We start from the raw sequence: 57,671 nt of genomic DNA, 5'->3' as shown, positions 1-57,671 counted from the left end.
GATCTGTTCGACAACAGGTTTAGTGCTGGCCTGGGACTGTTCAAGCGAAGTGGCGATACGTTGGATAAGTTGTGCTTTGTTCATTGAAACCTCTGAATTCAGCGAAAGAGCAGGAAAGGGGAGTTTATAACAAGCTCGGGATCAGATTGAAAGCCTAGGTTTGCCAAAGCGGCTTAACTGCTGCTTTATTGGTTAGCGATGACAACTCACCTTTTCTTTTGAAACGGAAATACTCCTTATATAAGCAGCGTTAGGGGCTAAGTTGGCCTAGTGGATGGCGTTTAGCGCTAAGGTGGAAGTTAAAGGATAAAGCGTTTTAACATTGATATTTACGACTATTCCACCTTTGATAGGGGGCAAGAAATGATATTGGTTTCGCTGTGTATAAACAACAAAGTGTCTACTGAGCGCCCTTGCGGGCGCTGTTTGAGTTGGTTTAAGCGGTGGAATTATGGCTGGACTTATCGCGCGGACTTAAGAAAATAACGTTTCTTCTAATGTACGTCCTTTAAGTAGCATCTTATATTGCCAATGCTGCTGCTTAAATAGGGCGAGTAAGGCGGTTTCAAACTCATAATGACGATTTGCCGTGTCATCCACTTGGATCACAAATACATGGGCTTGTTTTGAGGTGATATTCACTACACCGGCTATTTGACCTACGGCTTGGATCAGCGCTTCACTGTCGCAGCTTTCCATGGTGAGGGTGAGATAATCACTGCCGCTATTGGATGAGCGCATCGAAATCGATTGTCCCAGCTCACCTTTATCTAAATACAGCACTTGGTCACAGAGCTTCTCGAGTTCGTCCAAGTTGTGTGAGCTGATCACAAAAGTGGTTGTGGGCGACAGCGTTCTGACAAGTTCACGGATTTTTTTCGCATTAGCCGGATCGAGCCCTGCGGTTGGCTCGTCGAGTAATACCAACTTGGGAGCACCGATTAAGGCTTGGGCAATCGCCACACGTTTACTCATTCCATGGCTTAGGCTTGGTGGCTTTTGCTGCGCCACCTCGGCTAAGTCCACTAAATTCAGCACTCGCTGTGCTTCTTGATGTGCCTGCTTGCTATCCATTCCTTGAAGACGCGCAAAGAAGCTTAACTGGCTGATAATAGTTAAATTGGGATCGAGCGTCGCATCCTGTGGCAGGGCGGCAATTTGCCCTAATAATGCTGGACTATTGGGCGCTTCTCCCAGAATACGAACCGAGCCTGCGCTTGGGGTGAGGTAACCACAGAGCAGGCTAAACAGTGTAGTTTTACCTGCACCGTTAGGGCCAACTAAGGCGATGGGCGCTCCCGATTCGAGGGTTAAGTTAACGTTATTGAGCGCTTTTTTACTGCCATAGTGTTTGGACAGTCCTTGGCATTGAACGAGGATCATAGTTGACTCCTTTGGATATAAACGCGGCCAAGGAAAAGGGCGATTGCGGTTTGTAATAGGGGAATTGGTGCGTAGGCAAAGCTATTGAGTCCATTGGTGTTGACCATGTTCGACAGTTGAGCGCCCGGCAGTAGCCATTGTAAGCCCTCAAATAAGCTGGATTGATTACCCAAAATCAGCAGTGCAATCGAGACGACCGTCCACAAGATGGTGGCGAGCACCATGGCTTGCCTTGCCGTGTTGGCATAGAGGGACAATAAAGTCATGACTGCGGTAAAGGGTAAAATCACGATAACCAAGTTGACGCCGACCAAGGCACCCGACGTTAACGCGGGTAATAACAAGCCGATATCGCGAGTAAGTGCCAGCGCTATGGTGGCAAGGATGGTCAATAAGATCAGTAGACCTTGGATCAAGATTTGCCCCAAAAAGCGGCCGAAGAGTAGGCTGTCTTTGCTGGTTCTTAGGGTATAGAAGCGCAATGTGCCGCGGGTTTTGTCTGAGGAGAACTGATCGGCGGCAATCAAAATACTGAACATGGGAAACAGATACAGCGCAAAGCACCAGAAGATAGCCATTTCCGCCACGGGCCAGTCAAACAGCATGTTGAGAGCTTGGCTGCCTAAGAGACCGTCGATCAGATCTTTAATATTGGGCTGCATTAATAGGGTCGAAGCGCCTTGGATGGGGTAGAGCAATAGCATGCCCCACACTAATGCAAAGGCGAACAGGGCGATAATCCCGCGAAGGTTAAATAGAAATTTGCGACATTCAAAGCCAGCGATCAAAAGCATGTTATTGAATGTACTGGGAGCATTTGGTGTCATTCGCTGTCTCGTCAGTGAGTGAGCGGACAAACTCTCACCTTAGTCATCATTAAGAGTGACTACTTGCGAAAGTCGTCCGCGGCGCGGTTAGGATAAAGAAGCGATAAGCGATTCTAACTTATCTTTAAGTTCTGCCACTTGCTCTTCAAGCTGTGTGACTCTCGCTTCCAGTTGTTGTCTATCCTGCTCGTTTAGCGGGTGGGCATCTGCATTTGTGGCATTGGTGAATGACGCTGCGCTAATTTGCTCAGCACCTTGGGAGAACAGCTCAGTATAACGGCATTCACGTTTACCAGGCTCCCGCGGCAGCTGTGCTAGCACGGGTTTATCCCGCTCCATCAGTTGCTTAATGCAGGCTTCCACTTCGAGCACGTCTTTAAAATCATGCAGTCTGTTGCTACGGGTGCGTAACTCTCCGGGCGTTTGTGGGCCGCGAAGCAGCAGTAAACAAACAATGGCTACCGCCGCGCTGGAAAGTTGTAACTCGCTAAATTCAGTGTTGCAGAATCTGTGCTTATATTTGACGACTCGGCTACCAAAGCCGGATTGCTCGCTGATTAAGCGCTTTTTGTTCAATGAATCAAGGGCGGCTTGTACTTGCGCTTCAGTGAGTTCTAATACAGGTTCGCGGCTGGTTTTTTGATTACAGGCGAGGGTCAGGGTATTGAGTGAAAGAGGGTATTGCTCTGGGGTGGTGACTTCTTTTTCAAGTAGACAACCGATAACTCTGGCTTCGTGTAACGTGAGTTCCATATAAGCTCCAAAGAAAAAAGCATGACTTTGTTATAACAGAGCCATGCTTAAGATCCTAGCGCTTGTCGGTAAACTGAGTGTTTAGGCAGACTATTTGGACAAATAAACCACGAACCTTACTACAAGAGAGTGTTCAGTCCCGTGTGAGGTTGACTATTCAGCCCAATCAGTCAGCTTCAGTTAGGCGTAAACCATCATCGTCGATGCTTAACTTACTGGCTTTAAACAGGCCACCGATACTCTTTTTAAAGGCTTTTTTACTCATACCGAGTTGTTCGTAAATCACTTCGGCATCGGTTTTATCCGTTAGGGGTAAGAATCCGCCCGCTTGCTTGAGTTTTACTAAGATAATGTGCGCATTTTTATCAAGCTCTTGCTTACTGCCTTGCTGCAATACCAAATCAATTTTGCCATCACGGCGCACTTGTTTGATAAAGCCTTTTAGCCTTTGACCAAAACGCAGTTTTTGGAACACTTCGTTTTGATAAATCACGCCCCAATGGGCATGGTTAATAATGGCTTTGTAGCCTAAATCTGTGGTGCCACCGATAAATAAGTCAACTTGTTGACCTACTTCGTACTGGGCGGGAGTTTTATCGAGGAATTTATCGATTTTTGATGACGCAACAATACGCTCATCAGCTCGGTTAACGTGCACATAAACAAGGTACGAGCGACCTTCTTCAATCGGCTTGTGTTGTTCGCCAAAGGGCAGCAATAGATCTTTATCCAATCCCCAATCTAAAAATGCGCCAAAAGGCCCAGTGGCCACGGCTTTTAAGTAGGCAAATTCTCCTACTTGCGCTAAAGGCTTGCGGGTAGTGGCAATAACGATATCTTCGGAGTCCAGATATAAAAATACCTCTAGCCAGTCGCCTACTTGGCAGTCTTTTGGGGTGGCTTTGTTGGGCAGTAACACTTGGCCAAATTCGTGGGCATTTAAATACACACCAAAACTGACTTGTTTTACTACCTCAAGTTTGCAGGTTTTTCCTATCTGTACCATGGAGCTCTCTATCTAAGGATGTCATTCGGCGGTGATTATAACCGCTTTATCCGTAAACAGCAGCTTCCAGATCGGCTTTTGCGTCGATAGTCGAAAATGAACAGTCGCGCAGAGATAAAACAATATTGCTGATGTGAGCAAATGTTATCAATTTATCTTGATTGGCTATTAAAAAATATTGAACGCACTTAGAGTAAGGTTGATGATTAACCTATTAATTTAAAATAGATAAATCTACTTGTTACTAACCATTCTGTTAATGTGGTGTTTATTATATTTTAATGAAAAATATTAAATGAGATTCTTGCTTGCATTCTGTGACATTGCGCGGTTTAATTGCGCCGTTTAACGACTTCGCTCGTTACAGACATGACAAATATTACGTGAGTTGTAATGATTTTATGGTTCACAGGTCATTCACCGTGTAACGTACAATTTATAATGGTTACATGGGGTTAAGAGGAATTGTTTAGCTAATGCACAAGCATCCATTTTTTGCTCTTTGCCTAAAAGCATCTCAATGCCAGCGCTCAATCGTTGTTCCCTATGACGATACTAGCCTTAAACATCTCACGTTAATCCGTATCAACTCTGGCCGCGAAGAAGCCAACAGTCCCCTGTTACAATAATCTCACCTAGTGTTAGGTGTGCTTGGTGATGCCTTGCCGCTTAATACCTAATGTTTATCCTTAGTGTTACCTATTGTTTATCCACTTAATCGGCACCTCGTTTTTAGAGAGAGTCATATTGAGCGGAGACGCAACGCTTTAGCTTAAGGTTTTGAGTGTTTTTTAACCTCAAAGCGCGTTATGGTTAATGCCATTGGGTGAAAGACCTATGGCGATAAAGGGGGATATAAACACCATCTTGTTATCGCCAAGGTAAAAGAGTATCGGGTTAATCCCGGTTGCGTTAAGGGAAATCGCATCAATGTCGCCTAAGCTGGGTTGATTTTGCTGCACAAATTAGGGTGAATTCATCCTAACTGTATGTCAGGTAACTATATGGTTTACCTGGGTTTGTCGAACGGGCGGTCTTGCAATGTTGCACTGACCGTTTAACCCATTTTTTTATAGACGGGCTAAATAAAAATGAATGATTGGTCTATTGATGCTGCTCGTGCTGGGTACAACGTTACCCACTGGAGCCAAGGGTTTTATGGGATCAGCGACCAAGGTGAGGTGACAGTGTCGCCGGATCCTAAGAATCCTGATCACAAGATTGGCTTAAATGAGCTAGCAAAAGACATGGTTAAAGCAGGGGTCGCTTTACCTGTATTAGTTCGTTTCCCGCAAATTCTGCACCACAGAGTGAACAGTTTGTGCCAAGCATTCGACCAAGCGATACAAAAATATGAGTATCAGGCGGACTATTTGCTGGTTTACCCCATTAAAGTAAACCAACAAAAAACTGTGGTAGAAGAGATCCTTGCGAGCCAAGCATCAAAAGAAGTTCCACAATTAGGCCTAGAAGCCGGCAGTAAGCCTGAATTAATGGCCGTACTTGCCATGGCGCAAAAAGCCAGTTCAGTGATCGTATGTAACGGTTACAAAGATAACGAATACATTCGTTTAGCCTTAATTGGTGAAAAGTTAGGCCATAAGGTCTATATCGTTTTAGAAAAACTGTCTGAGCTTAAGATGGTACTAGCCGAGTCTGAGCGTTTAGGGGTGAAACCTCGCTTAGGGTTACGTGCTCGCCTTGCATTCCAAGGAAAAGGCAAGTGGCAAGCCAGCGGTGGCGAAAAGTCTAAGTTTGGTTTATCTGCGGCGCAGATTTTGACTGTAGTTGACCAGTTAAAACAAAGCGATATGTTGGATTCGCTGCAATTATTGCACTTTCACTTAGGTTCGCAAATCGCCAATATCCGCGATATTCGTCAAGGTGTGAGCGAAGCGGCGCGTTTCTACTGTGAATTACGTGAGTTAGGTGCCAGCATCAACTGCTTCGACGTCGGCGGTGGTTTAGCGGTGGATTACGACGGCACTCGTAGCCAAAGTAATAACTCAATGAACTATGGTTTAAGCGAATACGCGAACAACATCGTCAATGTGCTTACCGATATCTGTAATGAGTACGAGCAACCAATGCCACGTATTATTTCAGAATCTGGCCGTCACTTAACGGCGCACCATGCGGTACTGATCACCGATGTGATTGGCACAGAAGCTTATCAGGTTGAAGATATCCAGCCGCCAGCGGAAGAATCGCCGCAGCTGCTGCACAACATGTGGCAATCTTGGACTGAGCTGAGTGGTCGTGCCGATCAACGTGCCTTGATTGAGATTTATCATGATAGCCAAAGTGACCTGCAAGAAGCGCAATCATTGTTTGCCTTAGGCCAATTAAGCTTGGCAGAACGTGCGTGGGCTGAGCAGGCTAACCTACGTGTATGTCACGAAGTTCAAGGTTTGTTAAGCACCAAAAACCGTTACCACAGACCGATTATTGATGAGTTAAATGAAAAGTTAGCCGATAAGTTCTTCGTTAACTTCTCATTATTCCAATCCTTACCGGATGCTTGGGGTATCGATCAGGTTTTCCCTGTGCTGCCATTGTCTGGTTTAGACAAAGCGCCGGAGCGCCGCGCTGTGATGCTGGACATCACCTGTGACTCCGACGGTATTGTGGATCAATATGTAGATGGCCAAGGGATTGAAACTACGCTACCAGTACCAGCGTGGAGTGCTGAAAGCCCGTATTTGATCGGCTTCTTTATGGTGGGGGCATATCAAGAGATTTTAGGGGATATGCACAACTTGTTTGGCGACACTAACTCGGCCGTTGTCAGCATTGAAGAAAACGGTATGACCAATATTGAATCGGTACTTGCCGGTGACACAGTCGCTGACGTATTACGCTATGTTAACTTAGATGCCGTTGACTTTATGCGGACATACGAAGAGTTAGTCAACCAGCATATTGTTGAGGATGAACGCGCACAAATTTTAGAAGAATTACAAGTGGGCCTAAAAGGTTACACTTATTTAGAAGATTTTTCTTAATATTGAGTGTGTTAAAAAAGTCAGCCTAGGGACACTTAGGCTGACTTTTGTTTTTTATAGCCTATTATTTTTGCTAGTGCGTTGCCAAGGTGAGTGTGTTGCAAGGCTGTCACCTTGTAAAAGCAAGCGCGGTGGTTTTATTGCGGTGCTAGTCGTGTAAAAATAGCCGCGCAAAATTGATGGGTTATCAGTCTTAAAATGCGTGCATACATTTAAGTCAACGTTGCCAGCGAGCCATGAATGACTGATATACCAATAGATTAGATGCCCAAACACAGGGATAAGATGAGGCGAACGGCTTGATGTTTTTTGAAGGCGCGGAAAAAAAGCTTGAGATCAGACTCACTTCCAATATGGCATCACTGCGCCAACGAGAGTACGGCTTTTGGTCAACCTTGGTCGCCTGTGCCAATGCGGAAATCCTGTCAACAATCCGTAATCCTGCCTGCGATGCCTATCTACTGAGTGAATCCAGTCTGTTCGTCTGGGATGATAAAATTCTGCTTCTTACCTGCGGTAATAGCACCCTGATTGAGGCGGCCTGCTACTTTATTAACGCCTTAGGGGTTGAGCACATTGCCGCGCTCTGTTATCAGCGTAAGAATGAATACCAAGCCCAGCTACAAAGCACACACTTTGCTGACGATATTGCGAAATTGCGGACCTTGATCCCCGGAAAAGCCTTTCGAGTTGGTCACTTAGATTCACATCATCACTATTTGTTTTGTAGTGACAATCAGTTTTGCACTGACGGCCAACCTATGTCGTCAACGTATGATACCTGCCTTGAACTGATGATGTACCACATCCGTGGCGAGTTGGCTGATTACCTCAAGTTGCCCACACAAACCGAGCAGGGGATTTATCAACGCTTAGGATTGCAGCGACTTTTCCCTGATTTTCAATTTGATATGCACTGTTTTCAGCCCGCGGGATTTTCGTTAAATGGGATACGTGGGGCTGACTATGTTACCTTGCATATCACGCCATCGATAGGGCCGGGAGATAACTCCTACGTCAGCTTTGAGACTAATCTGGATTTAGCTGTTTATCCCTATCCCCTTGTTGCACAAATGATTAAGCTATTTATGCCTTCAAGTTGGGATCTCATCCGTTTTAACCAGCCGCTTATAACTGCTGGATTTCCTGAGCATGTATGTTTAGCGCATGGTTCAATCGTAATTGAGCAAGGCTGTCAGATTGATTTTAATCACTATCAACAGCTTCAAACTGAAGAGTTACTGCCTGTATTCCTATAATCGTTTCCCAGAATTGAGTTGGTGATTTAATGGAATAAGCACTACTAAAGTTGCGGTGTGATTAGAGGATTTATTCGCCACAAGCTGAAAATTTTTCATCAAAAATGGCCCGAAATTAGGGCCATTTTATGTTTGCTTGCGGTTTTTTTGGGCAATTCAAACTGAAATTTCTAAACTGAGCCGTTGGCAATTAGTCAGAAAATCCCTTGCTATACCATTTCGCGGCTATTGCTGCGCTGCAATCTCTGCCAGCACCACTTGATGATGGTCGCTGGTTTTAAACTTATCGAACACATGGGCAACAGTGCCATCGGTGTTGATGAGGAAACTTAACCTATGGATTCCATCATAGACTTTACCCATAAATTTCTTTTCGCCCCATACGCCAAAGGCATCAGCAACGCTGTGGTCTTCATCGCTGAGTAGGGTAAAGTTAAGTGATTGTTTTTCAGCAAACTTGGCTAACTTAGCCACAGGATCTGGGCTAATGCCGAGGACGGTTACTTTGTGGCTGTCGAGTTCAGCTTTGCTATCACGTAAACCGCAGGCTTGTACTGTGCAGCCAGGGGTTGATGCTTTAGGGTAAAAATAGACTAAAACGGGACCACGTGTTAAGCATTCTTGTAGTGAAACAGCGTTACCCTGTTGATCTTGTAAGGTAAAAAGTGGCGCTTTAGCGCCAGCGGTTAAAGTATTCATCTATTATCCTCTGTCGTTTCTTGAGGTCGTGCCTTCCATGCGTCTAATGGTGCAATCCAGTGCCATCTCCTCTGAGAGTTGATAGATACTCTTTTCGAGCTTTTCTAGTTCAACTTTTTCAGGAATATTGATGGTTAATGAAATAGTTTGCGTTTGCTCGCCATTTTCAAGCTCTTCAGAGAAGGAGCGGACTGCCGCCAAGTCTAAGGAGCGATCGGCAAGAAACTGGGTGATGGATTTCATCGTGCCGCGCTGATCTTTACCAGTAAAGCGCACTTCAAGGCGCGAAAGATAATTTTGCGGCGTGTGCTTAGAGGTACGCTTCATCACCGTCATCAGTTCTAATTCAACACTGAGACTCGGGAGCAAGCTTTCAATTTTCGTTATGGATGCCCACGAACCTGACAACATCATGATTAAGGTAAATTCGTTACCAAATAATGCCATACGGCTGTCGACGATATCGCAGTCACAGTCACTGGCAAGCCGAGCTAGTTTACTTACGAGTCCAGGACGGTCTACGCCCATTGCAGTTACGACCAGGAAATTGGTCATGAATTGTCCTCACTTTTTCGATATCATAGAGCGAAAACTCGAGACCGAGCGCCGAGTTTTTGTGCGGGATGTAATGCTACCATAACTAAATCAATTTGAGACCCCCGTTAGTGCTTGTCATTAATGGTTGGCATCAGTACCATAGCGAATCCTGAAATTTTGGGGAAGTCAGATGATAAACGGAAGCATCGTAGCCTTAATCACGCCAATGAACAGTGATGGCTCAGTAGATTTTGCAAGTCTTGAAAGGTTAGTCGAATTCCATATTGACCAAGGCACAGACGCCATCGTTGCCGTGGGTACCACCGGTGAGTCAGCGACTCTGCCAATGAATGAGCACGTTGCCGTGGTCGCTCAAACCGTTAAGTTTGTCGCAGGTCGTATCCCTGTTATTGGTGGCAATGGTGCGAATGCGACAGCAGAAGCTATCGAACTCACCAAGTCCTTATCTAAAGTCGGGGTTGACGCCATGTTAGGCGTAACACCTTACTACAATAAACCGACGCCAAAGGGCTTAGTGGCCCACTATAAAGCCGTGGCGGCCAGCACAGATATTCCCCAAATTCTCTATAACGTTCCTGGGCGCACCGCGGTTGATATGAAGCCTGAAACCGTGGCCGAGTTAGTGAGCGTGAGCAATATTATTGGTGTAAAAGAAGCCACGGGTGATGTATCACGGGTTAAACGACTACGTGAACTTTGCGGCAATGACTTTATGCTTTACAGCGGTGATGATGCGACAGCGAGAGAGTTTTTGCTCCTTGGGGGTAACGGGGTGATTTCGGTTGCCAACAACATAGTGCCAAAAGCCTTTAAAGCTATGTGCGACGCCGCATTGGCGGGCAACGCCGAATTAGCCGCAAGTATCGACGAGCCACTACGTGGTTTATATAGCACACTGTTTTGCGAAGCAAATCCTATCCCAGTGAAATGGGCAGCCCATCGTATGGGGTTGATTCAGTGTGGCCATATTCGTTTACCTTTGACTGAACTTTCTGAGCAATGTCATGGTCTGTTGTTAGATGCAATGACTCGTGCCCAGATAGAGGTTAAATAATTAATGTTAAAGAAAGTCACTCCACTGTTCTTAGTTGCTGCTGTTGCAGCTTGTAGTTCGCCATTAGAGCGTCGCCAAGCCAACGGTGCTGAAGACTATGTTCAGGCTGAGCAAGCGCCAATGCTAAAGATCCCTGAGGGATTGAAAACGCCGCCTTACAACAAAGAATACGAGGTTCCGGCAATCGGCGCTAAAGCAAATCCTGCGCTTGTTGGTAAAAACCTTGATATCCGCCCACCACTGCAAGTTTTGCCAATGGCAGAAGGTACGCATGTGGAAGAGGGCAGCGATAACATTAAGATTGTGGTTGAATCGATTGATAACAGTGTCGATCTTAAGCAAGAGATTTTCGCTAACTTAGATGGATTCTTAGCGAAGCAAGCGATCCCTGTTCGTAGTCGCGACTATGATAAAGGCAACATTGAAACCGATTGGATTGAAAGCCGAGAGGTGTTGGAGTCAAGTTTATGGGGCTCAGATAAAGAATATCTGCTGCGTCAGCGTTATCGCTTCGATATCGAAACCCGTCCGCACGGCCGTACCGCTAATATCGTTATTCACTTAGTAGAACACGAAGAGTTTTACGATGGTAAAGAGCAGGATGTAATGCTCAGTGGTGAGGATAAGCAGCGTTACACCATCGATATGCTTAACAGTGCCATTGCTTATATGAGCGTTAAGCGTGAGCAAACCATTCAAGCAAACCGCTTAAAGCAGACCTTAGGGATCAATGTTGATTTGGTCACGCCAGAAGAGGGTGCTGCATATTGGTCTGCTAAGGCTTCCTATAAGCAAGTGTGGGATCGTCTGCGTATAGTATTGCCAGAAATGGGCTTTGAAATTTCAGATATGGACAGTGCTAAAGGCCTGTACTTTATCAAGTTTACCGATAACTCAGGTTTCTGGAGTTCATTGTGGAACGACAATCAATTGTCCTTAAAAGAAGGTAGCTACCGTTTACTCTTACAAGACGGTGATACCCCTGATGAGACTAAGATTTTGCTTCGTGACGCTGAAGATCAGCCGTTATCGAATGACGTTGTCGCCAAGGTGTATGAATCATTGTCGAATCTGATGAAAGAAGAGCGCAAACTGCGTTAATTCCACCTCAGTCAAAAAGGGCGATTTATCGCCCTTTTTTGTGTCTGCAATTCAGCCTATTGCTCTAGGACGATACAGCATGATGTATCAGAATATTTCTAGGTAATATCAATAGTTATATTATGGTTTTAGATTAAACCGCTTAATTTGTAAGTTATTTTGAAACAATCCGCTTAAATTGCCATTTATCGTATTGCATTCTTCACCTCTGTGGTGTTTTTCGACTTGTCCGCAGCGTTATTACAAATTTTGCGCGCTCAGCGTAATTTGTAAGAAAAAGTAAAACGTATTGATGCAATGATGCGAGTGGGTAAACTAGCCGTCACTAATGCGAGTCATCATTTGGAAGCCAGATGAAAAAAATCATAATTATCATCGCTATTTTGGCAGCGGCATGGTTTGGATATCAAGCTATGCAACCTCAAGAGCAGCAGCAAGCAAAAGTTAAGCTCACCCCTAATGTGGTTATCGCCACCGCTTCTATGGCACAAGTTCGAGACGAAGTGGAAGCTATTGGCACAAATAAGGCATTTGAGTCCGTCACCATTACGCCCAAAGTCACTGATGTGGTGACCTCATTAAAGTTTGATGATGGCGATATTGTCAAAAAGGGCGATTTATTGGTGCAACTGCAAAATGCCGAGCAGATAGCCAAAGTGAAAGTGGCGCAGGTGAAAGTGAGTGACAATCAGCGTGAATTGGCGCGGATTAGTTCGCTTGTCACCAGTCGAACAGTGGCAGAATTAGAGCGTGACCGCCTGCAAACCTTAATCGATACGGCCCGCGCCGAGTTAGAGCAGGCACAATCTTCCCTCAATGATCGCAGTATTATCGCCCCCTTTAATGGCCGTTTAGGCCTGCGCCAAGTGAGCGTGGGTAGTTTAGTGACACCGGGTACTGAGATCACCACGCTCGATGATATCTCTAAGATTAAATTAGATTTCTCAGTGCCAGAGCGTTTTATTCAAGACTTGCAGCCCGGCAAGCTTGTTGAAGCAAAAGCCGTGGCTTTCCCTGATGAAATCTTTAAAGGCAAAGTGATTTCCATCGATAGCCGTGTTAACCCAACCACCCGTGCCGTGATTGTACGCGCCGAAATCCCAAATCCAGATTTACGCTTACTGCCTGGGATGCTGATGAAGGTCAAACTCATCAAACGCAGCCGCGAGGCGCTAATGTTGCCTGAGTCGGCGATTATCCCAATTCAGAAAGAACACTTTGTTTACAGTGTGAATAAAGACAATGTCATCGAGCGTAGGCAAGTCACTATTGGAGTTCGTACCCGTGGCTGGGTAGAAATTACCGATGGCTTAGCGATTGGTGAAAATGTGGTGATCCGCGGCCTGCTTAAGGTGCATCCTGGTGATGTGGTAAAGACCCAACTGGCTGAAAAATTTAGCTATCTTTCCGATGCTAATACGGAGCCAAGCGTATGATCCTGACCGATCTTTCCGTTAAACGGCCAGTATTTGCCTCGGTCATTAGCCTATTGCTGGTGGCCTTTGGTTTAGTCGCATTTGATAAATTACCGCTGCGGGAATACCCCAATATCGACCCGCCGATTGTCTCGATTGAAACCAACTATCGCGGCGCTAGTGCTGCGGTAGTTGAGAGTCGCATTACTCAGCTGATAGAAGACAGGATCAGCGGCGTCGAAGGCATTCGCCATGTGAGTTCATCGAGCAGCGATGGTCGCTCACAGGTGACCTTAGAGTTTGATATTAGTCGTAATATTGAGGATGCGGCCAACGATGTACGCGATAGAATTTCGGGTCTATTAGATAACTTACCCGAAGAAGCCGATCCCCCAGAGGTACAAAAAGCCAACGGTGGCGATGAAGTGATTATGTGGCTCAACTTAGTGTCGGATCAAATGACCACATTAGAGCTAACCGATTATACCCGTCGCTATTTATCCGACCGTCTGTCGGTGGTTGACGGGGTGTCGATGATCCGTATCGGTGGGGGCAAGGTTTACGCCATGCGCATCTGGCTCGATAGACAAGCCCTTGCATCCAGAAGCCTCACGGTGGCCGATGTTGAAGCCGCACTTAGGGCTGAAAACGTCGAGTTACCAGCAGGTTCGCTTGAATCCAAGGAGCGCCACTTTACCGTGCGTTTAGAGCGAAGTTATCGCAGCGCTGAGGATTTTGCCAATCTGGTGATTGCTCAAGGAGAAGATGGTTATTTAGTCAAGCTTGGTGACGTAGCTAAGGTGGACATTGGCTCGGAAGAAGAGCGCATTATGTTCCGCGGCAACAAGGAGGCCATGATTGGCCTTGGGGTGTCGAAACAGTCGACCGCCAACACCTTAGAAGTGGCCCGCGCCGTTAATGCGTTAGTCGATAAAATCAATCCTACATTACCAGCGGGAATGTCGATTAAGCGTAGCTACGATAGCTCAGTGTTTATCGAAGCCTCGATCAAAGAGGTGTATCAAACGCTGTTTACCGCAATGATCTTAGTGATTATTGTGATTTATCTATTCCTTGGCAGCGTGCGTGCCATGTTAATCCCCGCAATTACGGTGCCTGTTTCTTTGCTCGGCACGTTTATCGTGCTCTATGCCTTGGGATATACAATCAACCTGTTGACGCTGCTCGCGATGATCCTCGCCATCGGTATGGTGGTGGACGATGCGATTGTGATGTTGGAAAACATTCACCGCCGTATCGAAGAAGGGGATTCCCCCTTAAAAGCGGCGTTTTTGGGTGCCCGTGAAGTCGCCTTTGCGGTCATTGCCACTACCTTAGTGTTAGTGGCGGTATTTATGCCGATCACGTTCCTCGAAGGAGACTTAGGCAAGCTCTTTAAGGAGTTTGCGGTGGCCATGAGTGCGGCGGTGATTTTCTCCAGTATCGTGGCGTTGACCCTAAGCCCGATGATGTGCTCTAAGCTGCTTAAACCAGCGTCGCAGGACTCATGGCTAGTGCGTAAGGTTGATAGCATTATGACGGGCATTTCCCGTCGCTATCAAAGCTCGCTAGAGAGCGCCATGGCAAAACCAGTGCTGATGTCCGTTATCGTGTTGATTGCGCTCGGTAGTAGTGTGTTTCTTGCCCAAAAAGTACCGCAGGAATTTGCACCGCAGGAGGATCGAGGCTCATTATTTTTAATGATTAACGGGCCTCAGGGGGCGAGTTACGAGTATATCGAATCCTATATGACTGAGGTGGAAAGCCGCCTAATGCCATTGGTGGATTCGGGGGATATCAAGCGTTTGCTCATTCGTGCGCCCCGTGGCTTTGGCCGTGCGGCAGACTTCTCTAACGGTATGGCGATTATTGTGCTCGAGGATTGGGGGCAACGTCGTCCTATGAAAGAAGTGATTGGCGATATTAACAAGCGCCTCGCGGATTTAGCCGGTGTGCAGGCCTTCCCTGTGATGCGTCAAGCCTTTGGCCGTGGCGTGGGCAAACCGGTGCAATTTGTTATTGGTGGTCCAAGCTATGAGGAACTCGCTGCTTGGCGGGATATTATGATGGAAAAGGTGGCGGAAAATCCTAAACTGCTTGGCCTTGACCACGATTATAAAGAGACCAAACCGCAGCTTAGAGTGGTGATCGACAGAGACAGGGCAGCAAGCCTAGGGGTGTCAATTTCTAATATCGGTCGCACCTTAGAATCTATGTTAGGTTCGCGCCTTGTCACCACCTTTATGCGTGATGGCGAAGAGTATGATGTGATTGTGGAAGGGGATCGCAGTAACCAAAATACCGCGGCCGATCTGCAAAATATCTATGTTCGCTCCGAACGGACCAAGGAGCTGATCCCATTATCCAACTTAGTCACGGTCGAAGAGTTTGCCGATGCTAGCTCCCTTAACCGCTACAACCGTATGCGGGCGATTACCATTGAGGCCAGCTTGGCGGATGGTTATAGCCTAGGCGAAGCGCTGGATTACCTCAATCAAGTGGCGCGAGCTTACTTGCCTGCGGAAGCAGTCATCAGCTACAAGGGACAATCGCTGGATTATCAAGAGTCTGGCAGCTCAATGTACTTTGTGTTCCTGTTGGCGCTTGGGATTGTGTTCCTGGTATTAGCGGCGCAGTTTGAAAGCTATATTCACCCTATGGTGATTATGCTGACGGTACCGCTTGCCACGGTTGGCGCCTTGATAGGGCTGTGGTTTACGGGGCAGAGCCTTAATATCTACAGTCAGATTGGGATTATTATGCTGGTCGGTTTGGCGGCGAAAAACGGTATTCTGATCGTCGAATTTGCCAACCAGTTGCGGGATAAGGGCGTCGATTTTGACCGCGCCATTATCCAAGCCTCATGCCAGCGTTTACGGCCTATTCTGATGACGGGGATTACCACTGCCGCAGGCGCCGTCCCTCTGGTTTTGGCAACGGGCGCAGGTGCTGAAACCCGCTTTGTGATTGGCGTAGTGGTGCTTGCTGGCATTATGCTGGCGACGCTGTTTACCATTTATGTGATCCCAACTGCCTACGGTCTTTTTGCCCGTAATAGCGGCTCGCCAGAAGCGATTGCCCAGCAATTAGAAAAGGAATTAGCGCAAGATTAATCCCTCGCGAACGCTTAGCCAAAATAGGCGCTTAAGTACACTTAAGCGCCTATTTTATTTGGGCAAACTTACTTTGGGTTAACTTCAAGAGCTTGAATATAGCGAAAGGAGGTTTTCTCAAAGCCAATGGACTCGTAGTAAGTCTGTGTCTGCTCGCGGCGCATAGAGGTGGTGACCTCAAGCTGGCGACAACCTCGTTCACTTGCCCTCGATTTTGCAAAATCAATTAGTTGCGTCCCCACACCTAAACCTCGACTGGCCTCAGTCACCACTAAAGCAGTAATACGGCAGATGTGTTGTTGCGAGAGAAAATAATCAAAAAGATTAGGGCGTGTTGACGTTTCGAGATTAAATTTTGTTCGTTCTGGCAAGCACGTGCTCGCGAAACGAGGAGTGATGTGTAGTTATTCTACTCAAGTGACGAGCGGCTCTTATGACTGAAAGTAAGAGCAAGTGCTTGCCAGACGAACCCTTCGGGCAGCATTTGGCTGCCGTTTCTGCCGCGTTATCGTCCGTTTATGTAGAATAACTACACTACACGGACTTTGCCTTGCATAAACGTCAGCCAAATAGCTGCAAAAATAACCCTGAAACGCCAACACGCCCTATACTTATCAGCCCAACCACGACTCCCTCAGACTCGGCGAGATAGATTTCATCCGATCTTTTGGGATCATCGAGATACTGATGTAACTGCGCCTCGGTGGCACTATAACCCAGCTGCAACAGTAAGGCCGTCATGGCGTTATGGTCGGCTATCTGTGCTTGTCTAATTGAAATGGCGCCCATCACGCTTCCTTGTTTTATCCAGTATCTAGATTTCTATTAAGCAGGTAGTCTGCCAATACATGACGCTTGAGGTTGGCATATTTTAGGCTAACGCAAAGGGGTTAACGCATAAAAAATCCCACACTCATAGCGAAACCGACAAGCACAATAAAACCCCGCAACAGGGATTGGGGAATGCGATAAGCCAGCGCGGCGCCAAGATAGCCGCCAATAATCGCCATAATGGCAAGCAGTAACAGATATTGTCCGTCAATCAGATTACCTAGGGCGTAAATCACCACGGCAATGGTGGTGAGTAGGGCGGAGAGTAAATTTTTAAGCCCGTTCATCCCATGTAATTGGGTTTGGCCGAGTAACCCAAAGGTGGCGAGTAAAATAATCCCTAATCCCCCGTTAAAATAGCCGCCGTAAATACAGATGATGAAGAGAATCACCATTGCCGTCAGTGGCTTGACGGTATTCACACGGGGGATGCTGGCATGGGCTAAACGTTTTTTCAGTAACCAAGGTCCAGCGATAAAGGCGAGTGTGGCCAGCAAAATCAACCAAGGGACAAGATAAGCAAATACTTGCTCGCTGGTGCTTAGCAGTATCGCTGCGCCGAGGCATCCGCCAGCTATCGCAATCAGGCACAGGGTTTTTAAGCTAAGATTTGCTGGATATTCAATCTCTTTTCGAAAACGCCAGGCACTGGCAAGGTAGCCTGGGAGCAGAGCGGCAGTGCCCGTAGCGTTGGCCATCAGTGGCGGCACGCCCACAAACACAAGGGCAAATAAGGTGATAAAGCTGCCACCGCCCGCCACCGCATTTAACATGCCGCCGAGTAAGCCTGCGAGGGCGATCAGTAACCAATCCATAGTGAATGCTCCGTTGCCATTGTCTCACTCAACCTGAACGTCAATTGCTTATAAAAACATCACCTTAACAGTAAGTTACTCAGATGAAAAGCCATCAATATTGTAAGTGGCGGCAGATTGATGGCTTTGTTATGGGCGTGCCGAATCGGGTTTAGGTATAAAGCCTCGGCATTAAGGGCCCAGCCTAACTCATCAAAAGTGATTAACACTTTGCAGTTATGCCTTTATTCAGCGTGAAACAGCCCTGACTCAAAAATCACCGTAGCGATGGCTAAATGTTGATCGCTAAATACCTCTTCTCCCCAGCAATGTTGCCCACGCTCTTGATAGTACACATGGTAGCTGGCATTCGATGGCGTAGCGACGCAGTACCAACCATCAAACGTCTGCTTGCTAAAGTTGACCCAATACTGTGCATCCGCTTGTTTGATCTGCTGAAGTAGCGCCTTATCTTGCGCCAATAGCGCCGCAAGTTCGACTACGCCGGTGATCTTGTGCTCGGTTTTTAACTGATTAAGTAGTGCTTTGAGTGTCATAATTGCGCCCTTCATCCAGAGGATTGCACACCATATTAGCGAATGGCTGAGGTAATCGAGGATTCGATTAAAGCGTCAAACACATCGGCTTGGCCTGCGGGGATCAGTTGCCGATGAATTTCGCGGCGCTTTGCACTGTCAAATAAACGCTCCGCAACCCAACCCGTTAAATAGAGTGAGGACAGGCAACCTCCCGCAGTGGCAATATTGCCATTGATCACCAGAGCGCAGTCTTCCACCTCCACACCCATGGCCACTAATGCGGGTTTGGCATCGGGATGCGTCGTTGCCGAGATATTGTCGAGTAAGCCTAACTTAGCAAAGAAGAATGAGCCCGCACAGATACTGCCAAGTAATTGCCGTGAGGGATCTAATTTAAGGGCCGACATAAACTCAGGATCCGCAAGTGCGGCAGGTACGCCTTTGTAGCCGCTGCTGAATAACACCACGTCAGCATCGGCGACTTGCGCGACATGACCATCGGTTGCAACCGTCATCCCCAAGCTTGATATGTGGCTAGGTTTGGTGCCGAGCACTTTGACTGTCCAATCTGTTGTTGTGCGGCCGAGAATATCGCGCATTAAAAAGAAATCGATATCGGTAAATTCATCAAATATCACAATCGCAATCTGGTACATCCTTTGTCCTCTTGTTTGCATTGGGATGACTTAAGGCTTGAATAGGCTCAACCTTAACCCTTGGGGTATTAATATGGAAATGGTTATTATGTTTTTGATTTTAAATGAAATATTAGTTATCCAGTTAGTCTGCTGTCATAAGGCAAACCCCGTGACTACAAAGCGCCGACATTCAGATTAGACATCATTGTGACTATCGGGCATTAACCTAGCTCAGCACTTATTAAGAAATTTAGCTAACAACTTGAGCATCCTTACTATTTTGGCTGCGGCGAGTTTACCGTAACTGTGCTTAAGATGGCTAATTTTGGTGCTAAAGGGGTAAAACGTCTTTTTGTAACAATGATTCAGCACCTGTAGGTGAGTAAATCGATCGCTTTCAGTTAATAGGTTTTAAAATGATGTGCCTTAAACAACATTTAGCCCTTGATAAGTTGGATAAAAATAAAGAAACCATAATATTGGGATGGATATGACGGTTAGCTGTTTCACTAGGGGGCGAGTGTTGTACCAATACTTATATAAAAAAAACGCGTAGGGAATCTGAAAAAAGAGCGAATAAAACCACATGCCAGCCGCTAATATTATGCCTTCGTGGGCATTTGGCGAGGTATCAATTAAATAGCTGCCAATACCATATAAACCTATGATTGCTTCAACCCACAGTATTGCGCCAAGCAATAAAATCTAGCCACCCATTACAAATCGCGTTATTTAGGCTCCTCTACTAGACTCAGTAAAAGTGTTTATGTGGAGGAGTTGCTATGCCGAGGCCTAGAAGAACTCAGATTAGTGTTGAAGACACGCCCTTCTATCACTGTTGTAGTCGCGTTGTTCGGCGTGCATTTTTATGCGGCGATGATACCTATTCGGGTAAAAACTATGACCATCGCCGCGCTTGGGTAGAATCGTTACTGTTTGAACTTGAGGCGGTTTTTGCTATTGATATAGCGGCCTTTGCGGTAATGTCGAATCATTTGCATGTGGTGTTACGGGTGGATATCGACCGTGCTAATCGTTGGACTGATCGCGAAGTGCTTGAGCAGTGGCATAAGCTATTTAAAGGTGATGAATTAACGCAAAAATTCGCTAAAGGTGAGTTGGTTGAACCTCACCAAGTCCTCAGGCTAAAACATGCAATAGCAATTTACCGTAGCCGTTTATGTGATATCAGTTGGTTCATGCGTTGCTTAAACGAACCGATAGCAAGGCAAGCAAATCAAGAAGATAACTGTAGTGGTCGTTTCTGGGAAGGTCGCTTTAAGTCACAGGCTCTACTTGATGAAGCTGCGGTTTTAGCCTGTATGACCTATGTTGATTTGAATCCCATCAGAGCCAAAATGGCTAACACGCCAGAACAATCAGACCATACCAGCATTCAGCTACGCATTCGGGCTGCATTGAAAGGTGAACATCCTAACAATTTACTGCCTTTCATTGGTAATGAACGCGATAACCAACCTAATGGAATCGCGTTTATGCTCAAGGATTATCTTGAGTTAGTTGAGGATACAGGGCGGATCATCCGCAACGATAAGCGTGGTGCAATGAGTGGAAATAGCACCAAGTTACTGACTAGATTAAATATATCCCAAGACAATTGGCTTAAACTGACCACCGAGTTTGGCAAGCTATTTCATGGCCCAGTCGGTACGTTGCAAGAACTGACCGATTACTGCGAGCATTTAGAGAAGCGACGACGGCACTTTGCTAAATGCTGTCGTTACCTTAACACAGGCTGATTTCAAGCCTGTTTCATTGCTCGTTCCTTCAAAAGCTCCAACACCTCCAACGAGACAATGGGTTGGGCTTGTTTTACTAAAAATATCGTTTTTCAGCCAAATAGATCAATTTAGTTAGTCACAATCCTTTGTAACCCTACTTCGCTAGCCTTTTAACGGCTAAGTGACTTTTCGTCACTTGAATGCTAACAGAAAGTGCATTATGTTCTTGTTTTATCTTGGGTGGCCTGATTTTTTCGTCGCCTGATTTTTTGTAGCGTTATGGGTATAGGAGAGTCTGAGTTTGGCGATAGATAGAATAGATTGGCACAGCGGGGCTGATAATTTTCCAAAAGATCTTGCCCCTGAGGCTGGCGGAACTCATATCGGTATGTTTATCGCTTGGGTTATCAATAACAATCTTGAAGGCGAGTTGCACCAAACTGACTCTGTTGAATCCGTTGCCAAAGTTAAATCCCGGAAAATGACAGGTACAGAGTTTCTGATCAAAGAGTGTGATGAGAAGTTCTGGGAAGATGACCTAAATCCTGAAGGCTTAGAATTTGCCAAGCATTACTATGAGTCAAATACGTACTATGGGGATTACGAAGCCGCCTTAGTTTCATCCGAGCCTACGCTTTATCATGTCCTGGATACTTGGGATAATTACGATAAACTCTCAGTGTATATTGACTCCGCATTTAAAAAATGGCGAAAAGCTAAAGACAAAAAGTGGTGGCAGTTTTGGCGCTAAACACCCATAACAATCGCATCTTGTTCGGCTGCTGCGCAGCCTAGGACCTCCGTTACGGTGCTTTGTGCCGATCGCTACGCTGGCACAAAACCCAGCACCTTCACTACGGCCCCAAATGCGGGCGTTATAAATACTATTGGAAATTGGCATGAATGAAGTTGATTTTAAAGACCTATTGCTTAATAAATCAGACATCGAGTCTGTGATATACACACATATACATATTGAGCACCTTGTTGTTAATTTCCTTGAAAGTTCGCTCCCTGAACCATCTCACTTGAAACAGATGCGACTAGATTATTTTTCTCGTGTACATCTTTCTTTAGCTCTCGGAATTGCTTCAGAATTGAAAGCGCCACTTGTGAGCTTGGGTAAAATGCGTAATGATTTTGCACACAATCTAGGACAGTCCATAGATAAAAATCGAATAAATAATTTTTATGATTCATTTTCATCGGAACATCGTCAAAAAATTCATAAATTAGCTCATGACCTAGGTGTGTTTGGGCTAGATGAAGGTATGAATTGGAAAGACATGGAGCCCAAAAGTAAATTCTCGCTTTGTTGTATATCTCTGTTTTACTTTGTTCGTTTTTCGATATTAGAGCAGTCTCATAACCAAAAACTGTCAAAAATGGCGTTTCACGCGATGCGGAATAAGGTCGATAGTTCATCGTAACCATATTTATAACAAAGCATTTAAGAGTGATTCGCAACGCTTGGCGTTTTCGCTTCGCTCAAGTATAGCCAAGCGTCGCTCACACCTTAATGCGGCGTTAATCCATAGAAATTTTTATCCGAAATTCACCTGATGCAGCCGAGGTTCTGACACGCTTTTGTCCCGAAGTGAGTTACAACGAGTATGATACTTTAATATTCAGTTGTAGCTTGGTTTGGATTTGGTAGTAGCAACTAGTATGAATTTGTATTTTTGGCCACGTTTAATCTTAAACGGTTCAAGCAGGGTTAATTGACTGTTTAGTATGAAACTTTATTTTTCACCAACATTAAGATATTTAGCTAACAACTTGAGCATCCTTATTATTTTGGCTGCGGCGAGTTTACCGCAACTGCATACAAGGTGGCTAACTGTGAAGGAAAACGACTGGATAGGCCATCTATTCAAACGATTTGTAAAGCAGGGGTGAATATGCAGAACATTGCTGCAAATAGCACTGATGCATTGGCGACCATCGAAAAATGGGACTTTTTCGTTGAGCCCCCAAGGATGGGTTTACGGCGTGTCGCCAGAGCATAAGTGCTGTTGCACTCGACAGGTTCAATGGATTAAGCAAAGCAATAAAAAGCCCAGATTTATATTCTGGGCTTACTTGAATCAAATAAGTTAATGCATCGAACGCTAGGAGCTAAGACGTCATTAATACTTAGGCTTAAAAACGCTTAAAACACCATTTCGGGTACATGCTCTGGCACGATTAATTTGCCAGCGGTTTTGCTGACAATTTCTTCAACGCTGACACCGGGGGCACGCTCTAACAGATGGAAGGCGCCGTCTTTAATCTCGATAAAGGCTAAATCGGTAACAACACGTTTGATACAGCCGTAGCCTGTGAGCGGTAATTCGCACACGGGTAACAGCTTAGAGTTGCCGTACTTATCGGCGTGCATCATAGTCACGATAATATTTTCCGCACCCGCGACTAAATCCATTGCGCCGCCCATGCCTTTGATAAGTTTGCCTGGGATCATCCATGAAGCGATAGAACCATTCACATCGACCTCAAAGGCGCCGAGTACGGTTAAGTCCACATGGCCGCCACGGATCATGGCAAAGCTTTCAGCGGAGGAGAAAAACGAGGCGCCTTTTACCGCGGTGACGGTTTGTTTACCGGCGTTAATTAAATCCGGATCGATAGTTTCTTCCGTCGGAAATTCACCCATGCCGAGCAGGCCGTTTTCCGATTGCAGCATCACTTCCATACCTGCGGGAATATAGTTAGCCACGAGCGTGGGAATGCCAATACCGAGGTTGACGTAGTAGCCGTCTTGTAATTCTTTGGCAACGCGCTGTGCCAGTTGTTCTCTTGATAATGCCATGATCTTTATCCTTCCTTTACCTAGAGTCGCTATAGGCCTCAATTTTTCGGTCTTTATTTCGGGCTTAGACTCTGTCGCTTTAGCTTGCGTTGTTAATCGTTCAGCGCTTCTTATTTTGCCGCTTTTACCGTGCGCTGCTCGATACGTTTCTCGAACTTGCCTTGGATGACGCGATCAACATAAATGCCGGGAGTATGGATATGATCAGGATCGAGCTCGCCCAGCTCCACAATAAACTCGGCTTCCACAACCGTGATTTTGCCCGCAGTCGCCATCATAGGGTTAAAGTTAGCAGCGGTTTTGCGGAACACTAAGTTACCCATAGTATCGGCCTTCCAAGCGCGAACGAGGGCAAAATCGGCAGTCAGCGACTCTTCTAACACATAGTGACGGCCTTTGATTTCACGGGTTTCTTTACCTTCCGCCACGGGGGTACCGTAGCCAGTGGCGGTGAAAAATGCCGGAATGCCTGCGCCGCCCGCGCGGATTTTTTCCGCCAGCGTACCCTGCGGCGTTAAAATCACATTGAGTTCGCCCGAGAGCATTTGCTGTTCGAAAGTGGCGTTCTCACCTACGTAGGAGGCGATCATGGTCGAAATCTGGCGGTGTTTTAACAATAAGCCCAGACCGAAATCATCCACACCCGCGTTGTTTGAAATGGCGGTTAAGCCCTTAACGCCCATCTTAACCATTTGATTGATTAAGCCTTCAGGAATACCGCACAGGCCAAAACCGCCAACCATAATGGTCATATCATCGGATAAACCTGCTAACGCTTCTTCATAGCTGTTGACGACTTTATTGAGTCCTGCCATTTTGATGTCCTTTTACTGTTATTCAGTCCCCAAGGCGCTAGGTATGTTTAGCGCCTCGACGCTTGAGTCTAGGCTTTAGTGCCCTGCAAGATTGCATTGGCGACTTTAGAGCCATTAAGACGATTTAATTGTTTGCTGATCCCAAAACCCGCTAATGCCAGTTTTTCTAAATCGATACCCGTCTTCAAACCGAGTCCTTGGAGCATATAGACCAAGTCTTCACTCGCCAGATTGCCCGACGCGCCTTTTGCATACGGGCAACCACCTAGGCCCGCCACTGAGGCGTCAAAGCTGCGCACACCTAAGTCAAGGCAGGCGGTAATATTGGCTAATGCTTGACCATAGGTGTCGTGGAAGTGCAGGGCGAGTTTTTCTACCGGCACTCGCTCCATCACGGCTTGCAGCATTTTACGGGCTTTTAACGGCGTGCCTACACCGATAGTGTCGCCGAGCGAAATTTCGTAACAGCCCATTTTGTAAAGGATTTCAGACACTCTTGCCACTTCGCTCGCCGCGATTTCCCCTTCATAGGGGCAACCTAAAACGCAGGACACATAGCCACGCACTGAGATATTGGCGGCTTTTGCCATGTCCATCAACGGGATAAAGCGTTCAATCGACTCTTCAATCGAACAGTTGATATTGCGCTGACTAAAGCTTTGTGACGCCGCACCAAAGATAGCGACTTCGGAAGCTTTTGCATCCAGCGCCAGCTCTAAGCCTTTGACATTGGGGGTGAGGGCGCTGTAAACCACGCCCGCTTGACGGCGAATTTGGCGCAATACTTCGCCACTATCGGCCATTTGTGGCACCCATTTGGGTGATACAAAACTGCCTGCTTCAATTCGCTTCACGCCCGCATCGGCGAGGGATTCAATCAAGGCGACTTTGGCCTGTGTCGGGACGGCGGCTTCATTCTGCAAGCCATCACGGGGCCCCATCTCGAACAGGCTAATCCTATCCGAGCTGGCGCTTACCGAGGTCGAGCTTAAGTTCGTAAGATCCAGCGCAGACATTTAGGCTTCCTCGCTCTGGGCTTTGGGCTCAACATGGAGCAGTACAGCGCCATCGCTCACTAACTCGCCCGCCTTGAAGTAGAACTCGGTAACGATACCGTCGAAGGGCGCTTCAATGGTGTATTCCATCTTCATCGCTTCCATCACCAGTAGCCCTTGTCCCGCCTTCACCTCAGCACCGACTTCCACTAAGTGGGTCACAACTGTGCCGTTCATCGGGGCCTTGAGTTTATCTTCATTGCTGGATTCGGCCTCAACCACTTGGGTTTTTACCGCCCTGAAGTGATAACTACCTGAGGGTAAAAACAGCGTAAAATCATCGCCCTGAGCGCTGACAGGCACTTTACTCTTATGGCCGTTGATTTCGGCTAACAGTAAATCCTGCTTAAGCTCACCACTCAGGGACTTGCTCACTTGGCCCTCTGCTGCGGCTTGGGATAACTGGTAGTGATCGCCAAAGTCTAGTAACACCAATTGTTGTAACTCGTGGGCATCGTCGAGCAGGGCAATAGTATGCTGGCTAACGCTGTTGAGTCTAAAGCCACTGACTTGGCCCCAAGGCGAGTAAGGATCGGCGCTATTAATTGCCTGTGCCTTGGCGGCTTCTTTACGGGCAAGTACTTGATACAGCGCGGCAAAAGCGATAGCCGTATCGGTTTCGCTCGAAGCACTGCCAATCAGCGCATCGCCGTAACGGTTGATAAAGTCGGTGCTAAAATCCGCCTTGGCAAAGGCGGGATGCTCGGCAATATTCGCCAAAAATTCAATATTGTGCTTAAGCCCGCTGATTTGGTAGGACTCGAGGGCATGCACTAGGCGCTGTAGCGCGCGCGGACGCGACTCATCCCACACGATGAGCTTGGCTATCATAGGATCGTAGAAATTACTGATCACATCGTTTTCACGGATGCCGGAATCGATACGCACGTATTTGCTTTGCTCGGGCTCGCGCAGGAAGTTGAGCTTACCGCTGGCGGGTAAAAACTCATTTTGCGGATCTTCGGCGTAAATACGTACCTCAAAGGCGTGTCCATGGATACGCACTTCGTCCTGTTTGAGCGGTAACGGCTGACCACTGGCGACCATTAACTGCCATTTGACTAAGTCTTGGCCCGTCACCATTTCGGTCACCGGATGCTCTACCTGCAGACGAGTATTCATCTCCATAAAGTAGAAGCTATTGTCGGTATCTAACAGGAATTCAACGGTTCCCGCGCCAACATAATCGATGGCCTTGGCGGCAGCGACGGCGGCTTCACCCATTTGGGCGCGCAGTTCATCGCTTAAACCGGGTGCTGGTGCTTCTTCGACCACTTTTTGGTGGCGGCGCTGAATCGAGCAGTCGCGATCCGATAAGTAAATTGCATTGCCAAAGGTATCGGCAAACACTTGGACTTCGACATGGCGAGGCTGGCGTAAATAACGCTCCATCAATAACTTATCGTTACCGAAGGAGGAGGCCGCTTCACGGCGCGCCGAGTTGATGGCGCCCATGATTTCGCCTTCATGCTCAACGATACGCATACCTTTGCCACCGCCACCGTAGGCGGCTTTAATCAGCATGGGGAAGCCGATTTTTAAGGCTTCGGCCTTGAGGGTAGCGTCGGTTTGATCGTCGCCATGGTAACCTGGCACTAAAGGCACTTGGGCTGCAGTCATAATGGCTTTGGCCGCGCTCTTGCTGCCCATGGCATCTATGGCATCGCTGCCTGGGCCAACAAATACGATTCCGGCCGCCTCACACTTGCGGGCAAAGTCGGCGTTTTCCGATAAAAAACCATAGCCTGGGTGAATGGCTTGTGCCTGAGCTTTTTTGGCAATCTCGATAATCAAGTCGCCCTTGAGGTAAGAATCTGCTGGGGCGCTACCACCTAAGTAAAACGATTCGTCGGCCATGGCAACATGGCGGGCGTTTTTATCGGCATCGGAATATAAGGCTACGGTGCGAACGCCCATGGCCTGCGCGGTTTTGATAATGCGGCAGGCAATTTCACCACGGTTAGCAATTAAAAGCTTAGTGAACATGCTGTTAGTCAACATCGGCTTGGTCAACATTAAAGTGCTCCTTGAGTATCTGTTGGCGTGTGCCAGTTCGGCTGACGTTTTTCAAAAAAGGCGTTTAAACCTTCTTGGCCTTCATCAGATACCCGAATGCGGGCGATGCGCTCGCTGGTGTAATCAATCGTATCTTGGTCTATCACGCCGTCTTCGAGGCGGGCGAGTAGGGTCTTTACCCATGCCATGCCCTGCGGACTGTTGGCGAGCAGCGCGGTGATAATCGGCTGCGCTGCGGTCGCTAAATCGTCGTTTATCTCATGGATAACATTGAGTTTAAGTGCCGTTTGCGCATCAAAACGCTCCGCAGTCAGCATATAGCGGCGTGAGGCGCGATTGCCCATGGCGCGGGCAACGTAGGGGCTAATCACCGCAGGGATCAGCCCTAGTTTGACTTCGCTTAAGCAGAAGCTTGCACGCTGGGTGGCGATGGCAATATCACTGGCGCAAATTAACCCAAGCGCGCCGCCAAAGGCCGCACCTTGGACTAAGGCGATAGTGGGTTTTGGAAAGGTATCTAAATCCTGCATCAGCTTGGCCAGCGCCTTGGCGTCATTCAGGTTTTGATCAAAATCCATCTTGGCTTGTTTGCGCATCCAGTTTAAGTCGGCGCCTGCGCTGAAGTTTTTGCCATTGGCTTTTAATACCAAGAGTTTGCAGTCTTTGTGCTCGGCAAAATAACCGAGGACGGCGATCATTTCGCTGATCATCACCTCATCGAAGGCGTTGTGCACTTCTGCTCGGTTAAGAGTTAACTCGCCCACGCCGTTATTGAGCGCATAGCTGACGTGCTGCAAATGAGCTAAGGATTGAGTGCTAGTGTTCTGGTGTTGTGTGTCAGTCATTATTATTCCCGTCATATTTATCCCCTCTATGAGTGATACGTAAGGCATCGCAAGATGCGTTACATACGGAAGACGCCGAAGCGGGTGTCTTCGATAGGGGCATTTAATGCGGCTGACAGGGCAAGGCCCACCACATCACGGGTTTGCGCCGGGTCGATAATGCCGTCATCCCACAGACGGGCGCTGGCATGGTAGGGATGACCCTCTTTATCGTACTGGGCAATAATCGGTGCTTTAAAGGCTTTTTCATCCTCAGCAGACCATTCTTCACCTTTACGGGCTAAACCGTCGCGGCGTACTGTCGCTAATACGCCAGCGGCTTGCTCGCCACCCATCACAGAGATGCGCGCATTGGGCCACATCCACATCATGGTTGGTTCGAAGGCGCGGCCGCACATACCATAGTTACCCGCGCCGTAGCTGCCACCGATAATCACAGTGAATTTAGGTACATTGGCGCAGGAGACTGCGGTCACCATTTTGGCGCCGTGCTTTGCGATACCTTCGTGTTCGTACTTTTTACCCACCATAAAGCCGGTGATGTTTTGCAGGAACAGTAGCGGGATCTTGCGCTGGCAGCACAGTTCGATAAAGTGCGCGCCTTTTTGCGCCGATTCTGAGAATAAAATGCCGTTGTTGGCCACAATTCCCACGGGATAGCCGTGAATGCGGGCAAAACCACAAACTAGGGTTGCGCCATAGTTGGCCTTAAACTCATCGAAATCCGAGTCGTCGACAATGCGGGCGATCACTTCTTTCACATCGAAGGGTTTTTTCAAGTCGGTGCCGACGATGCCATAGAGTTCGTTGATATCAAACTTAGGTGGCTTAACCGGGCTCAGTAAACTGTTGATTTGTTTTTGATGATTCAGACGCAGCACTGCACGGCGGGCAAGCTCTAAGGCATGCTCATCGTTTTGGGCTAAGTGATCCGCGACACCTGAAATTTTAGTGTGTACATCGGCGCCGCCGAGTTCTTCAGCGCTGACTTCTTCACCGGTCGCGGCTTTCACTAACGGCGGCCCAGCTAAGAAAATAGTGCCTTGATCTTTAACGATAATCGATTCATCGGCCATGGCAGGAACATAGGCGCCGCCCGCGGTACATAGGCCCATCACCACCGCAATTTGCGGAATACCCTTGGCGGACATTTGCGCTTGGTTGTAAAAAATCCGGCCGAAATGGTCGCGGTCCGGGAACACTTCATCCTGACGGGGCAAGTTAGCGCCGCCCGAGTCGACTAGATAGATACAGGGCAGATGGCAGCGACTGGCAATCTCTTGTGCCCTTAAGTGTTTTTTGACCGTGATAGGGTAGTAAGTGCCGCCTTTGACCGTGGCATCGTTGGCGATAATCATGCACTCCACGCCGCTTACTCGGCCGATACCGGCAATAATCCCTGCGGCGGGCACTTCTTCGTCATAGACTTCAAATGCCGCAAATTGCGATAATTCTAAAAAGGGCGAACCTGCGTCGAGGAGTTTCTCAACCCGTTGACGAGGAAGGAGTTTACCGCGGGCTAAATGGCGCTCTAGGGCAACGGGGCCGCCGCCGAGTTCAATTTTGGCGAGTTTGGTTTTGAGATCGGCCACGAGGGCGGCCATATCGTCGGATTTGGCTTTAAATTCATCGCTACGGGCGTTGATACGACTGCTTAATTGCGTCACTTTGATTGTCCTTATAAAGCGGTAACTCAGTATCAGTTGGCTCGGTGGGCGAAGGGGCATGAAAGGCTAAAGCTCATCATGCGCCGTTCGCCCTAGGCTGCTTATTTCGATTCGTTAAAGAGCTCGCGGCCAATCAGCATACGGCGAATTTCTGAGGTGCCAGCACCGATCTCATAGAGTTTGGCATCGCGCAGTAAGCGGCCAGTCGCATATTCATTGACGTAACCGTTACCGCCGAGCAATTGAATGGCATCCAGTGCCATTTTGGTGGCCAGTTCCGCGCTGTAAAGAATGGCGCCCGCGGCGTCTTTACGGGTGGTTTCACCGCGATCGCAGGATTTCGCCACGCTATACACATAGGCTTTAGCGGCGTTCATGCCGGTATACATATCGGCTAATTTGCCTTGAACTAATTGGAATTCACCGATGGATTTACCAAATTGCTCACGTTCGTGGATATAAGGCACGACGATATCCATACAGGCATTCATGATCCCCAGCGGGCCGCCTGAGAGCACGACGCGTTCGTAATCTAAGCCACTCATCAGCACTTTGACGCCATTGTTGAGGCCACCAAGAATATTTTCCTCTGGCACTTCGACATCTTCAAACACCAGTTCACAGGTGTTTGAACCGCGCATGCCTAATTTGTCGAGTTTTTGCGCTTGGCTGAAACCTTTAAAACCACGCTCAACGATAAAGGCCGTGATACCGTGTGCGCCTTTGGTTAAGTCGGTTTTGGCATAAATCACATAGGTATTGGCATCGGGACCGTTGGTGATCCACATTTTGTTGCCGTTGAGGATATAGCGGTCGCCTTCTTTACGGGCGTGCAGCTTCATCGAAACCACATCTGAGCCGGCATTGGGCTCACTCATTGCCAGTGCGCCGATATGTTCACCGCTGACCAGCTTTGGTAGGTACTTGGCTTTTTGCTCAGCATTACCGTTACGGTTAATTTGGTTTACACACAGGTTGGAGTGGGCGCCGTAGCTTAACCCGATAGAAGCAGATGAGCGGGAAATCTCTTCCATGGCGACCACGTGGGCAAGATAGCCCATATTTGCACCGCCGTATTCCTCAGGCACAGTGACACCTAAGAGTCCCATTCCACCGAGCACGGGCCAAATTTCGTTAGGAAAGGCGTTGTCGTGGTCGACTTTAGCTGCAATGGGAGCGATTTCGTGTTTAGCGAAATCTTGCACCGCATCGCGCAGCATATCGACTTCTTCGCCTAGGCCAAAATTGAGACTGGTGTAGAGTGAGTTCATTGCTTGTGTCCTATCTTAGGTTCTAATTTATATTTTTATGATTATTAGGTGCTTGAGTCTTTAAAACCGTCTTACAGTGCGTGATATGTCACTGTCACGCGGTCGTACCAACTGAGGTGTTGATTAATGCTATCCTCGCAAGCCTCGAAGGGATTAGGCCTTGGCCTTGCTTTCTTCTAGGGCGAGGCGGCATTGCTGCTCGGCCGAGTTCAGCTCCATCAGTACCACTTTAATGTCGTCCATTTGCTGCTGCAGTGCGGATTTTTTCTCTTCGACTAGGGCAAGCATGGTATTGAGCTGGGTAGTGCTGCTCTTGTCGGCATCGTAAAGTTCGAATAGGCGGCGGGTTTCCGCGAGGGAGAACCCAAGGCGCTTGCCGCGCAGAATTAGTTTGAGTCGAACCCTGTCTTTGAGACTGTAAATGCGGGTTTGACCGCGACGTTTAGGCTTAAGTAAGCCTTGGTCTTCGTAAAAACGAATGCTTCGGGTCGTGATATCAAACTCTTTTGAGAGATCACTGATCGAATAAGTCGTTTGTGGCGTGTTAGTTGCGCTCATTCAGGCACCTTAGTTAATCATTTTTATGCAAGATATATGAAGTTTACGTAAAGGTAAAGATTGTGGCATGGTTAGTCTGAATTTTTTGTCAATTCTTGTTGCCACTTAGCTCAAGCTGTGTTGTTTAACATGTTGATAAATATTACGTTAGCTTGAAATCAAACAAGTGTTTTTTAGGTGAGTCCCCCATATTGCCTTAAGGCTCCACGGGGGAAGAGAACTTATTAAGTGGTGGCGTTAAGGCTGGCGTGTAAGCCGTTATTCCAACGTATTGAGCAAGCCATCATCGGCTAACACACCCTCATAGGTTGGGCGATTTAATGCTTCGATAAGTACCGGGTCACGTGTGTATATATCATTGTAAAATTTGATTTTTCCGTTTTTGATGGTCACGGTCCAATACATAATCAAAATATCTAAGGGCTGATCTAAAAACAGGTTTTCTGTTTTTCCCTCTGCAAGTTTGCGATTGAGCGTTTCACTGGACCAATTCGCATTGGCGCTCAGCAGTTTATCGGCGAGCACGAGGGGATCTTTTACTCGAATACAACCGTGACTGAAGGCTCTATTGGTTTGCTCGAATAGATTTTTCGATGGCGTATCATGCAGATAAATTGAATATTGGTTTGGGAAGATAAATTTAACTAAACCAAGGGAGTTATCTTCCCCTGGCCCCTGCACAAACCAGTAGGGAAAGTTTTTGCGGGTCATACTGTGCCAATCGATGCCGCGAGCATCGACGGGCGTGCCCGAGGCTTCAACGACTTTAAAGTGCTTTTTTTGCAGATAATCGGGATCTTTACGTAAGTGGTTGATGATCTCCGTGGAGATACTGCGGGGCACGGTCCAAGTGGGATTCACAACCACATATTTTAATTTGGATTTAAACAATGGCGTCTTAGCGTCGATTTTGCCGATGATAATGTCGGTACGCCAGTTTAAGTTATTGTCTTTAAATAGTAATAATTCGTAGCCAGCCAAATTAACCAGCAGATAGTTTGCCGGCAAGTTGGCTGATAGCCAGCGGGCACGCTCGAGGTTAATGCGGATCTGCTCGACCCTTTGTGTATAGGGAACATTTAACGCCGCCATTGTGCCTGCGCCTATCACCCCATCGGCCTTAAGGCTGTGGTCAGTTTGAAATTGACGTACCGCAGCTTCAAGCGTGCTGTCATAAGTTAAGGGCTCGTTTACGGCGGCGCTATTCTCCGCTGGCGAGCTTGCTGCTAAGTAACCTAACTCTTTTAGCCGTGTGGCAATGCTTTGTACCGAGGGGGAAGTGCTACCGGGTTTAATGACTTCCGTATAAGGAATCGTGGTAAAGGGATAGCGAGCGGCCAAGTCTTTGTACTGGGCAAGATACTGTTTAAGCTGGTGATATGGCGCAATCTTAGGCGCTAAGCCTGTAATCGCCTCGGCCACAGTGTGCGCTTTAATGTGTTCTTCAAGCTGTTTTAATGTGGTATCAAAATCCAGATGAGCTTCATCATAGTTCCAGGTTTTGCCGAGCATACTGGGATTGACTTTGCCATTAAGTAAATGAATAGCATAGGTAATAATTCCATCGGTTAGTAGCACTTCAAATACACTACTGCGATATTCATCTTGCCAATTCGATGCACTCAGTTGTTGGTAAAGTTCGACCAACTTGGGATAGTGGTAATCTTCCTTCGCAAGACCCTCTTCATCGGCACTTTTAATTACATCGAGTAGCGTGCCCGCATAGTCTTTATCCTCCCAGAGCGCTTGATATTGGCGCACTTGATAGACCCGTGAGAGTAACTTAGCGCTGATGATCTGAGTGTTATCTACGTTAGCCCGCTCACCGATAGACAGGGGTTCGAGTAATGTTTCAAGTTGTGGTGTCGAAGCAAAACAAGCCGTACTGACGAGATTGATGAATAGGAGTAGACCGAGTTTGAATTGGCTGAAGCGGCGCATAATGAGTATTTCTTTCCGTGAAAAATCCATTAAAGACATAAGATTATGTGGAAGTCTTCTACACAGCAAGTGTTAGATGGTCTATCTCTTCGGATTTATTTTTTAACCCCAGTATATCCCTTAGTCTAATGGGGGAATAATGCGTGGCAGGTCATAATCAACCTCGGAAGGAAGGGGAGAGTTTCATCTGTGTTGACACGGATGAGTGTCATGATGGGAGGCCTTATGACAGATGTTGGACAACAATTACATCAGACATCTATTGCGAACAAACAGGCATTTTGGCAACAAGCAGCCAAGGCCTTAGATTGGGTTACGCCAAGCAAACAAATATTAGATGAAAGCGAGGCACCATTTTACCATTGGTTTAGCGATGGTGAGTTAAACACGTGTTATAACGCGATAGACCGACATGTGTTAGCGGGACGTGGTGAGCAGATTGCGATTCATTACGTTAGCCCAGTAACCGAAACCGAATACAGTATTACCTATCACGAACTGCAGGCTCAGGTAGCAAGGCTTGCAGGGTATTTGCGTACTATGGGGGTGACAAAGGGTGATCGGGTGGTTATTTACATGCCGATGGTACCCGAAACGGCCTATGCCATGCTTGCCTGCGCGCGCATTGGCGCCATTCATTCGGTGGTATTTGGTGGCTTTGCGGCCAATGAACTTGCCACCCGTATCAATGATGCCAAACCTAAGCTGGTAATGTCTGCCTCCTGCGGGATTGAACCTTCAGGGGTTGTGCCCTATAAACCCCTACTAGATAAAGCATTAAATGAAGCGGTGCACAAGGTTGAGCATTGCTTGATTTTAAACCGCCCTCAATATGAAGCGCAGATGCAAACTGGTCGAGACGCCGATTGGCAGACCGCGCTTAAAGGATGCGAAAGCGTTGACTGCGTCACGGTAAATGCCACCGCTCCTTTATATGTGCTCTATACCTCTGGCACTACGGGCCAACCTAAAGGGGTGGTGCGTGACAATGGCGGTCATGCGGTCGCATTAGCTTGGTCGATGGCCAATATTTACGATATTCATCAAGGCGATGTGTTTTGGGCTGCATCGGATGTGGGTTGGGTTGTTGGTCATTCCTATATTGTTTATGGTCCGTTACTCGTGGGGGCGACCACGCTGTTATATGAAGGCAAACCCGTTGGCACACCCGACCCCGGCGCCTTTTGGCGTACGATTGCCAAGTATCAAGTTAAAAGCTTTTTCACCGCGCCCACGGCGATTCGCGCTATTAAGCGTGAAGATCCCGACGGCGAATTCATTCAAGGTGTTGATTTAAGCTGCTTGAAGAATGTCTTTTTAGCTGGGGAGCGCTGCGATCCCGACACACTGCATTGGGCTGAAGACAATTTACATAAACCGGTTATCGATCATTGGTGGCAAACTGAAACAGGTTGGCCAGTAGCCGCAAATCTAATGGGGGTGGCGCCGATTGCCGTTAAAGCCGGCTCACCGGGGCGACCCGTGCCTGGATACGAAGTTGATGTCGTCGATGAGATGGGCGCTAAAGTGGCGGCGAATGTCTCTGGCAATGTGGTGATAAAATTACCCTTGCCACCGGGCACGCTCACAACGCTCTGGCAAAATAATAAACGTTATCAGGATAGTTACTTATCCATGTACCCAGGCTATTACCTTACGGGGGATGCGGGCTACATGGATGAAGAGGGTTATCTCTACATTATGAGCCGCATCGATGACATCATTAACGTTGCGGGTCATCGTCTCTCTACTGGGCGGTTTGAAGAGGTGCTGTGCCAGCATCCCGATGTGGCCGAAGCCGCCGTGATCGGTGTTGATGACAAATTAAAGGGCCAAGTGCCATTAGGCTTAGTGGTACTTAAAAAGGGCGTGACTATTACGGATGAGGAGCTGCATAAGCAGTTAATTGCCCTCGTTCGCCAAGAAATTGGTCCCGTTGCGTCCTTTAGGTTGGTGAGCGCGATTCAAAAGCTGCCGAAAACCCGCTCGGGTAAAATCCTGCGCGGCACTATGCGTAAAATTGCTGATAATCAGCAATATACGGCGCCAGCGACCATTGAAGATCCGCAGACCCTCGATTTAGTCCGCACGACCTTAACCCGCATGGGCTATGCCGATGCTTTAGTGGGCTAGAGTGAGCGGCTCAAGTTAACGACTTAAAAAGTTAAGATCGTCAAACAAAAGAGCAAGCGATAGTCTTTTTAGATTATCGCTTTCTTATTTAGATTTAGACGAATGCTTAGAGCACTTGCCCTTATTCGTCACATTTTGGTAGTCTAGCCAGCATTCTTAATAGAGCTTTGCATCGACAGTGCACTATTAAGGCGCCGGATCTTAAGCGGTACTGCGGACATTCATTATCCTTATTGCTTTTGACCCATTAACATTTCACAACGGCTTAGGGACGACCCTAAATACGCCGATATCAATTTGGGGACGACCCCGTATGGGAGTTCTCTATGAGCTGGTTACTGTTAATACTTGCTGGACTTTTTGAAATTGGTTGGGCCATCGGACTCAAATACACCGATGGTTTTACTCGCTTGTGGCCGAGTGTGTTTACTTTGCTCTCCATGGCGTTCAGTGTGTTGCTACTGGGCCTCGCCGTTAAGCAATTGCCGATAGGCACGGCTTATGGTGTGTGGGTTGGCATAGGTGCCATGGGCACGGCAATTGCGGGCATTATTCTCTTAGGCGAGGGAGTGAGCTTGCTGAAAATCGCCAGCTTAATCCTCATTTTGCTTGGCGTACTCGGTTTAAAACTCGCTCATTAATCAATTTACATCCTCAAGGAAGAGCTTGCCCAAGATGTATACGATTGGTAAAGATGTTTGGTGAGATTTGGGAATATTCTCCTGAAAAAACAACGCATCTTGATTTGCAATCGAGTTTGCCAATCGTATGCATCGTCTCTTCTCTCTGGTAATTAAGTTACAAAGGCCGATATAATTACTGCTCCAAATTGGTTATTTCTAACCTCTGTGACCCGTGGGAATTATATAATGCAAAACCACAGCAATCTTAATGATATTGGCGTGATAGGCCTTGGCGTAATGGGTAAAAACCTTGCGCTAAACATCGCCGACAATCAATATCGCGTCAGTGCCTTCGATCTCGATCCTGTTAAAGTCAACGGGGTTTTACAACAAGAAAAACAAGAACGTGTAGGACAGGATCTGCGTATTACAGGCTGTGCTAATCTTTCAGAAATGTTAGCCAGCCTCACTCATCCCCGTATTCTCGTGCTATCTGTCCCTGCGGGTGCGCCTGTGGATGGGGTATGCCATGCCCTGATTTCTGCTGGTATCGAAGCGGATGACATCGTAATCGATACGGGCAACAGTCTTTGGACTGACACCGTTGAACGCGAAAAGCGTTACCAAGGCAAATTTATCTTCTTCAGCTCAGCCGTTTCGGGCGGTGAGGTTGGTGCGCGTTTTGGGCCTTCATTAATGCCAAGCGGCGATCTTGGCGCATGGCAACATGTTGCGCCGATTTGGAAGGCTATTGCCGCTAAGGTTGACCCTAAAACGGGACTGCCGATTGAGCGTTTTGAGCCGGGAAATCCGGTGACCGAAGGCGAACCTTGCACGACCTATATTGGGCCTGCGGGTGCTGGGCATTATGTGAAAATGGTGCATAACGGCATTGAATACGCCGATATGCAGCTGATTTGCGAAGCCTATCAGTTAATGCACGATGGCTTAGGCATGAGCGCAGCACAGGTAGGTGAGGTGTTTGAACGCTGGAATAAGGGCAGTTTAAACAGTTATCTGATGGGGATCAGCGCCGAGGTGCTCAAACAGGCGGATCCGCTAACGGGTAAACCGTTAGTTGAGATGATCCTCGATAAAGCAGGGCAAAAGGGCACAGGCCTTTGGACTGCGGTGAGTAGTTTACAAATAGGTTGCCCAGCCCCCACCATTGCCGAAGCGGTTTATGCTCGGGCGGTGAGCACCCAAAAATCCCTCCGTGTTGAGCTCAGTAAAAAGCTTGCTGGCCCCTTATCTCCTGCGATGGATGAAAACCAAAAAGCCGTCTTAATCGATGCCTTAGAGAGTGCGCTCTATTGCGCTAAGGTCTGTTGCTACGCTCAAGGTTTTCAACTGATGGCAATGACGGCGCAGGAGCAAAAATGGCAACTCGATTTTGCTGAGATCGCGAAAATCTGGCGTGCGGGTTGTATTATTCGTGCCACTTTCTTGCAATCGATAACCCAAGCTTATCAAGCGGATGCTGACTTAAGTTGTTTGTTAATGGCAGACACCTTTGCAACTACCTTATCAGAAAAACAAACAGCGTGGCGCAGTGCTGTGGCGGCGGCGGTTATGCAAGGGATCCCAGTGCCTTGCATTAGCTCTGCACTGGCCTATTACGACAGTTATCGCAGTGAGACCTTGCCAGCTAATTTGCTCCAAGGACAACGGGACTTTTTTGGTGCCCATACTTTTGAGCGTTTAGATAAGCCAGCCGGTGAGAAATACCATTTAGATTGGAGTGCCACAAACAGAGTTTTAATTAAACTATAGATAAAATAATTGAATAGCCCCTAGAAATAGGGGCTTTTTTATTGGTCGTATCTGTTTTATAACTTAAGTTTGTTTTGTAAATGTTAATAATACGACAGTTTAACCGTTTGTCATTCTATATTTAGGGACGGGTTTATTTTGCTGTTTTAGTATTTTTTAAAGAATTTGAAGATTCAAAATGTAAAAATTTATGTAATTTAAACAGTTTGTTGTCTTGTAATTTTAAAAAGCAAATAAAATTATTATCTTTTTGTTTTTAATCTATTTTTTTGATGTCTTATTTATTGTCTGTCTTTATCTGTTCTTAATTTTATCTGCTGATGAAATAATCGAATAAACCTATTCAGTCTTTCATTCTGTTTATATTTGTTTTCATAATTATTTCCTTTGTGTTAAATCTTTGCTTCCCATTTGATGCTTGTATTTTATAAGAGTTCATAGGGTATAACTAAAATAACAGAACTTAATGCGGAATAATGTTAATCAACATTATCACGCCAAATTAAGTTGTAATAAGTAATGAGAAGAAGGAATGTCTATTATGCGTATGTCCATTGTTGCATTAAGCATCACGGCGGCCTTATTGGCTGGCTGTGGGAGCGATGATAAGAAGACTCCGGCACCTGTGCCTAAAGTGAATACTGCCCCGACCACCGCGGATATGACTGTTGATGTGTCACAGTCGATTCTTTTTAGTGGAAAACTTGAAGGGACGGATGCCGAAGGTGGTTTAACTTATTCTTTAGTGGACCCTGCCGATCTCAAACTCGGCACCTTTACGCTAGTCAATAAAAGCACGGGTGAATTTACTTATACATCTGATGCCAATGAAGGGATAGAGGTGGTTCGGTTCAAAGTGTCCGATGGCCAATTACAGGCTGAAGCCAATCTGACAATCAATATTAAGCATGGCGATCCACTCTTTACCTACCAATGGCATTTAAAAAACACTGGGCAGAATGCTTTTGCGGCTAACCGCGGTGTTGCCGGTGAAGATATGAATGTGAGCGGTGCAATTTCAGATAATGCTATGGGACAAGGCGTGATTGTCGCGGTGGTCGATAGCGGCTTAGAAATTGCTCATCCAGATCTAACAAATAACACTGTAAATGGTGGTTCATACAATTTAATTACAGGTACTGTTGATCCAACACCTTTCTCTGGGTCTGCTACCGCAGCTCATGGTACAGCTGTAGGAGGGATTATTGCTGCAGAAGGTTGGAACGGTATTGGTGGTCGCGGTGTAGCACCTAAGGCAAAATTAATAGGCTTTAACTTTTTAGATGAAGATCCAACGGGTAAAGTGACAAACGTACAAACATTTGAAAACTTTGCTAAATCCCACGGTGCCAGTGCCTATAGCGATAGTGCACGCGTTTTTAACCAAAGCTATGGTTACAGCGTGCCATTCCCTCATGGGTTTGATGAGGATGAAACCGAAGTTTATCAAGATATTGCAACGCAAAGCTTCGATGGCAAAGGCAGTATTTTCGTTAAGTCCGCGGGTAATGGGTATGACTACTATCGTTTCCGTACTTTCTGGTTACCGGGAGATTACTTCACGGCAACGACGGAAAATCCCGCTAACCACGGCTTACCTTTCCATAATTCCAACATGTCCTCTGACAATGCTAACGTTTATAACTTAGTTGTTAGTGCAATTAATGCTAAGGGTAAACTTTCTAGCTATTCATCCGTGGGCTCGAATATTTTTGTCACAGCACCTGGTGGTGAGTATGGTGATAATGATCCTGCGATAGTTACTACCGACTTTATGGGATGTGTGAAGGGCTCTGCAATCGCAGAAGATAGACCAAGCACGCCATTCCACGGTGGTTTAAACCCGTTAAACCCCAATTGTGATTACACATCGACAATGAACGGTACCTCGTCTGCGGCACCTAACACTTCGGGAGCTGTCGCCGTCATTATGAGTGCTAATCCAGATCTCACTTGGCGTGATATTCGCTATATTTTGGCAAAGACAGCTACCAAAGTTGATGCGGATATTGCGCCTAAAACCGTGACCATTGGTGAGGGTGAAGGTGCGCCAGTGTATGCGGCTATCCCTAGTTGGTTACAAAACGCGGCGGGTTTTTCATTCCATAACCTCTATGGTTTTGGTCGAGTGAATTTAACTGAAGCCGTTAAGCTCGCCAAATCCTATGCACAGGACTTAGGTGACTATGTCGTAACCGAGTGGCAAGCAAGCGCAGCGCTCACCAAAGCGATTCCCGATGCCGATATTAATGGCGTGACGGATACCCAAGTAGTCGCTGACGATTTAGTGATTGAAGCCGTGCAAATTGAGCTGACTGCCGATCACCTGCGTCTACCGGATTTAGCGGTAGAGCTGATTTCGCCTGCAGGTACTAAGAGTGTGTTGATGACACCTTATAACGGTTTAGTTTACCAAGGGGTGATGGATAAGAATGATCCGGATGATCTTGTTAAAGGCTATGATGCAACACCTATGTTATCAAATGCCTTCTATGGCGAATCATCAAAAGGTGAATGGACAATCAAGCTGATTGATGTGAATAGTGGTAGCTATCGATTTGTTAAATACGATCAAGGCTATATCTCAATCCCTAACGAAGCCGATGGCAAACTGAAAGGTTGGTCAATTCGTTTCCATGGCCATGCCGCCAAGTCTGCATCTTAAGGAGTAACCAATGAAAGCGTTAAATTTATCATTAGTAGCTGTTGCACTTTCACTGTCAGTTCAAGCAATGGCACATGACAAGATCGAACTCACTGAACCTCAAGCTGAGTCTAAAGGTGTTCAAGTGAGCCGTGCCGAGTTTCTCGGTTTAGATACACCCTACTTTGTTAAAACTGAGACTGGGGTTAAACAGGCTAAGCAATTGGTTAAAGGGCAGAAAGTGGTGACTCAATCGGGTAACCCCTTTGCCGAAATGACCGGAAAGTTAGTGGTTAAACTAAAACCAGGTGTATCAGCCGATGATTTTGCTAAGACTCACGGTTTAAAAGTTGATTGGCAGAATGACAATAACTTATTGCTGCTGGCCGCCGAAGAAGGTACTGATTTAATTGGCTTAATTCAAGCGGTTAAAGCCTCGCCTGAAGTGGAGCGTGCTAAGTTAGATCGCGCACTCGCCAAGCAAGAAATTCAGTAAGCCATTTAGCGAAGCTAAAAGGTGAATAAAGGGCCGCAAGGCCCTTTGTTATGAGTTAATTATTAATATGAGCCTATTAACATCAGAGGCTTTATCGTAAAACGACAAATAATATAACCACTTAGCGTTAAACTATCTGGTTCACGATGGGTTTAGAGATTACAATCTGCTTCTATGCCTTGGGGCCGTGCTTCACTCGGCTTTAGCGCATGATTAACATGGACCATGTTTGCATTATTCCATGTACTTTTTCCATACGAGTGGTTGCATTGTTCAGCCCGAAGGTTTCACCAACTCAAGTCTCAATATGAACTACTGGAATAGCGATAACTTTGAAGGATTAAAGTCGATAGGAACTCAGTATTCGGCTCTGAAGGGGTATGAACTTTTTGGCCAATATTGCCTGCAAAAAGAGCAAGGACTAAAGAAGCAAGCGATTGCGACGGTGAACACATTTGTGTCGCACTGTAAGAGCCAATCTTTGACTAAGCAAAGGCAAATAGCTGAAGAACTATCATCCTTAGGTTATTGGCAGCGTGAAACACACCAGTTACTCGCTTACCCCCTCACCGTATTGCTCAAAAATGTGCTGGCCCAATGGGCGGTAGATGAGCCCAATAATCCCATTCCCCACAAATGGTTAGGCTATATTGGTGAGGATATCGCCTCCTATGAAAGGGCGTTGGCGCTTGAGCCTAACGATGAAATTTGTCTTACTCAAGTTGCGTTGGCCCATTTAAACAGTGTCGATTTTCAGACCCATCATTTATCTGAATCTGTATTATTGGGCGATATAGTGCGAGCAAAAGACTCACTAGCGTCAGCACACACATTAATCGAGCGATTACAAACGCAGGAGAGTAAATCAAGGCTGCAAAACAGGCATGATTATTACCAGTCAATGATAAATTGCTGGGAGGAGTATTCCACTCATGCTGTGGCTGAGTCGTTTCCGGATTGGTGCGCCGCTAAAGGCGAGCAGTTTGATTTTTGGTCAATTATTTATTATCGGCGCTGAGTTAATTGCTTGTTGGATTGCATGACTGAGTAATATGTGAAGCAAATTGCGTCATCGCGGCTGCAAATTACGCGATAAAACAACAATAGGCTTTTACTGAATAAGCATGATGAAAACCGTATGAGAGTGTCACGCGCATTTATTTAAGTGCTCCTTTAGGCTGAACTGTTAGCTTCTATCAAGGCAGCCAGCCTTCAAAATATGACTGATTAACGAATGTCATATTCAGATTACATATACAGATTACATATACAGATAGTGTGATATCAAAAGAGGTTAATTATCAGCTTGGCTTAATGGCTAGTTGCACTAAATTGTCCCATAGCGCCTGTGCCACAGGGCCTAGTGGCGAGTGGGGCGGCCGCATCACATAATAATCGAGTTGGATCAGGTTTTGTCTTTCTTGTAGTTCAAGCTGTTGTAAGCTTCCTTCTGCGATGGCTTCTTCGACCATATAATAGGGAAGTTTTCCCCATCCCATCCCTCCTTGAATAAGCATTTTCTTCGTATAAAAATCATTCACATACCAACGGCGCTGCCCAGCTTGCACCCCAAATTCGATATTGGCGGTGCCAGTGCCAGTATCTTGGATCACAATTTGGTACTCGTTCACCAATTGCCTTACATGACTTAGGTGGGGATAACGGCTCAGTAAACGGGGGGAAGCAACATCCAATAAACTCCCTGAAAATAAATAACCAAGCTCATAATGGCTTGAGCGGAGCAGCTCAATACCGCCAGCTGAAATCGCAATATCGGCTTTGCCTTGATTTAGGGCTTCAAGTGCCCCGGTTAAATACTCTTGTTTAAGAATAATTTGTGTATGTGGAAACTCATTTTGGGTGCGCTCTAACATCGGCAAGATTCGAGCAAGATTAAAGGATGCCTCAAAGGCTAAGGTGATACTGGCCTCGTTACCTTTGGCTAAATGCTTGGCCACTTGGCGCATTTCCTGCGCTTCATTCAGTACGCGCTGGGCGTATTGCAATAGTTTTCGTCCCTCTTGGGTCAGTGCTAACCGATAACCTTGGCGGTCGAACAGCACTACATCTAGCTGGGATTCCAATTGTTTAATGCTCTGACTGATCGCCGGCTGGGTCTTATGGAGTTTGTCACTGGCGGCCTTTAGCGAGCCAGCGAGGGCGACGGTATTGAACATCAGCAGTTGTTCTAAGGTCATGGCAATACCCTTAAACAAATAAATAATTATTTTAGAAGATGCTAGATATTATTCCATATTTATTTATTTTTTGTGGGCGCATAATCTCGCCATATGACAGTAGTGAGCACAAAATACGAGCCCACGACTTTGCGTTTAGAGTACTGTTTAACCTGAACTCGGGATAATGAGTGTCGAAAAAGTCTAAATTTAACAAACAAAATCAATGCTATAAATGATTTTTTGAAAAGAGGAATCTTTTTTCTGACTGAATGCGCAGATTTTTGCGCATATCAAGGCGCTCAGTCGTATGCCATAGCGAGCTATGGTTAGACAGAGCAACGCAGAGAGGCCCGAAAAGATGCCTATTCAGCGGCTCTACTTATCCCGAGCTCAGGTTGTTTAGCAAGAGTTTATACGGAATTAGGTCTAAAAGTGATGAGTAATGAGGTCGTTATGTCTATCAATCAATTATGTTTTGCCAAAAGTGAAAACAAAACCGCGGCAGAGACCGACCCTGAAAAACTCTTTGTCTGTGCCAATACCTTAAATCGTGCGGCGGCTTTGGTAACGCTCGCCATGAGCATAGTGTTTTTATTCTCGGGCATGGGTAAGTTACTCAGCGTGCCGTTTTTCCATGCGCCCTTTAGCGTGATGAATTTACCAACGGGTTTTGGCTATTTTATCGGTGTGATTGAAGTGCTGGGTGCCATTGGCATTGGCTGGCGTGAATCTCGAGTCCTGTCGGCAACAGCATTACTGTCGGTGATGATGGGAGCCATTTATTACCACTTTAATTTTGAAGCTACCCTTAACGCGCTACCCGCATTGTTATTATCTGCCTTGCTTTTTTTAATCATCAAGTTAGATGAAACCGTCGATAGATTAGTGCGTTTTCAACGTCAGCTGGTGGACATAAAAGCGGTTTTCTGATTTTGGCCACCGCGCAGACAAGTTTTAATTTACAAGTGACAACTCACGGTTTAATCAAGAGACATTTACTATGACGTACGCGAACTCGGCTCAAATGCCAGTGCTGTTTGTTCCCCATGGTGGCGGGCCTTTACCATTACTCAATGATGCAAATCATCGGGAATTACGGTCATATTTATCCAAGGTGGCAGAGACTATTCCCACGCCCAAGGCGATTGTATTAGTTACTGCTCACTGGGAAGAGGCGCAGGTGACACTGTCGAGCCATTCTCATCCTGGTATGCTGTTCGATTACTATGGTTTTCCCCCTGAGGCTTATACGCTTTCTTATCCTGCACCCGGTGAGCCGCAGCTTGCCGAAACCATTGCCAGTTTACTTAAGGCAAGCGGCATTGAGGTACGGTTGGATAATCAACGTGCCTTCGATCACGGCACCTTTGTGCCACTTAAGTTGATGTATCCTGAGGCCAACATTCCTGTGGTGCAAATGTCCTTAGTGCAGCATCTGGACTCGAGTGCCCATATTGCTATCGGTGAAGCATTGGCATCATTACGTACCCAAGGGGTGCTGATTGTGGGGTCTGGCATGTCGTTTCACAATATGCGCGCGTTTTTCTCCGGCGATCCTAAGGTGTTGCCTCGCAGCCAAGCGTTTGATACTTGGTTAACCGATGTAGTGACATCAGGCGATAACCACGCCAAGGCACAATTAATCGATTGGCAATCGGCGCCAGAGGCGCGTTTTAGTCACCCAAGGGAAGAGCATTTAATTCCTTTACATGTGTGTTTTGGGGCGGCGCATTTACAGACGCCAAAAGCCACGCATCAATTTAGTGGCGTGTTATTTAACACGGCAATCTCGGCTTATCTCTGGTCTTAATTTGTCCCTAAAAGCAAAAGGTTCATCATGTTGTGCGTTTGGCGCATCATGACGAACCTTTTTGTATTTTAACCTAGCTAATTGGTGGCTGGCTCTTACTCAGTAATGGGGACAACTCTGAGATGTTGGTATTCCAGCTTAAGCGGTAAACACCAGTCCCACACTGAATAGGGTACTGAAAATCATAGTAAGTTTTGCTGTGCGTCCCAATAGTGGATTAAGCGCCTCACCCGATACAGCATAGAAATCGCTACTGAGTTTACGGGCGATAAGCAGAGATAAACCCGCCAACAATACCGGTAATCCAGGCAGAATGCCCAGTAAGAATCCCGCGATCACTAAACCAAAGGGTAAGTAAATTAAGGCTTGATACAAGACTTTGGCCTGTGCCTCACCAATCCTCACGGCTAGGGTATGTTTGCCCGCTTGGGTGTCGGTGCGAATATCGCGGGTGTTGTTAACTAACATAATGGCGGCGTTAAATAAGCCAATCGCACAGCCAAGTAGCCACGCATTCAAATTAGTATCACCTGCCTGCAAATAATAACTGCCGACCACAGCCACTAAGCCAAAAAACACAAAGGCGGCAACTTCGCCTAGCCCGTGTGAGGCTAAAGGATAAGGTCCGCCGCTGTAGCCGAGGGCGCCTAAAATCGCCGCCGCCGCTAAAATCGCTATTGGCCAACCACCGTGCCAAATCAAATAGGAACCTACTGTTAACGCGAGTAATAAGCAGAAGATCATCGCATTACGTACTTTATAGGCTGGGATCATCCCGCTTTGCGTCACGCGAACTGGGCCAATACGTTCGGCAGTATCGATACCATTTTTAAAATCAAAATAGTCATTGGCGAGGTTGACAGCGATCTGCAATAAAATCGCGCACAACATCGATGTCACGGCAATTAACCAACTGAAACGCTCAAGGTGCAGCGCCAGAATATTACCAATTAACAGGGGACCGATTGCCGCGGGTAAGGTGCGAGGTCTGATGGCTAAAATCCAAGGATTCATGATGTCTAGTCGTTATCTAAAAAGGAATGAGTAGTGAACAGCGCCATAGCATAACAAGAAATTACCCTAAAGTGAGTACTATCTAATACACGCATGTAATAGAGTTTGAATTGGCGCACAGATGTTTCGCGGTTAGGGAAAAGATTTGCCGCCAATGTCAAAGAAAATCCACATTGTCTGTGCTTTTATAGTTTATGCCGTTTACCCGTATGTCATTGGTAAAGCCAGTAACTTAACGCTGATAGAGCCTTGAGTGTAAGGCAAGTCATCGGGCTTAGCTGCCGGAGAATGAGCACGTCACCTTTATGTCAATGATAAGGATTCGATAGGATGCGTTTCGATAACCAAGTGGCGTTGATCACCGGAGCTGGCGCAGGGCTTGGGAGAGCCTATGCCATTATGTTGGCAGAGCGGGGCGCCAAAGTGGTGCTTGTCGACCAACCTAAGGTGTCCTCTAAACGCCAAAAACACCCTGATGCTGACTATAGCAATGATGAATTGCGCCAAACCCATGAGACGATTTTAAAACTCGGGGCCGAGTGCCTTTGCTTTGAGGTGGATGTCAGTCAACAGATGGATGTTCAGACTATGGTGAATAGCTTGCTTCAATGTTGGCAGGGCGTGGATATATTAATCAATAATGCCGGTGTTTATGGTGCTCGTCCTTTTGAGCATATTCAACAAGCTGAGTGGCAGCGGCAGTTTGACGTTGATGTTAATGGCAGTTTTTATCTGACTCAAGCAATATGGCCAGCGATGAAAGCACAGGGTTATGGCCGCATTTTGATGACAACGGGGGTTTCGGCACTCTTTGGTGATTTACACCAAGTCGCATTCAGTGCCGCCAAGATGGCTTTAGTGGGAATGGTAAACAGCCTATCGATAGAGGGCGAGCAATATAACATTTATATCAATAGCTTATGTCCTCAGGCATTAACGGCTATGACTCGAAAGCATTTAGCTCCTGCGATTCAACCGCTATTTTGCTTTGATACGCTGACTGCGACCGTGGCGTTTTTAGTGAGTCAAAAGGCCCCTAATGGTCAGCATTTATTGGCGGGCGCTGGCAGTGTCAGCCACGGCAGATTCGCTGAGTTTCAGTCTATCTACTTTAGTGAGGGACAATGTACGCCCGATAAACTCGTGAAATATTGGTCAGAACTTCACAATGCCTTTCCGGTTAATTTACATTCCTGTGGTGAGGATAAAGTGTTGGCTTGGTCAAAGCAGAGCGCTCTTGAGCATCATATAAAAATTGAGTAGTTCGGCGTGCGTTTTGTTAAATCGTTAACAAACACCATGCCAAGTGACTCCCTACTGGTCAGCCCTAGTCGAACTGGGTTACCCTTGGGTATTCATTGCTAATTTTCCGTAGGATCCCATGAGTCAGGTATTAGACGATCTCTTATCATTATTATCCCTTGAGCAAATCGAAATCGGGCTGTTTCGCGGTCAAAGTCAAGACCTAGGATTTGGGCATGTGTTTGGTGGGCAAGTCATGGGACAGGCCTTGAGCGCGGCTAAGCAAACCGTACCAGCAGAGCGGCAAGTGCATTCGCTTCACTCTTATTTTTTACGCGCAGGAGATGAGAAGTTACCCATAGTGTATGAAGTTGAAAATATGCGCGATGGAGGCAGCTTTAGTGCTAGGCGGGTGAGTGCAATACAAAAGGGACGGCCGATTTTTCATATGACCTGTTCCTTCCAAGAACCCGAGGTGGGTTTTGAACATCAAGCACAGATGCCGCAGGTGCCTGGCCCTGAAGGTTTATTAAATCAAAATGAGTTGGCTATGACCTTAAGGGATAAAGTCCCAGCAAGGATCCTTGAAAAGTTTATGGAAGACGCGCCAATTGAGATGCGCTTAGTCAACCCTCTGCATCCCTTCGCACCTAAAGAAACCGAGCCATATCGCTATGTGTGGCTAAGGGCGAATGGTGCAATGCCAACAGATAGTCATATCCATGAATATTTACTAGCCTATGCCTCTGACTTTAATTTTTTAGTCACGGCGGCTCAGCCCCATGGCGTGTCGTTTTTAACCCCGGGCATCCGCATGGCAACCATAGATCATGCGATGTGGTTCCACCGACCCATTAATATGGGAGAATGGTTGCTCTATAGTATCGATAGCCCAAATGCCAGTGGTGGGCGTGGGTATGTCCGAGGACAATTTTTTAATCAGCAGGGCGAGCTTGTCGCATCGACGACCCAAGAGGGGCTGATCCGTATGGTAAAAGGAAGTTAATATGTTACTGAAATTAAAAATATTTATTCTATTCTGTTTAAGCTCATTGACGATGGCTGGTTGCGTAACGGTACAACCTGAACCACCCATTATCATCAATGGTGCGGCGGGTTATTTAGAGAAAATTATCTTGCCACAAGGCAGTGAAATTACTATTGCCATTATCGATTTGAATACTCCGGGGGCCATTATTGCTCAAAAAAGCTTTAATATCGCCCGAGCGCCTGTGCCATTTAAGTTCTTATTACCCGCGCAATCAATCGATAAACGTATTAATTATGGCGTAGTGGCTATGATCAAGTACCAGGACAAGGTGATTTTCCAGACCTATGATCGTTTCCCCGTGATTAATAATGGTAAATACACCACTGAAGTATTGATGAAGGCTGTGATGATTAATCAGTAAAGCATGTGTTATTTTAAAAGCCCTTTTCGTAAGGGCTTTTTGTTTTGTAAATCGCGATTATTTTTTATTTCCTATCTCGAGCTTAATATCATTCATCTTGTTTGGTGTAGGGGTATTCGGTAACGTTGATGGCATAATGCGATTATTTATTGCGTTTATCATATGTGATTTTTAGCTATTTGAAATTATTTCATCTATAAATTTAAGTTGTTTTCTTATCTTTTAATCAGAATGCGAAACCGTTAATTCTCTCTTGATTCTCTATGCTACTTAATGGCGATAGATAACTTGTCTTTTATTTTTAAGTGGTTGCTAAAATTCCTTTTGTTTAAGTAAACAGTTTACCATTCGCTTATGTTTTAAAAATCGATTTTTTATTGAGTATGGCATGCTTATTAACTGTTTTTATGGGTAATTGTTCCGTTAATAAGGTGTTTCAATATGTATCACTCCGTGTTAAAACGCTGAGCTGAAGTTCTATTGGTAACAGAAATTTAATCGATTCCTGTACTGAATAAATATTAAAAATTGAACTTTATAGAAATAAATCGATATAGCGAAGGAAGCGACAATGAAAACAAAAATTGCACTAGCAGTGTCTATGGCTCTGCTGTCATCTGCAGCAAATGCACAGACAGTATTATCTCCAACGGGTGAAACAATACAGTTAGATATTCCAGCCGAATTATCAAATGACTCAACTCGAGGCAGATTAACCGCAGTTAATAACCAAGATGTAAAATTTATTCCTGAACCAGAATTTGCCGAAGGTGAGCATACTTATATTGTTCGCTTACGTGACAGTGCTGTCGCGAATTATCAAGGGGAGATTCCTGGCTTCAAAGCAACTAGCCCACAACATATACAGTCGACCTCACAGGCAAAAGGCACAGGAAAGACTGGCAATGTTAAACTTAACGCCGCGGCTCCTGAGGTGAAAAACTACGTTAGTTTCCTTAAGGTTAAGCAAGAGCGCTTTTTGACGAGTGCCAGCGCAGCGATTGGTACACAGCTAGAGCCATTAACCACCTACCAATATGCACTCAATGGTATCGCTGTGCGTATGACGCAGGCGCAAGCGATAAAAATGGCTGAACTACCTGAGGTGATTTATATCGAGCGTGAGCGTATTGAGCAGCTTGAAACCGATGTGAGTCAGGCACTGATCGGCTCCCCAAAGGTGTGGGACGGTAGTGCTACTGGCACCAAGGCTATGGGTGAGGGCGTGGTTGTGGCGATCATCGACTCAGGGATTAACTCTGATCATGCCTCGTTTGCCGATATTGGCGGGGATGGTTATGACCATACAAACCCCTTAGGCCAAGGGATTTATATTGGTGATTGTAAAACCGATTTTGCCAGCATGTGTAACGATAAGCTGATTGGTGTGCGTAGTTACCCTGAAATCACCGATATCTATGACGACGAAAAGATTTTTGGTGCGACGCCTCCCGCTAAAAATGGTGAAGACTACGGTGGTCATGGCTCGCATGTGGCCAGCACCGCGGCAGGGAATATCTTGCTTGATGTGCCTTATGTTGATGGGGAAGTTGGCAAGCTAGAAGGTGATGGTATAGCATCTGGTTTAAAGTTTGCGCAAATCTCTGGCGTAGCTCCCCATGCAAACATTATTGCATATCAAATCTGTAGACCTGGGGATGCGGGTGACAAGTATTCTGGTTGCCCGACTGTACCGATTCTTAAAGCCATAGATGATGCGATTAAAGATGGCGTGGATGTGATCAACTTCTCCATCAGTGGCGGTGGTAATCCATGGAATAGTGCCACTGAACAGGGTTTTTTAGCGGCGCGTAATGCGGGTATTTTTGCTGCCGTTGCAGCAGGGAATACGCGCCCAGCAACCGCAACCAGTGCCGCAATCACCCAATCACCTTATTCGACTCCCAAAAATGCCCCATGGTATACCTCGGTGGCTAACTCGACTCACAATCGTGAAGTGGTACGTGAGCTGGAATTTAATGGTAAGACATTTGAATTCACCCCTGGCTCTGGCCCTGTGCAAACCGAAGTGGTTAAAGGACTTCCAGTGTTTGCTGGCTCTGTCGATGCGACCAATGTGGAAGGTTGTAAAGTCTTCCCCGCCGATGCCTTTAAAGACAAAATAGCGGTCATTAAACGGGGAACATGCGATTTTACAACTAAAGTATCAGGTGCATTAGCTGCGGGTGCTAAAGCGGTGATCGTCTATAACCGAGATGGCGAAGGCAATGATCGTTTAAAAATGGCTTCGCTCGAGACATTAAATATACCAGCAGTATTTATTGGTAATACCGATGGCGTTGCCTTAATCGAGGCCATGGCCGCCAATCCTGCTGTAGAGTTAACTTTAACCCCGACACCGCAAGCGATTAGCCGTGAGGCCGATGTGTTATCGGCTGGCTCACTGATTGGCCCAAATGCGACCAATGATGTGATTGTGCCTTCGGTGGCCGCGCCTGGTTCGGATATTTACGCTGCTTATTCTGATCAACAATTTGGTCACGATAAATCGGGCACAAATCCTGCCGACTTTACCCTCATGTCGGGCACTTCAATGGCAAGTCCCCATGTTGCGGGTGCTGGCGCACTGTTAAAGTCGCTGCATAAAGACTGGACGCCGGACAATATCCGCTCCGCATTAATGCTGACTGCAACGACCGCTCAGGCGATGAAAAAAGCCGATGCTAAAACCGTTGCCGATCCGTTTGACGTGGGCGCTGGCCGTATTCGCGTGGATTTAGCCGCTAAAGCCGGTTTAGTGATGGATGAAAGCGCACTGAACTATGAAATTGCAAATCCCTTATTGAACGGCGATCCTCGTAAGCTCAACGTGCCTAGTATGGCTGATTCTCGTTGTGTGAATACCTGTACTTGGACCCGTACCGTAACCGCAACCCAAGATGGTAGCTGGACGGCGAAGGGCCAAGCGGTGACTGATAAGCTGGCACTAACTGTATCGCCTGAAAGCTTTACCCTGAAAAAAGGTGCGAGCCAAATCATTACTGTCACCGCCGATGTAACGCAAGTGGGTGCAGATTGGGGCTTTGGCAACTTAGTGCTCGAGTCAGCTAACTTCCCTACGGCGACTATGCCGATTGCGGCTAAGATTGGTAAGCGTAACCTGCCAAACTTGGTAAGCATTCAAGCGACTCGTAATGCGGATGAGATCACTCTTGAAGGCTTGAAGGCGGTGGATTTTGCTAGCGTGGGCGCCGAAGTGACGGGCCTCAAGCTGAGCCAAACCATTGAGTCAAGCGTGAAGCAAGACTCGAATAATGCTTCATATACAGATGATCTTGATGATGGCGTCAAAGTGTTTAAGTTTGACGTTAATGAAAATGCTCTGTATTTCCGTACCTCAATTAGTTACACCACATCGCCCGATCTTGATATGTATGTGCTACTCGATAAAAACGATGGCAGCAAACTTGCTCGAGTGGCCTCATCAGCCAGAGATGGTTCAGAGGAAAGTGTCTTACTCAATAATCCTGTTAAAGGCACTTACTATGTGATTGTGCAAAACTACACTGCTTCAACAGCCACGGCCGATGACGTGTTTGGTTTAAAACAATTGACCCTCTATGACACGGCTGAGGATAACCTCACGGCGACGCTTTCTGGCGATACCAATGACTTTGACGTTAAGCTGACGTGGAAGGACGCGCTCAAAGTCGGTGATGAAGGTTTAGCTATGCTGACCCTCACCACTGGCGATGACAAAGTAGCCCCAGTGAAGCTCCCCGTTGTCTTTGAACGTGTAGGTGATGATGTGCTGTCGCCTCTGGGCAATACGCTGAGCGGTCAGTTAACACCGGGCGTGGCTAAGATGATGAAAACCCGTATCGAAGCCAATAAAACCCAAGTAACACGCGTGTATAACTTAGAAGCTATGCTGCCTGAAGGCCATGAAGTGGCTAACATCAGCCATGACGGTAAGCAAGATGGCAATAAGATCACTTGGACGATCGAGATGCCATCGGGCGCTGAAGCGAAAGACATCAGCTTTGAGCTGGTTCCACGTAAGGCGGGTGTTGATAATGAGTTAAGCCTGTCGAACAAGGTCAACAATGCGTCGTCAGAAACCTTGACTCAGCGCTATCAGTTCGATGTTGCTGAAGTGGCGCCTGTGGCCAAGGTTGAAGCACCAACGTCAGTACAAGAAGGTAAGCCGTTGTTTATCGATGCCAGTAAATCATCGGATGCGAATAATGATCCGCTGACCTACAAGTGGACTCAGTTAGGTGGCGCAAGCTTTAATTTTGACCCCGCAGCGGCCAAATTAAACTTAGTGGCGCCAAGTGTGAATGGCGCGGCACAAACCGTATCATTCCAACTGACGGTATCCGATAACCACGGCAATAGCGATTCGAGCTTAGTATCTGTCTCTATTACCGATACTCCGCCGAAGAAGGATGACGGTGGTGCTTTTGGCTGGTTAAGTTTATTACTGCTGCCATTTGCCTTTGGTCGCCGTAAACTGCGCTAAGTGGTTCGAGCTGAAACCGGTTAACCTTAGCATGTTTAAGGGTTAACCCTGATGAGGGCCGAGATTATCGGCCCTTTTTTATTGCCTGTTTATTATCGATTTTTCATTAAAAATTCCACAAAGGCGCGGTCGGCTTGGCTGACGGGGCGCTGTTTTTTCCAGGCGATATGCAGGTTTAAAAACACTGGCGGCTCAAAGGGTTTGGCGAGAATATCGTCTTTTGGACTGATGGCCATTTCGAGCACGCTGGTGATACCAAATCCCTGCGACACAATCTGTTTGATCAAGTTAATCAGATTGGTCTCAAAGGCAATATTGGGCTTTTTACCCAAGTCTTTTGCCTGAGAGAGGATCCACTCGCGGTGAAAATAGCCAGTTTTGAACATTACCAGTTCATGGTCAAAGAAGTCGTTTAAGCTCACGGCAGAATGCTCGGCAAGTGGATGCTCGGCGCCCATGGCGATCACCATCTGCTCACGGATCAGTAATTGGCTATCAAAATCACTCTGCAGATCTTGGGCAGTAATGATAGCAATATCCACTTCTTCCTGTTGTAACATCCGCAGTGCGTCACGGGTACCGCCTTCGAATAGTGACAGCTTTAACTCGGGATATTGATGGCGAAACGCCATAAGGCGTGAGGGCAGATAGAAGGAGCCCAACATACCCGGCACCGCAATCCGCACTTCCCCTGAGGTCAAATTCGCCATGGCGCGGATTTGCGCTTCGGCCTGCTTGATTTGTTTTAGGATTAACGTGGCATGTTGATGCAGCACTAAGCCTTCGGCGGTGAGCGCGAGGTGCTTGTCATTTTTATTGCTGGTGCGATTAATCAGTGTCACTCCAAGTGACTGCTCAAGCCGTTTAATACTTTGACTCAGGGCAGGCTGCGCCATATTGAGCTTCTTGGCCGCGGCGGTAAAACTGCCAGTATTTGCAAGTGCATCTAAGTGTTTAAGTTGGCGTATATCCATGGTGTGAGCCTTTTGCTTGTGATGCACGCTTACGCGCGACAATTTGCGATAACCATGTCAGTTATAAAAATTTGCCATAACAAAAATCAATAATGTCGATATAAATTATCTATTATTGTTATGTTATGCCCAGTGCTAACCTTTGTCTATTCTTAGAGTGAGGCGTTATCGAGGCTAAAAGTGCAAGCCGTGTTAGACACTATTATCGACAATAAACAACGTGATACCCGACTGATGTGGGCCCTGTGTGTGGCTTCCGTGGTGGTATATATCAATCTGTATTTGATGCAGGGCATGTTACCGCTGATCGCCGAGCATTTTTCTGTGCCTGGCTCGCAGGCTACGCTCATTCTCTCTGTGACCAGTTTTTCATTGGCGTTTTCGCTGTTAATTTATGCGGTTGTGTCCGACAGAATTGGCCGGCATACGCCGATTGTGGTGAGTCTTTGGTTATTGGCATTGTCGAACCTGCTGCTGATTTGGGCTGGGGACTTTAATGCGCTTGTGTATGTGCGTTTTTTACAAGGCGTATTGCTCGCTGCGGTGCCTGCCATTGCCATGGCTTATTTTAAGGAGCAACTCTCGCCAAGCACTATGCTCAAAGCCGCGGGCATTTACATTATGGCCAATAGTATCGGCGGGATTGTTGGGCGTCTGCTGGGCGGGTTGATGTCGCAGTTTTTATCTTGGCAGGAGTCCATGTGGCTGCTGTTTTTAGTGACCCTAGCAGGTGTTGCCTTGACCAGTTTTTTATTGCCATCTGGCGCGGATGCTAAGGCGATATCTGGCGGGCAAACCTTGGCGCCTTCAGTCTCAAAACGGGCTCGGTTACTTCAGGATTTTTACGGCTTTAGTCACCATCTAACCGATCCACAAATGCGGTTAGCCTATGCCATCGGTGGGATCACTTTTATGATGATGGTGAATCAATTTAGCTTTATTCAACTGCATTTGATGGCGGCGCCCTACGAGTGGAGCCGCTTTCAAGCGACCTTGATTTTTTTGTGTTACTCCAGTGGTACTGTGGCCTCCTATTTTACTGCTAAGTGGCTGGCAAAATTTGGTCAGCACAAGTTATATCAATGGTCTTGGTGTTTGATGCTGTTGGGCAGTTTATTGACCCTGTTTGATACCACAGCCACCATTTGCATGGGCTTTTTGATGACGGCATGTGGATTCTTCTTAACCCACAGTTGTTGCAACTCTTTTGTGGCGATGCGCGCAAGCCGCGATCGCGCCAAGGCCACCTCGCTGTATCTGTGTTGCTATTACTTAGGCGCCGCTTTGGGCGGACCTTACTTGATGTTATTTTGGCATAAAGCCGAATGGCAAGGGGTGGTGATGGGGTCGTTAACGCTGCTTGCGTTAATTGCATTGTCAATCAGTCGTCTGCGTTACCACCAAACGAAGATGAGCCCAATTGCGGCATAAGCTGCTTTAGTGCTTGACCTAAATACCCATAGATGACTATAAAAGCAAAGGCCAACAATTCAGTGTTGGCCTTTGCTTTTGCAATTAATAAGGTAAAACAACCCCATGACCCAAGCTAAGTTTGTTGAAGGTTCAATTCTTCGCCATATTCTCGTGATGAGTTCAACCGCTGCGGTGGGGATTTCTGCGTTATTTGTAGTCGATTTACTGGATATATTTTTCTTAAGCTTATTGGGCGAACATGAATTAGCCGCGGCTGTAGGTTATGCGGGCAGTATTTCATTTTTTACCACATCAATTGGCATAGGTCTCTCCATTGCGCTCGGGGCCTTGGTGTCTCGCTCTATCGGCGCTAAGGATATCGAATTAGCGAAACGCCTATTACTTAACAGTGCGGTGGTGACCACGATCATTAGTGTGTTGGTCAGCATTGTGGTCACGACTTTTATTCCTGAGTTAGTCACGCTTGTGGGGGCCAGCGGTCATACTGCCGAGCTTGCAGAGAGTTATCTGTATATTTTGGTACCTTCACTGCCTTTTATTTGCCTTGCGATGGCCCTTGGCGGTGCGCTGCGTGCCGTGGGAGATGCAAAACTTTCGATGATGTCGACCTTAGCGGGCGGTGGTGTGAATGCCGTGCTTGATCCGATTTTTATTTTCCTGTTTGCGATGGGGATTGAAGGGGCTGCACTGGCATCAGTATTGGCTCGTATTGCGGTATTTATCATCGCGGGTCGGGGTGTTGTGGTCAAACATCAACTCCTTGGCAGGTTTAATCTTCACTATTTTAAAGCCGATCTTAAACCGATTTTCGCCATTGCAGGACCAGCCATACTGACCAACATTGCCACACCAATTGGTAATGCGTTTGTGACCCGGGCAATTGCGGATTTTGGTGATGCTTATGTTGCGGGTTGGGCGGTACTCGGCAGGTTAGTGCCTGTCACTTTTGGGATGATTTTTGCCTTATCCGGCGCTATTGGGCCTATTGTTGGGCAAAACTTTGGAGCAGGACGATTCGATCGGGTGCGCGAAAGTTTAACGAAGGCGATTCAATTTTGTACCTTGTATGTGGTGGTGATGTCGTTACTTTTGTTTTTACTTAAAGCGCAGATCGTCAGTTTGTTTGATATGAAGGGCGACAGTGCGGCACTTATTGAATTTTTCTGCAGCTATATTGCGGTGTTTTTTATCTTCTCTGGGATTTTATTTGTCGCAAACGCCTCCTTTAATAATTTGGGTAAGGCCAAATATTCCACCTTATTTAATGTGGGAAAGGCGACTTTAGGTACCGTTCCCTTTGTGTATATGGGCGCGCAGTGGGGCGGGGTTTATGGGGTACTTATCGGCCAAGTCATAGGCTCAATTCTGTTTGGTGTTTTAGGGGTTTGGGTTGCCTATCGTTTAGTTGATAAGGTCGCGTTGACATCGACCGGACATGGTGTTGCTGGCTTAGCAGCCGATGTGGACGAATTGATGACGAATGAGGTGGCACAGAATCTACCGAGTACAACTAGCCCACTTTCATCCTCCTGCGCGCAGATGGCACAATTGACGGAAGAGCAAGAAATGGAGTCTGTTATACCCTTTATTGAGCAACAGGATAATGCTAAGCGTTAATGTATGTAGTGACTAGGGCGTGTTGACGTTTCGAGATTAGATTTTGTTCGTTCTGGCAAGCACGTGCTCGCGAAACGAGGAATGATGTGTAGTTATTCTACTCAAATGACGAGCGGCTCTTATGACAGAAAGTAAGAGC

48 protein-coding genes and 1 pseudogene (1 of these 49 running past the window's edge) are annotated in these 57,671 nt (G+C 46.7%); 24 read left to right on the top strand and 25 right to left on the bottom strand.

What is annotated here, in order from left to right; all coding sequences use genetic code 11:
• From IEY09_RS07460 to IEY09_RS07440, 5 genes are all read right to left on the bottom strand, one after another.
• Positions 1-84: the 5' portion of an HU family DNA-binding protein gene (locus tag IEY09_RS07460; protein WP_037417389.1), read on the bottom strand. The gene continues 192 nt to the left of window position 1, outside the view; 84 of the gene's 276 nt are visible here — the first part of the coding sequence; it begins with the start codon at positions 82-84; its stop codon lies off the left edge, out of view.
• Positions 85-474: 390 nt separating this feature from the next.
• Entirely contained in the window at positions 475-1,383 is a 909-nt protein-coding gene (locus tag IEY09_RS07455) for an ABC transporter ATP-binding protein (RefSeq protein ID WP_188870497.1), read from the bottom strand.
• Positions 1,380-2,210: an ABC transporter permease subunit gene (locus tag IEY09_RS07450; RefSeq protein ID WP_188870495.1), complete on the bottom strand. Its 831-nt coding sequence runs from the start codon at positions 2,208-2,210 to the stop codon at positions 1,380-1,382. The genes IEY09_RS07455 and IEY09_RS07450 overlap by 4 nt, the downstream gene beginning before the upstream one ends.
• An 87-nt stretch (positions 2,211-2,297) precedes the next feature.
• A complete protein-coding gene (locus IEY09_RS07445) occupies positions 2,298-2,963 on the bottom strand; it encodes a YceH family protein (RefSeq protein ID WP_172588173.1) in 666 nt (221 codons plus the stop codon).
• A gap of 166 nt (positions 2,964-3,129) precedes the next feature.
• On the bottom strand, positions 3,130-3,969 hold the full coding sequence (locus IEY09_RS07440; RefSeq protein ID WP_037425700.1) for a CvfB family protein: 840 nt from the start codon (positions 3,967-3,969) through the stop codon (positions 3,130-3,132).
• Positions 3,970-4,445: 476 nt separating this feature from the next.
• Between IEY09_RS07440 and IEY09_RS07435 the strand changes: the two genes are divergently transcribed.
• Positions 4,446-4,598, top strand: coding sequence for a hypothetical protein (locus IEY09_RS07435; protein WP_011071981.1), 153 nt, complete (start codon positions 4,446-4,448; stop codon positions 4,596-4,598).
• A 168-nt stretch (positions 4,599-4,766) separates the two neighbouring features.
• Here IEY09_RS07435 and IEY09_RS07430 read toward each other — a convergent pair whose 3' ends face one another.
• Complete coding sequence (locus tag IEY09_RS07430) at positions 4,767-4,931, bottom strand: hypothetical protein (RefSeq protein ID WP_156143174.1); 165 nt, start codon at positions 4,929-4,931, stop codon at positions 4,767-4,769.
• Positions 4,932-5,060: 129 nt separating this feature from the next.
• Between IEY09_RS07430 and speA the strand changes: the two genes are divergently transcribed.
• Together speA and IEY09_RS07420 are read left to right on the top strand one after the other, a co-directional pair.
• Positions 5,061-6,974 carry a biosynthetic arginine decarboxylase gene (gene speA / locus IEY09_RS07425; protein ID WP_037417405.1) on the top strand — a complete coding sequence of 638 codons (1,914 nt, stop codon included), beginning with the start codon at positions 5,061-5,063 and terminating at the stop codon, positions 6,972-6,974.
• A 302-nt stretch (positions 6,975-7,276) separates the two neighbouring features.
• The gene (locus IEY09_RS07420; RefSeq protein WP_188870598.1) at positions 7,277-8,233 is read left to right on the top strand and encodes an adenosylmethionine decarboxylase; all 957 of its coding nucleotides are present in this window, start codon (positions 7,277-7,279) and stop codon (positions 8,231-8,233) included.
• Between the two features lie 225 nt (positions 8,234-8,458).
• On the opposite strand, the gene bcp is transcribed toward IEY09_RS07420, so the two are convergent.
• Both bcp and IEY09_RS07410 read right to left on the bottom strand, forming a co-directional pair.
• Complete coding sequence (bcp, locus tag IEY09_RS07415; RefSeq protein WP_188870493.1) at positions 8,459-8,932, bottom strand: thioredoxin-dependent thiol peroxidase; 474 nt, start codon at positions 8,930-8,932, stop codon at positions 8,459-8,461.
• 3 nt (positions 8,933-8,935) lie between these two features.
• On the bottom strand, positions 8,936-9,487 hold the full coding sequence (locus IEY09_RS07410) for a glycine cleavage system transcriptional repressor (protein ID WP_037417572.1): 552 nt from the start codon (positions 9,485-9,487) through the stop codon (positions 8,936-8,938).
• 172 nt (positions 9,488-9,659) lie between these two features.
• On the opposite strand from IEY09_RS07410, the gene dapA reads away from it, so the two are divergent.
• The 4 genes from dapA (at position 9,660) to IEY09_RS07390 (ending at position 16,173) form a co-directional block, all read left to right on the top strand.
• Positions 9,660-10,544, top strand: coding sequence for a 4-hydroxy-tetrahydrodipicolinate synthase (dapA, locus tag IEY09_RS07405; protein ID WP_037417569.1), 885 nt, complete (start codon positions 9,660-9,662; stop codon positions 10,542-10,544).
• A 3-nt stretch (positions 10,545-10,547) separates the two neighbouring features.
• Positions 10,548-11,645 carry an NlpB/DapX family lipoprotein gene (gene bamC, locus IEY09_RS07400; RefSeq protein ID WP_037417567.1) on the top strand — a complete coding sequence of 366 codons (1,098 nt, stop codon included), beginning with the start codon at positions 10,548-10,550 and terminating at the stop codon, positions 11,643-11,645.
• 353 nt (positions 11,646-11,998) lie between these two features.
• The gene (locus IEY09_RS07395; RefSeq protein WP_188870491.1) at positions 11,999-13,081 is read left to right on the top strand and encodes an efflux RND transporter periplasmic adaptor subunit; all 1,083 of its coding nucleotides are present in this window, start codon (positions 11,999-12,001) and stop codon (positions 13,079-13,081) included.
• Positions 13,078-16,173, top strand: coding sequence for an efflux RND transporter permease subunit (locus IEY09_RS07390; RefSeq protein ID WP_172590612.1), 3,096 nt, complete (start codon positions 13,078-13,080; stop codon positions 16,171-16,173). Before IEY09_RS07395 ends, IEY09_RS07390 begins: the two co-directional genes overlap by 4 nt.
• A gap of 68 nt (positions 16,174-16,241) precedes the next feature.
• Here IEY09_RS07390 and IEY09_RS07385 read toward each other — a convergent pair.
• The 5 genes and pseudogenes from IEY09_RS07385 to IEY09_RS07365 all read right to left on the bottom strand — a co-directional run.
• A pseudogene (locus IEY09_RS07385) lies at positions 16,242-16,493 on the bottom strand (GNAT family N-acetyltransferase); the annotation flags it as partial.
• Positions 16,494-16,734: 241 nt separating this feature from the next.
• Entirely contained in the window at positions 16,735-16,962 is a 228-nt protein-coding gene (locus IEY09_RS07380) for a hypothetical protein (protein WP_122040746.1), read from the bottom strand.
• A gap of 101 nt (positions 16,963-17,063) precedes the next feature.
• A complete protein-coding gene (locus IEY09_RS07375) occupies positions 17,064-17,819 on the bottom strand; it encodes a sulfite exporter TauE/SafE family protein (protein ID WP_188870489.1) in 756 nt (251 codons plus the stop codon).
• 224 nt (positions 17,820-18,043) lie between these two features.
• Positions 18,044-18,355: a cytoplasmic protein gene (locus tag IEY09_RS07370; protein ID WP_088586957.1), complete on the bottom strand. Its 312-nt coding sequence runs from the start codon at positions 18,353-18,355 to the stop codon at positions 18,044-18,046.
• A 35-nt stretch (positions 18,356-18,390) separates the two neighbouring features.
• Positions 18,391-18,993: a DJ-1/PfpI family protein gene (locus IEY09_RS07365; protein ID WP_188870487.1), complete on the bottom strand. Its 603-nt coding sequence runs from the start codon at positions 18,991-18,993 to the stop codon at positions 18,391-18,393.
• A 764-nt stretch (positions 18,994-19,757) separates the two neighbouring features.
• On the opposite strand from IEY09_RS07365, the gene IEY09_RS07360 reads away from it, so the two are divergent.
• The 3 genes from IEY09_RS07360 to IEY09_RS07350 all read left to right on the top strand — a co-directional run bounded on the left by IEY09_RS07360 (position 19,758) and on the right by IEY09_RS07350 (position 22,147).
• Positions 19,758-20,735 carry a transposase gene (locus IEY09_RS07360; protein ID WP_188870485.1) on the top strand — a complete coding sequence of 326 codons (978 nt, stop codon included), beginning with the start codon at positions 19,758-19,760 and terminating at the stop codon, positions 20,733-20,735.
• Between the two features lie 283 nt (positions 20,736-21,018).
• Positions 21,019-21,468 (top strand): DUF7832 domain-containing protein, encoded by a 450-nt coding sequence (locus IEY09_RS07355; protein ID WP_188870483.1) that lies wholly within the window; start codon positions 21,019-21,021, stop codon positions 21,466-21,468.
• 148 nt (positions 21,469-21,616) lie between these two features.
• Positions 21,617-22,147 (top strand): hypothetical protein, encoded by a 531-nt coding sequence (locus tag IEY09_RS07350; RefSeq protein WP_037417542.1) that lies wholly within the window; start codon positions 21,617-21,619, stop codon positions 22,145-22,147.
• A 722-nt stretch (positions 22,148-22,869) separates the two neighbouring features.
• Here the strand turns inward: IEY09_RS07350 and IEY09_RS07345 are convergent.
• From IEY09_RS07345 to IEY09_RS07305, 9 genes are all read right to left on the bottom strand, one after another.
• Entirely contained in the window at positions 22,870-23,526 is a 657-nt protein-coding gene (locus tag IEY09_RS07345) for a 3-oxoacid CoA-transferase subunit B (protein WP_188870481.1), read from the bottom strand.
• Positions 23,527-23,636: 110 nt separating this feature from the next.
• Entirely contained in the window at positions 23,637-24,341 is a 705-nt protein-coding gene (locus tag IEY09_RS07340) for a CoA transferase subunit A (protein ID WP_188870479.1), read from the bottom strand.
• Positions 24,342-24,409: 68 nt separating this feature from the next.
• Entirely contained in the window at positions 24,410-25,357 is a 948-nt protein-coding gene (locus IEY09_RS07335; RefSeq protein ID WP_188870477.1) for a hydroxymethylglutaryl-CoA lyase, read from the bottom strand.
• A complete protein-coding gene (locus tag IEY09_RS07330) occupies positions 25,358-27,397 on the bottom strand; it encodes an acetyl/propionyl/methylcrotonyl-CoA carboxylase subunit alpha (RefSeq protein WP_188870596.1) in 2,040 nt (679 codons plus the stop codon).
• A gap of 14 nt (positions 27,398-27,411) precedes the next feature.
• Positions 27,412-28,257 (bottom strand): enoyl-CoA hydratase-related protein, encoded by an 846-nt coding sequence (locus tag IEY09_RS07325; RefSeq protein WP_188870475.1) that lies wholly within the window; start codon positions 28,255-28,257, stop codon positions 27,412-27,414.
• 59 nt (positions 28,258-28,316) lie between these two features.
• Entirely contained in the window at positions 28,317-29,924 is a 1,608-nt protein-coding gene (locus IEY09_RS07320; protein ID WP_144375995.1) for a carboxyl transferase domain-containing protein, read from the bottom strand.
• A gap of 101 nt (positions 29,925-30,025) precedes the next feature.
• Complete coding sequence (locus IEY09_RS07315) at positions 30,026-31,195, bottom strand: isovaleryl-CoA dehydrogenase (protein WP_188870474.1); 1,170 nt, start codon at positions 31,193-31,195, stop codon at positions 30,026-30,028.
• A 153-nt stretch (positions 31,196-31,348) separates the two neighbouring features.
• On the bottom strand, positions 31,349-31,753 hold the full coding sequence (locus tag IEY09_RS07310) for a MerR family transcriptional regulator (RefSeq protein WP_011623082.1): 405 nt from the start codon (positions 31,751-31,753) through the stop codon (positions 31,349-31,351).
• 258 nt (positions 31,754-32,011) lie between these two features.
• Positions 32,012-33,694 carry a L,D-transpeptidase family protein gene (locus tag IEY09_RS07305; RefSeq protein ID WP_188870472.1) on the bottom strand — a complete coding sequence of 561 codons (1,683 nt, stop codon included), beginning with the start codon at positions 33,692-33,694 and terminating at the stop codon, positions 32,012-32,014.
• 225 nt (positions 33,695-33,919) lie between these two features.
• Between IEY09_RS07305 and IEY09_RS07300 the strand changes: the two genes are divergently transcribed.
• The 6 genes from IEY09_RS07300 (at position 33,920) to IEY09_RS07275 (ending at position 42,381) form a co-directional block, all read left to right on the top strand.
• Positions 33,920-35,827: a propionyl-CoA synthetase gene (locus IEY09_RS07300; RefSeq protein WP_188870470.1), complete on the top strand. Its 1,908-nt coding sequence runs from the start codon at positions 33,920-33,922 to the stop codon at positions 35,825-35,827.
• Between the two features lie 326 nt (positions 35,828-36,153).
• Positions 36,154-36,468: a quaternary ammonium compound efflux SMR transporter SugE gene (gene sugE, locus IEY09_RS07295; protein ID WP_037425659.1), complete on the top strand. Its 315-nt coding sequence runs from the start codon at positions 36,154-36,156 to the stop codon at positions 36,466-36,468.
• A gap of 228 nt (positions 36,469-36,696) precedes the next feature.
• Positions 36,697-38,223 (top strand): NADP-dependent phosphogluconate dehydrogenase, encoded by a 1,527-nt coding sequence (gene gnd, locus IEY09_RS07290; protein ID WP_088585740.1) that lies wholly within the window; start codon positions 36,697-36,699, stop codon positions 38,221-38,223.
• Between the two features lie 541 nt (positions 38,224-38,764).
• Positions 38,765-40,888, top strand: a complete 2,124-nt coding sequence (locus IEY09_RS07285; protein WP_188870468.1) for a S8 family serine peptidase — start codon at positions 38,765-38,767, stop codon at positions 40,886-40,888.
• Positions 40,889-40,898: 10 nt separating this feature from the next.
• Positions 40,899-41,363, top strand: a complete 465-nt coding sequence (locus tag IEY09_RS07280) for a serine protease external chaperone (protein ID WP_188870466.1) — start codon at positions 40,899-40,901, stop codon at positions 41,361-41,363.
• Between the two features lie 307 nt (positions 41,364-41,670).
• Positions 41,671-42,381, top strand: a complete 711-nt coding sequence (locus IEY09_RS07275) for a hypothetical protein (protein WP_099458536.1) — start codon at positions 41,671-41,673, stop codon at positions 42,379-42,381.
• Positions 42,382-42,664: 283 nt separating this feature from the next.
• Here IEY09_RS07275 and IEY09_RS07270 read toward each other — a convergent pair whose 3' ends face one another.
• Entirely contained in the window at positions 42,665-43,561 is an 897-nt protein-coding gene (locus tag IEY09_RS07270; RefSeq protein WP_188870464.1) for a LysR family transcriptional regulator, read from the bottom strand.
• Positions 43,562-43,996: 435 nt separating this feature from the next.
• On the opposite strand from IEY09_RS07270, the gene IEY09_RS07265 reads away from it, so the two are divergent.
• Both IEY09_RS07265 and IEY09_RS07260 read left to right on the top strand, forming a co-directional pair.
• Entirely contained in the window at positions 43,997-44,473 is a 477-nt protein-coding gene (locus IEY09_RS07265) for a DoxX family protein (RefSeq protein ID WP_144375988.1), read from the top strand.
• 70 nt (positions 44,474-44,543) lie between these two features.
• Entirely contained in the window at positions 44,544-45,353 is an 810-nt protein-coding gene (locus tag IEY09_RS07260) for a DODA-type extradiol aromatic ring-opening family dioxygenase (protein ID WP_188870462.1), read from the top strand.
• A 138-nt stretch (positions 45,354-45,491) separates the two neighbouring features.
• On the opposite strand, the gene IEY09_RS07255 is transcribed toward IEY09_RS07260, so the two are convergent.
• On the bottom strand, positions 45,492-46,367 hold the full coding sequence (locus IEY09_RS07255) for a 1,4-dihydroxy-2-naphthoate polyprenyltransferase (RefSeq protein WP_037425645.1): 876 nt from the start codon (positions 46,365-46,367) through the stop codon (positions 45,492-45,494).
• Between the two features lie 330 nt (positions 46,368-46,697).
• Here IEY09_RS07255 and IEY09_RS07250 point away from each other — a divergent pair, with 330 nt between their 5' ends.
• The 4 genes from IEY09_RS07250 (at position 46,698) to IEY09_RS07235 (ending at position 53,507) form a co-directional block, all read left to right on the top strand.
• Positions 46,698-47,630 carry an SDR family NAD(P)-dependent oxidoreductase gene (locus tag IEY09_RS07250; RefSeq protein WP_047537251.1) on the top strand — a complete coding sequence of 311 codons (933 nt, stop codon included), beginning with the start codon at positions 46,698-46,700 and terminating at the stop codon, positions 47,628-47,630.
• Between the two features lie 118 nt (positions 47,631-47,748).
• On the top strand, positions 47,749-48,615 hold the full coding sequence (tesB, locus tag IEY09_RS07245; RefSeq protein WP_037417495.1) for an acyl-CoA thioesterase II: 867 nt from the start codon (positions 47,749-47,751) through the stop codon (positions 48,613-48,615).
• Position 48,616: 1 nt separating this feature from the next.
• Positions 48,617-49,021, top strand: coding sequence for a YbaY family lipoprotein (locus IEY09_RS07240; RefSeq protein WP_037425639.1), 405 nt, complete (start codon positions 48,617-48,619; stop codon positions 49,019-49,021).
• A 571-nt stretch (positions 49,022-49,592) separates the two neighbouring features.
• Positions 49,593-53,507 (top strand): S8 family serine peptidase, encoded by a 3,915-nt coding sequence (locus IEY09_RS07235; protein WP_188870460.1) that lies wholly within the window; start codon positions 49,593-49,595, stop codon positions 53,505-53,507.
• Between the two features lie 92 nt (positions 53,508-53,599).
• On the opposite strand, the gene IEY09_RS07230 is transcribed toward IEY09_RS07235, so the two are convergent.
• Positions 53,600-54,481, bottom strand: coding sequence for a LysR family transcriptional regulator (locus tag IEY09_RS07230; RefSeq protein WP_188870458.1), 882 nt, complete (start codon positions 54,479-54,481; stop codon positions 53,600-53,602).
• A gap of 180 nt (positions 54,482-54,661) precedes the next feature.
• Here IEY09_RS07230 and IEY09_RS07225 point away from each other — a divergent pair, with 180 nt between their 5' ends.
• Positions 54,662-55,912 (top strand): MFS transporter, encoded by a 1,251-nt coding sequence (locus tag IEY09_RS07225; protein ID WP_169546756.1) that lies wholly within the window; start codon positions 54,662-54,664, stop codon positions 55,910-55,912.
• A gap of 105 nt (positions 55,913-56,017) precedes the next feature.
• Positions 56,018-57,532: an MATE family efflux transporter gene (locus tag IEY09_RS07220; protein ID WP_188870456.1), complete on the top strand. Its 1,515-nt coding sequence runs from the start codon at positions 56,018-56,020 to the stop codon at positions 57,530-57,532.
• Positions 57,533-57,671 lie beyond the last annotated feature (139 nt).

Source organism: Shewanella xiamenensis, assembly GCF_014647135.1.
Taxonomy (GTDB): domain Bacteria; phylum Pseudomonadota; class Gammaproteobacteria; order Enterobacterales; family Shewanellaceae; genus Shewanella; species Shewanella xiamenensis.
The sequence above is the reverse complement of the archived record's forward strand: the minus strand, read 5'-3'. Positions and strand labels throughout refer to the sequence as shown.

What these genes read in the sequence shown, in the direction of transcription:
- IEY09_RS07420 (WP_188870598.1), top strand. Translation starts at nt 7,277, where the DNA reads ATGTTTTTTGAAGGCGCGGAAAAAAAGCTTGAGATCAGACTCACTTCC.
- IEY09_RS07265 (WP_144375988.1), top strand. Translation starts at nt 43,997, where the DNA reads ATGTCTATCAATCAATTATGTTTTGCCAAAAGTGAAAACAAAACCGCG.
- IEY09_RS07330 (WP_188870596.1), bottom strand. Translation starts at nt 27,397, where the DNA reads ATGTTGACTAACAGCATGTTCACTAAGCTTTTAATTGCTAACCGTGGT.
- IEY09_RS07435 (WP_011071981.1), top strand. Translation starts at nt 4,446, where the DNA reads ATGCACAAGCATCCATTTTTTGCTCTTTGCCTAAAAGCATCTCAATGC.
- IEY09_RS07380 (WP_122040746.1), bottom strand. Translation starts at nt 16,962, where the DNA reads ATGGGCGCCATTTCAATTAGACAAGCACAGATAGCCGACCATAACGCC.
- IEY09_RS07250 (WP_047537251.1), top strand. Translation starts at nt 46,698, where the DNA reads ATGCGTTTCGATAACCAAGTGGCGTTGATCACCGGAGCTGGCGCAGGG.
- IEY09_RS07270 (WP_188870464.1), bottom strand. Translation starts at nt 43,561, where the DNA reads ATGACCTTAGAACAACTGCTGATGTTCAATACCGTCGCCCTCGCTGGC.
- IEY09_RS07450 (WP_188870495.1), bottom strand. Translation starts at nt 2,210, where the DNA reads ATGACACCAAATGCTCCCAGTACATTCAATAACATGCTTTTGATCGCT.
- IEY09_RS07280 (WP_188870466.1), top strand. Translation starts at nt 40,899, where the DNA reads ATGAAAGCGTTAAATTTATCATTAGTAGCTGTTGCACTTTCACTGTCA.
- bcp (WP_188870493.1), bottom strand. Translation starts at nt 8,932, where the DNA reads ATGAATACTTTAACCGCTGGCGCTAAAGCGCCACTTTTTACCTTACAA.
- bamC (WP_037417567.1), top strand. Translation starts at nt 10,548, where the DNA reads ATGTTAAAGAAAGTCACTCCACTGTTCTTAGTTGCTGCTGTTGCAGCT.
- IEY09_RS07310 (WP_011623082.1), bottom strand. Translation starts at nt 31,753, where the DNA reads ATGAGCGCAACTAACACGCCACAAACGACTTATTCGATCAGTGATCTC.
- IEY09_RS07260 (WP_188870462.1), top strand. Translation starts at nt 44,544, where the DNA reads ATGACGTACGCGAACTCGGCTCAAATGCCAGTGCTGTTTGTTCCCCAT.
- IEY09_RS07285 (WP_188870468.1), top strand. Translation starts at nt 38,765, where the DNA reads ATGCGTATGTCCATTGTTGCATTAAGCATCACGGCGGCCTTATTGGCT.
- IEY09_RS07300 (WP_188870470.1), top strand. Translation starts at nt 33,920, where the DNA reads ATGACAGATGTTGGACAACAATTACATCAGACATCTATTGCGAACAAA.
- IEY09_RS07275 (WP_099458536.1), top strand. Translation starts at nt 41,671, where the DNA reads ATGAACTACTGGAATAGCGATAACTTTGAAGGATTAAAGTCGATAGGA.
- IEY09_RS07325 (WP_188870475.1), bottom strand. Translation starts at nt 28,257, where the DNA reads ATGACTGACACACAACACCAGAACACTAGCACTCAATCCTTAGCTCAT.
- IEY09_RS07230 (WP_188870458.1), bottom strand. Translation starts at nt 54,481, where the DNA reads ATGGATATACGCCAACTTAAACACTTAGATGCACTTGCAAATACTGGC.
- IEY09_RS07255 (WP_037425645.1), bottom strand. Translation starts at nt 46,367, where the DNA reads ATGAATCCTTGGATTTTAGCCATCAGACCTCGCACCTTACCCGCGGCA.
- gnd (WP_088585740.1), top strand. Translation starts at nt 36,697, where the DNA reads ATGCAAAACCACAGCAATCTTAATGATATTGGCGTGATAGGCCTTGGC.
- IEY09_RS07375 (WP_188870489.1), bottom strand. Translation starts at nt 17,819, where the DNA reads ATGGATTGGTTACTGATCGCCCTCGCAGGCTTACTCGGCGGCATGTTA.
- tesB (WP_037417495.1), top strand. Translation starts at nt 47,749, where the DNA reads ATGAGTCAGGTATTAGACGATCTCTTATCATTATTATCCCTTGAGCAA.
- IEY09_RS07390 (WP_172590612.1), top strand. Translation starts at nt 13,078, where the DNA reads ATGATCCTGACCGATCTTTCCGTTAAACGGCCAGTATTTGCCTCGGTC.
- IEY09_RS07235 (WP_188870460.1), top strand. Translation starts at nt 49,593, where the DNA reads ATGAAAACAAAAATTGCACTAGCAGTGTCTATGGCTCTGCTGTCATCT.
- IEY09_RS07240 (WP_037425639.1), top strand. Translation starts at nt 48,617, where the DNA reads ATGTTACTGAAATTAAAAATATTTATTCTATTCTGTTTAAGCTCATTG.
- IEY09_RS07440 (WP_037425700.1), bottom strand. Translation starts at nt 3,969, where the DNA reads ATGGTACAGATAGGAAAAACCTGCAAACTTGAGGTAGTAAAACAAGTC.
- IEY09_RS07410 (WP_037417572.1), bottom strand. Translation starts at nt 9,487, where the DNA reads ATGACCAATTTCCTGGTCGTAACTGCAATGGGCGTAGACCGTCCTGGA.
- IEY09_RS07220 (WP_188870456.1), top strand. Translation starts at nt 56,018, where the DNA reads ATGACCCAAGCTAAGTTTGTTGAAGGTTCAATTCTTCGCCATATTCTC.
- IEY09_RS07340 (WP_188870479.1), bottom strand. Translation starts at nt 24,341, where the DNA reads ATGGCAGGACTCAATAAAGTCGTCAACAGCTATGAAGAAGCGTTAGCA.
- sugE (WP_037425659.1), top strand. Translation starts at nt 36,154, where the DNA reads ATGAGCTGGTTACTGTTAATACTTGCTGGACTTTTTGAAATTGGTTGG.
- IEY09_RS07335 (WP_188870477.1), bottom strand. Translation starts at nt 25,357, where the DNA reads ATGTCTGCGCTGGATCTTACGAACTTAAGCTCGACCTCGGTAAGCGCC.
- IEY09_RS07315 (WP_188870474.1), bottom strand. Translation starts at nt 31,195, where the DNA reads ATGAACTCACTCTACACCAGTCTCAATTTTGGCCTAGGCGAAGAAGTC.
- IEY09_RS07365 (WP_188870487.1), bottom strand. Translation starts at nt 18,993, where the DNA reads ATGTACCAGATTGCGATTGTGATATTTGATGAATTTACCGATATCGAT.
- IEY09_RS07445 (WP_172588173.1), bottom strand. Translation starts at nt 2,963, where the DNA reads ATGGAACTCACGTTACACGAAGCCAGAGTTATCGGTTGTCTACTTGAA.
- IEY09_RS07345 (WP_188870481.1), bottom strand. Translation starts at nt 23,526, where the DNA reads ATGGCATTATCAAGAGAACAACTGGCACAGCGCGTTGCCAAAGAATTA.
- dapA (WP_037417569.1), top strand. Translation starts at nt 9,660, where the DNA reads ATGATAAACGGAAGCATCGTAGCCTTAATCACGCCAATGAACAGTGAT.
- IEY09_RS07455 (WP_188870497.1), bottom strand. Translation starts at nt 1,383, where the DNA reads ATGATCCTCGTTCAATGCCAAGGACTGTCCAAACACTATGGCAGTAAA.
- IEY09_RS07395 (WP_188870491.1), top strand. Translation starts at nt 11,999, where the DNA reads ATGAAAAAAATCATAATTATCATCGCTATTTTGGCAGCGGCATGGTTT.
- speA (WP_037417405.1), top strand. Translation starts at nt 5,061, where the DNA reads ATGAATGATTGGTCTATTGATGCTGCTCGTGCTGGGTACAACGTTACC.
- IEY09_RS07350 (WP_037417542.1), top strand. Translation starts at nt 21,617, where the DNA reads ATGAATGAAGTTGATTTTAAAGACCTATTGCTTAATAAATCAGACATC.
- IEY09_RS07305 (WP_188870472.1), bottom strand. Translation starts at nt 33,694, where the DNA reads ATGCGCCGCTTCAGCCAATTCAAACTCGGTCTACTCCTATTCATCAAT.
- IEY09_RS07360 (WP_188870485.1), top strand. Translation starts at nt 19,758, where the DNA reads ATGCCGAGGCCTAGAAGAACTCAGATTAGTGTTGAAGACACGCCCTTC.
- IEY09_RS07370 (WP_088586957.1), bottom strand. Translation starts at nt 18,355, where the DNA reads ATGACACTCAAAGCACTACTTAATCAGTTAAAAACCGAGCACAAGATC.